This window comes from Bdellovibrionales bacterium (assembly GCA_018266295.1).
GTDB lineage: Bacteria > Bdellovibrionota > Bdellovibrionia > Bdellovibrionales > Bdellovibrionaceae > JACMRP01.
In genome coordinates this window covers 171,164-228,834 of record JAFEAQ010000006.1, presented here as the reverse complement: position 1 = coordinate 228,834, position 57,671 = coordinate 171,164, and the positions used below count along the sequence as shown (strand labels likewise).

The window sequence follows — 57,671 nt, the reverse complement described above, 5'->3', positions numbered from 1 at the left end:
CGGCCCGAACCGACGGCGATCTTAGATTGAATACTGTTGTAACCGGTACCGCGGCGGTCATTCGTCGGATCGATAAACGTCAAGATACGGTTCTTCTGATAGTCACGCAGACCAAACTGCCAAGCGACGGGAACGGTGACGACCACCAAGGTAATCACAAGAGCCAAGATCCATTTTTTAACTTTAGTGAAAAGGATCATCGAGCCACCGATTGCCGCCAGCATCATCCCGGTTCCCAAGTCCGGCTGCTCAACAACGAGACCAAACGGCACCAACAGGACGATCATTGGAACGGCGAGTTCCTTAAGACCCATCCCGGCGCCGGCGCTATTGCGGGTCGCAAGGATTTTTGCCATCAACATGATCAGTGCCAGCTTCATCGTTTCAGACGGCTGATAGCGGAAAAAGCCCAAGTCGATCCAACGTTGCGCGCCCAAAGCGACGGTTCCGAAGAATGTGGTATAGAGGAGCGCGCCGAAATTCAGGATAAAGACCCAAATCGCTAAACGGGCCACGATGGCATAGTCGAGAAGCGTACAAACGAAAAACACGCTCCAGCCGATTCCGAGCCATACGAACTGAGAAATAAAGAGCGGCTCGACATCACGAGAGTGAGGTCCGTGGGTTGCGCTGTACAGATTGATTAAGCCAATCACATTCAGCGCAAAAATCACGAGGATAAAATTCAAATCGAGGCGCTTAAATATCGTTCTCTCTTCGACGTGTATTGAGAAATCCATATTATTCGTCCTCCACGGTCGTTGCCGGTAAATTGATCTTCGTGGCCTTCTTCATGTGAAGCTCTTTCATGCCGGCTTCGATCACATCTGGATGATATTTTTGGAAGTAAGCTTGTACGATGTCGCGAACAATCGGAGCCGCCCCCGTATTACCGTGGCACGAGTGTTCAGCAAGAACAGCGACTGTGATTTCTGGATTTTCAGCAGGAGCCCACGCCACGAACCAACCGTGATGGCGCATGTGAATAGGGCGCGCCATACAGCTGGCGTAGATTTGATCCGCCGAGAAGTTCATAACCTGCGCCGTCCCGGTTTTACCGGCCATCGGCACGCCTGGGATTTTCCAGAAGCGGGCAGTACCATGATCACCGTTGGCCACGCGTCTCATGGCCTCTTTCACGACTTTAAAGTTCGCAGGATTTACTTTAATGCCGGTTTTTTGATCTTCGGTCAAATCACGCACGACCTGTGGGAAGTTTTCTTTCAAAACTTTTCCTTCTTGGTCGATGATTTTACGAACGATGAATGGCTTTACAACTTTACCTTCAGTGCCGATGGCGTTATAAGCAACGGCCATCTGAATCGGCGTCACCTCGACGTAACCTTGACCGATCGCTGTGCTTAAGTTTTCACCCGGTTGCCATTCTTCGCCATACTTTGTTTTCTTCCACTCGGAGTTCGGCATGGTGCCGGCCACTTCGCGCGAAAGCTCGATGCCGGTTTTTTGACCGATACCGAGAGGATTCAGGTACGCAAACATCTTATCAACGCCCAACGCGATACCCATTTTAAAGAAGAATACGTTCGAGCTTCTTTCGATCGCTTCAAAGATCGTGATCATGCCGTAACCGTTACGATTGCTGTCATGATAAGGACGGCGGCCGAACATGAAAACGCCTGGGGCTGCCACGAGTGTGGTCGGCGTCACGACTTTTTCATTCAAAGCCGCCACCGCAACAAGTGGTTTAAAAGTAGAACCCGGCGCTTGGAAGTCTTGAATCACTTTATTGCGCAGAGGTTTGAACGGATCGTTAATAAGTTTTCCCCAAGTATTCGGAGCAAAACCCGTCGAGAAGTCATTCGGATTAAAAGACGGAGTGCTGACCCAAGCCAGAACTTCGCCGTTGGATTTCATCGCAAAGGCCGCACCAATACGTTGATTGTCCGTCATCGACTTGTAAGCGGCTTCTTGAACATCGCGGTCGATGGTCAAAACGGCGTTATTACCGTGGATTGGTTCTTGGTCACGGATTTGCTCGCCGTAAATATTCGGCGTTGCTGTGACTGTTTCGCGACCGTGGGCATCCACTTGAATGAAGCTCAAACCGTCTTTACCGCGGATGTCACGCTCGAGAGTCTCTTCGAGACCGCTCTTACCGATGATATCCCCTTGTTCAAAGGCGAAGACGTCTTTGTAAAGGTCATTCATCAAAGGAATTTGACGTTTTGAAATCTCGGCCACGTAACCGAAGACCTGAGCGCCGTCTTCTTTCAAAGGATAATAACGAACGATGGATTCGCGGATCTCAAGCCCTGGAGTATCGAGTCTGATACGTTTGAGTCGGAATACTTCTTCGCGGCTGAGATTTTCTTTCAAACGAACTTGCGCAAAAGGACCGTTTTGTTTGCGGCTCTTTTGAACTTTCTGAGTGATCTTTTCCGCATCCATGCCAAGGATTGGACCGATGGTGTTGGCCATCGTGTCGATGTTCTCGATATACTGCGGGGAAAGAACCGCTTCAAAGCCCGGAAGATTTTCAACTAGAACTTTGCCGTTACGATCCAGCAACAAACCGCGAGGGGCGGTGATTTTATTTTGCTTAACACGATTTTTTTCAGAGAACTCACGAAGCTCGTTACCGGTAATGATTTGCAGATACCAGAGGCGGGCAGAGAAGAGGACAAAGGTACAAGCGACCGCAATATAGAACAATCTATAGCGGGGCTGATACTCCTTGGCTTCTTCGGGGTTATTTACATAATCACTCATAAATCATAACCTCGGGTCTCGGTCGTCAGTTCATCGAGAGTCAGCTTGTCTATCTTATTGAGAATTGTGAACAGCGGCACGCAGAAGGCCGGAGTCAGGATCAGCTGAATAATGCGGTCCCAGAACTCAAGTGGTGCAGAGTTTCTTTCCATCACCCAAGAGCCAAAGAAGTAAATTACGTGGTAGCTCACAGCCGCCACACAGCACATCAGAGTGTAGTACGCAGGGCCTTCCCAGAAAACGCGGCTGCGGATCGAGTACAGAATCAGGAACACCAATAGCAAAGTAATGAGCAGCATTTTCACCGGCATCACTGTAAAGCCCATCAGGGCAAGACTCATGATGTAGATCGTGAAAAGTGCGCCGTAGAGTTTGCGGTACAAAGTCACATACACGATCAGGCAAAGCCATAGCATCGGTGCAGGAACAGTTCCGAAAAGCTGATACCAGAAGGTGCTCTGGAATCCCGCCAAGATCACAAGCAGGATCAAGAGCAGGAGGAAGTTGAAAACCTTATTCCAACGAATCTTCACTGTGCTTTCTCCGGTGCTGGAGTTGGAGAAACGCCTGGAATTGGGTTGGTCTCAGAAGCCTGGGGTGGAAGACGGTCTGAAAGATCCGTGTTCATCGCATTGGCAACAACGAAGACTTCTTCGACTTTGTAAGGATCAACAACCGGTTTCAAATCAACTTTCAGAGAAACAGAGAAGTTCTTGCGCTCAACGGATTCAACGACTGCCACTGGGAAGCCCTTCGGGAAGATGTTATCAAGACCGCCCGTAACAACAAGGTCGCCTTTTTTCACGTCCTCTGTTTTCTCAACATACTTAAGCAAACAAGTGCCAGGATTTTTACCTTCAACGATTCCGTGCGCGCGGGTTCTTTGCACGACACCGTCAACAACCGAATAACGGTCGGTGATCAACATCACGTTGGCGGTGAAAGCTTCCGGGCGATAGATGTAACCTAAAACACCTTGCACAGTGATCACAGCTTGGCCGGCCTTTAAGCCATGGCGTGTGCCTTTATTGATCGTCACTGTTTGGTGGTCTGCAAACAAATCCAAAGCGATGACTTGCGCGCTGATCAATTCCATTTTTGTTGATTGGCGGAAATCAAGCAGGGCGCGAAGGCGATCGTTTTCGCCCTTCATCTCGGCCATTTCGTTCATGCGAGTCAAAAGCTCATTGTTCTTGGTCGCAAGATCGGCGTTGGTTTTTTTGATGTTGATAAGATCCAAATACATCGCTGTGGTGCCGCGAACGCCGGCAGAAAAACCGTAGAAAGTTTCTTCAGCGAGGCTGGCCACGAAACTGAAAGGACGGGACAACCAATTGGATTCCTGGGGTCTTTGCTGCATATTGATAGACACAAGTGGTAAAGCCAGGACAATGGCTATCATGATGATCTTTTTCAGATCGATATTAAAGAAATTCAACGAACACCTCGCTACATACAGAAACGGTAACAAAAACCTTCTCTGATTCCAACAGTTTCTCCTTGAAAAAACTAAATTTTCGTTAGGTAATGGGCACTCGCTTAAAAACAGGAGTTTGAATACATATGTCTCAATCGATGGCAGATCGTCTCAGAAAACAAGTTTCAGCTAAGAACTTCACAGCAATGCTTCTCTTCGGAGCGATCATTCTTGTGTTCGTCTTCTTCGGAGTTTCGGGCCGTCTCGGCGGTGGCGGTATCGGAGCGGCTGCACAGGTGAACGACACGCTGATTTCCATCGGAAATATGCAAGCGGCTGAAAACAATCTGAAGCAAATCTACGGCGAAATGTTTGGAAACGATGCGTTCAGACTCCGCGCGGAAGCCCTTCGTGGCCTTGTCGACCGTGAATTGATGTCACAAGCTGCACGTAAAAGCGGCATTATCGTTGCCGATCAAGAGATTGCTCAGACAATAACTAAAGATATCCCTGTTTTTCAGTCTAACGGACAGTTCCAAAAGGATTACTACCTCCGTTATCTGGAAATGACTCACCAAGTTCCAAAGGATTTCGAGAACAGCATCCGTCAACAACAAGAAGCCTTGCGTGTTCGCCATCTTTTTGACATTGCGTCCAGCATGAGTGCTGTGGAAGCGGCAAAAATGGCTGACTTGAAAGCTTACAAAATGAATGTTCAGTTCGTTCGCCTCGACAACACTCAGTTGGCGAAGAACTTCACAATCAGCGCGGCTGAAGCTGAGAAGGCTTTGGGTAACGCAGAGTTTCTTAAAAAGGCTCAGGATTATTTTGAAAAGAACAAAGGTGATTACGCTTCCGATGAAGAAGTGCGCGCTCAGCATATCTTGGTTCAAGTGAAGCAAGGTGCAAGCCCAGAGGACGACAAGAAAGCTTTGGCGAAAGCCCAAGACTTGCTAAAAAAATCAGCATCGATGGACTTCGGTAAATTGGCTGCTGCGAACAGCGATGACCCAGGTTCAAAAACGAAGAACGGGGATCTTGGATTCTTTAGCCGTGGCAAAATGGTGAAAGAGTTTGACGACGCTGCTTTTGGCGCCCCTGTTGGTAAAGTGACAGGCCCAGTGAAAACGGCTTTCGGTTACCATCTTATTAAGGTCACTGATAAGAAGCCGGCAGTTGAGCCAAACTTCGATAAGCAAAAAATCCAAGTAGCGCAAAAGCTTTTGGCGAACGAGAAGATCGCAGCAGATATGAAAGTATTGGATGAAGCTGTGGCAAAGGGCGACGAGGCTGCTTTGGATAACGGTTTGAAAGCCTTGAATGCAAAATGGGAAGAGACTGGCTTGTTCGATCTTTCTCAAGATGCGGCTCCTAAAATCAACAGCCAGATGGCGAACAACGCGATCACTGAGTTGACATTGGAGAACAAACTTTTGAAGCGCATCGTTCGCGATGGCGAAGAGAAGTACGTTTTGAAATTGAAAGAAGCAAAAATGGATACTCCAGTTGCTTTGGACCCAATGACAAAAACAATGACGGAGTCTTTCCGTTCTAACATGCTCTTCGGAAACTGGTTGAACGAGTTCAAAAAAGTTTCCAAAGTTGAAGTGAACAGCCAGCTTTTGAAACCTTAATGAAGCTGACCTTCAATCGATCTCATACAGTTGAAGTGAAAATCACAAAGCCTGGTGTAAACCGGGCTTTTGTTTTTGATCTCGAAGTAGCCATCGCAAAACCGAGTGAGCCCCCAGTCGATCCCATGTCGGGCATGTTGCTGAACTTGGTGGATGCGGATGCGATGTTGGCTGAGTTACATAATACTTTTCCATCTGCGGATTCCTTTCAATCGCTCTTGGAAAAATCCCGCGATTTTATTTCGGCAAAGTTGAAGGCAAAGGGTTGTGTGCTGAACGAGATCTGCTTCCGCGAAAAACGCGGTTTCAGCTTCGGTTGGAAGGCAGGGGCTTTGTTCATGGCTTGCGCTGAGACCCGCGAGTGGGCAGGTGGAGTGTATCGCTTTGAAAGCGAGCGGGCGTTTGAAGAGTCTTTGGTGGAAAACCAGCAGCTGAATCTTGCGGCGACGGTGGTGGAGATTTTTGCGTTGAATCCTTTGGTGCAAAGTTTGGTGATCGAAAATCTTGGCAGTGGGGAGAAGAGTCTTTACTTTGCTTAGGTTGTTTTCTGGTTTTGGTTAACGATCTGTTGATGAGTGTTTTGCGTCTTCGTTCGCCCAGTCGCCGGTTGCGCGACGGCTGTCCATCCGTGGGAACGGGGCCAGACGACCATCGTGGTCGTCTGGGAATGAACTTTGGGTTCAAGTACTTGAGTTGGTGTTTTTTATCGCCCCATTTTTTGTAAGGGATCGCTCCATCTCAAAAGTTTCTTTCTTATCAAATGGTATATTATACGAGTGGGTCGTACCTTATACCATTTCAAGGGATCGCTTCATTTCATAGTCTCAAATCATAGTCTTAAAGAGGAATCGTCTATAAGACGACCTGGTCGTATAATAGACGATTTGGCTGGGAGGATCTTGTTTGTCGGTGACGGGCGGTCTTGGGGATTTGTGAAGACTGTTGGGCTACACAAAATTTAGTGCGGGGTTTAATTCACCAAGTAAATCTGTATTGTTATCCGGATGTTGTGATCTAATTTTCACCAGATCGTCACAACCCAAGGATGGACAATGCTACGACATCTTTTTGCTGCCGCTTTCGTTGCGGGCTCTTTTTTTAATTTCGCAAGCGCTGCCCCAATGGCAGAGCCGACAGAGTCAGTACTCTCTGGATACAATGCTCAGGGCGAGAAAGTCTTTTTGATTCGTTATCAAGAAGACCGCCTCTGGCGCGTCGAAGAAATCGTTCAGCACGCCGATGGCTGGCAAGATCTGATTTCACGCAAGTATTATAGCTATCGCTCTGAGGCCGAGAAAGCTCAGTACCAGTTGCAAACTCATTTCTCGCAGGTGCAGACGGTGAATCCGCTCCTGCAAACTGAGTCGAATGAAATGGTTTTGCAAGGTGGAAGCATCTGGCCGACGACTCAAGCTTGGAACTGGGATTGGGAAAAGAAGTATGCTCAGTGGCTGACTGAGAATATGAACACGGATTTCTATCAGAAATACAAAATCGCAACGGACTGTGCGGATGTGGCGTATTCGGCGCGCTGGATTTTTGCCCGCATCAATGGACTTCCGGCAGCAAATCGTATTTCGGGGAGCGGTGTGCTGATGACCAATCAGTCGATGCGCCCTGAGTGGCAAAATCTGCCGACGGCAAAAAACTGGTACGAAGATAAACGCTTCCGTGCGGCTTTGAATTATCTTTTGGATATGACCTACACCCACGTGCTGATGCGTGACAGTTATCCGATCGCCATCACACCGGATAATTTCATGCCGGGCGTTCATCACTTGGATCTACGCGAAGTTTCAGGTCACACACAGCTCGTACACAGAGTCGACTTGAGCGACACCGCATTCGTGCCATATCTGATTATTCAATCAACAACTCCTCGCAAAGTCAGAACTCTCAGTGAATCTCTGTCGTGGGGGAGCGAACAGGCGAAAAAAGGTCAGAACGGTTTCTTAAGAATCCTTTGGCCAAAAGTGAAAAACGGCACTTACGCGCTGGAAAAACCGGAAAACATGCCGGGTTATTCGCTAGAGCAATATGCGCCGGATTTTATCACAGAAAAAGACCGTCCGAACTTCCTTGAAGTTTTGCTGCGCCTAAAACCAAACTTGAATTTCGTAACCCTGGTAAAATCGGGATACGACGATCTGAAAGACATGTTTAAAAATCGTGTAGGCATCGTTGAAGAGGGCTACTCGCACTGCCCAAACCGTTCCTGCGCGTCGGATGGTCAACTCTATGACGACTGGAGCACGCCTTCACGTGATAAGCACATCACTGAGACGATTCAGCAGCTCGAGATTTTTGATTACTCGCCACTGCCGGAAAAAATTCGTAAAGATGTTCAGGCCGCAGCGGCTCTGGCACGTGATAGCGTGGCATTGAGCCTGGATGGCGATGACTATAAGTTAAAAACTTTGATCTTTGCCTGGAAAAACAAAATGTTTTCGTCGGATCCAAACGATGAGCCGGGAATGCGCTGGGGAATGGCGCCTCAGTATCTAAGTCAAAAGATCCAGCGAGATTTTGCAAAAGTCTTCGCGGAAAGAAAAACTAAAATCAGTGCTGAAGCGGATAACTCGCTTCGTGCGAACTTAGTTCTGGCGAATTCTTATTGCTGGAACTTTAGTGATGCTCAGTGTTTGCAATTTAAAACTCAAGAGCTGACGAAGTCTGTTTCGCTCAATGGCCAGACTCGCACTTTGCAAGAATGGCTCGAATACAGCTTGTGGCTGAATTCGGATCCGCAACAATCACCAGCCAATCAATGGGGTGGGCTGCGTGCGACTTCGAAGTATCAAAAAATTCCAGGTAATACAGAGACCTTCGTCGTCACAAAAGACGGGATTGGTTTCATGAAAACTGATAAAGAAACATTCATTGGAAAAATGGGTGTGAATGGCGTTGAAAATAGGGCGCTTCCAGCGGGATTCACGTGGTTGACGCTGGCTCGTCAAAGTTCCGTGGGCTGGGCCTATGGTGCAGGCTCATTCTTGCGCCAAGATTTTGTCGCAGGCACGCAAACCATCTATTCAGTTTCGGGCATGGCGGATGTCACTGTCGTGCGTGCGGGAAGTACTCACTTGATGGTTGAAAGTGCCGGAGAGCTCTGGAGTCTGCAAGTTCAAGGGGCTCAGCTCGTGCCGGTATGGCATGGTGCTGTTTCTAAAGGACACATGGAAGGCGGCGACTATTATATTGCCGAGAACGCCGGCGGCCAATGGCAGATCATGGATTTCACTCAGCCAGTTCCGAAGATCGTTGCAGTGGCGGAAGATCTTTCAAAAGCAAAGATTGTCAAAACAACCGCGAAGTACATCGGTGTAGCTGCTGATAAGAAATCTATTTTTTATGATCGCACAACCGGCGCTGCGACGGACGTGACAAAGTTGGGCCTGGTTTCACTGTGGAGTGACGGCCTGACGAAAGCTGTTGTTTGGGATCTGGCTGCGAATACCTCGGTTATTGCGACTCTAGATGCGCAGTTCAATATCGTATCGACGCAAAAACTCAGTCAGTGGACGGTGACAAACGGAAATTATGTCATCGCCATGAGCATGGCGGCTCCGCCGAAAATTTACCAAATGAAAGGCGAAGACTTCATCGAGATGCCTCTTCGTTCAGATGAAGAAGGCTATCGCGATTGGAGTGTGCCTTGGGTGGTGACTCGCTTAAAAACCGAGGGTCAATATCGCCTGCGTATGGCTGATGGATCGAAAACGCTTTATGAGGGCGGCCCGCTGATGCTTATCGGTAACCAGCAAACGCCGGAGTGGGTTTTCTCTTCAAAACAAGGGGACTCCAATCTGAAACTTATTTCGTTAAAAAATCCAAAGGCCGGTGCGTACATGACGGGTGAGTTCTTCCGCATGGATGGAGGTATGTTTGTCGACAACATGAACATGGGCCAAGTGGGCGCAGATCGTGGGTTGATCCTTACATACCAAGGTTTCAATTTCTGGGTGGAGCTGTAGAAAGACAGCGCCCCATAGTCTAAACACGGAGCTATAATATTCTCCTGAGAAGAAGGAGGATATTATGGCCAACAATGAACCTATGCAGGACAGCGACGTCACTCGTTGTATAAAGAATTGTTTTAGTTGTCACCGTGTCTGCTTGGAAACTCTCCATCATTGTCTCTCGCAACGAGACACGCACTTTCAAGGAAAGCACATCGCTCTTCTTCAGATGTGTGCAGAGGCCTGTGAGCTCTCAGCAAAAATGATGGTCTCTGGGCTTCCATTTCATCGCCAAGCCTGTGTTGTTTCTTTTGAGCTCTGCGAAGCCTGTGCAGAAGCCTGCGAAAGATATGAAGAGGATGCCGCGATGGTGAAATGTGCAGAGATCTGCCGTCAGTGCGCGGAATCTTGCCGTGGCATGACAGGAACCGCCGTCCACATTCCTCGATCGCGCGAGGAAGGGACGATGGAAAATAGAAACATGTGGAATGTTTAAGGCTTTAAGTGAGCCGGGCCGAAAGCCTCAGGGAAAAGATCGACAAATTTGAGCGAACGAGATTGGCCTTGCGGGTTTGCGAGGTGAATCATCGTATCTGGGCTGGCGAACTCGGCAATCACTTGACGGCAGAATCCACACGGAGGCCAGGGGTTTTGTTCTGAACTCACCACCATGACTTCTTTGATTTTCTTTGCGCCATCACTGACGGCTTTGACGATGGCTGTGCGTTCAGCACAAATAGTGCCGCCGTAAGACGCGTTCTCGACGTTGCAGCCGCTGTAGATTTTGCCGTTATCCATCAACACCGCAGCACCGATGTGCTTACCGGAGTAGGGGGCGTAAGAATTTTTTTGGCCATCCAAGGCCCACTTCAAAAGTTCCGTGTTCATGTATCTTCCTTATGGAATGCGAAAACCTGAGTCCTTCAGTATCTTCCCAAGCATCAAAAGCGGCAAGCCCTGAATGGCGCTGAAGTCTTCACTTTCGATTTTATCAAAGAGCATCATGCCATGTTTTTCAATCTTGTAAGCGCCGGCACAATCCAAAGGCTCATCCAGATCGACATAGCGCTCAATCTGCTCCCGTGAAAGATGTTTCATGTGGAGCTTCGTTATGTCTGTGTAGTGAATGCCTTTGTTGTTCCCATCGCAGATGTAAATTGCCGTGATGAGTTCGTGTTTAGAGTTCTGCATTTCCAGCAGCTGCTCGATGGCGCGCTCACGAGTATGGGGTTTTCCGAGGACTTTTCCGCGGTGGGCCACGAGCTGATCGCCGCCGATCACCACGGTTCCCTCCGCTTTCAGGCTCTGGGCTTTAAGCTGCGCCAATCTTTCGGCCAATTTACGTGGGGCCAGGGTGGGATCTTTTTCTTTCTCTTCGTCAATCAGGGGCTTTTTAGCCTCAAAAGGCAGGCCTAATTGCTTTAAAAGCTCTTGTCGGTATTTCGATGTACTAGCGAGGACTAAATTTTTCATTTGGCTTATTTTATAGGACAGAATTTTGAAAAATTCGAGCCAAAACGTAGTTTTAGGCGTATAAGCCAAGCCATGGACAAGCATAAACTCGCGGACGTCGCTCTTGAAACCAGAAAAGATCTTTACCCACCGATCAACCAAGTGGGGATGGGGAATATTGAAGTCCCTGTTCTGCTTGCAAGTGACGAGGGGGCGCTATTCAGAGTCCCGGCCCGTGTTGATGCGAAGGTCAGCCTCGATCGCACTTCTTCTCGCGGCATCCACATGTCGCGCTTGTACCTGTCCGTTCAAGAGCTTCTTTCAGCAAAAGCTCTCGGTTACGCGCTTCTTGAAGAAGTCTCTCAAGAGTTTTTGAAGACTCACAAAGATCTCAGCCGTCATGCTTATTTGGCCGTGAAGTTCGAAGCTCCTTTGCAACGTAAGGCTCTTAAATCTGAAAACAAAGCGTGGCGCACATATCCTGTGAACCTGTCGGTTGAAAACACTGAAGGCCGCGCCAAGATCTTTGCTGAAGTGATTGTGACTTACTCAAGCACGTGCCCGGCATCGGCAGCCTTGTCGCGCCAATTGATCCAAGAAAACTTTAAGCGTGAATTCTTGAGTCAGGATGAGCTGAACTTCGAAGACATTCACCAATGGCTTGGCAGCACTCAAGGTGTCCTTGCGACTCCGCATGCGCAAAGAAGTGAGGCCCGCGTGAAAGTGCAGCTGGCGAATGCTCAGTCGGCATTTGGCTTTGAAGACCTGATCGATGTTGTTGAAGAGGCTTTGCAAACTCCGGTGCAAGGAGCGGTGAAGCGTGAAGACGAACAGGAGTTCGCGCTTCGCAATGGTCAGAATCTGATGTTCTGTGAAGATGCTTCTCGCCGTATTAAGGCGACTTTAGATCGTGTCACAGATATCGCGGACTATCTTATTGAGGTGAAGCACTTAGAAAGCCTTCACCCCCATAATGCTGAAGCCCTCATTACTAAGGGCATTCAGGACGGACTTTAATCTACCAATTGATATTGAATCGTTTGAGTTTGCGGACGTGAATGGCAAATGTCGTTCACAGTCGTGTACTCAACAGAAACTTCGACATCTTTCGGGCTCATGCCGAAGCTAACGTGATTGCGCGCGCGGATGGTTGCAACGGCTTTTTCTGAAGAGCCGCAGCCTGTTTCAGTGCGATTGAAAAGCTCTTTCTGAGCTGTGTAGGTCACGATGTCTTCATTGTGGCGTGAAGCAGAGATCACTTTGAAGTCACCGGTGAAGTTTCCATAACGAGCGTATAAAATCACGGTTGATTCATCGTTTGAAAGAGCTATGGAGTCGAACTGAAACTGCATCAAGTAGTAGGGCACTTTTTCAGTGGTCGCATAGACCGCGCCTGGAATGTGATCTTCAGGGCCTGCCGAGGCGATCATTGGCAAAACAAGAACGATAAGAGCTAAAAGTTTTTTCATAAAATCTCCTGTGTGGTGGAGACCTTATAAGTTAAAACCCAAGAGAAGTGTGTTCGATTTAAGTTAGGATTCGGTTAGAACCTCTTACTTACGGAACTCTTTAAATTTATCGTAGAATTTACGACGAGTGAAGTCGATGTTGTTGATATGCCAGTCATCGACCGCTTTATAGCCCTTCATGGTAATGCCGCCAAAGAGAATCCCATTCAGGCGCAGATGGCACTGAAAGCAGGCTTCCATACGGCGAAGAGCGTCTTTGCCCTCCACTGGCTTCAGTTGCCCGGTGATGTCCGCTTCGAAAAGATAAGGAACATAAAAACCATCTTCGCCTTTGCGGAGGACTTCGACAGAGTGAAGAGTTTCCTTGCCGTTTTGGTCCACGTCCATATTGCGGGCGATGCGAACCGTGCCAATCGGGTTGATGCTATTCAGGCGATTCCACCACATTTCGCGAGTGTAGTTTTTCAGAATCGGATTTTGCACTTTGCTTGGATCCAAAGTCACAACGTTCATCCACGTGTTGGTGGATTTAATTTCAGGCTGGCGATAGGCGCCGCTCTTTACGAAATCTAAAAGATTCAGCTGTTGGCCGTCGACTTTAAACCAAGGCTCTTCCAGGGTTTTGTAAATGCGTTGTGAGTAGAGGGCGAAAAGACTGTCCATCATACTGGCGTAAGCCGCTTTGGTAGACTCAGGGGATACTTTCACTCGCAGGTTGTATTCTTGAAGGACCAGGCGGGCTTCATCACCTAGAATGCCCTCGGCTTTGCCGGCTTGGATCACGGGGATGAGCTCTTTAGATTCATAACCTAATTTCTTTTTAGCACGTTCATACATGCGCTCCAGTTTCGAGCGGCGGATTCCCAGCATCGTGAACATATTCGTAAGATCACGTAAATTCAGTGGCGTGAGTTCACCGGCAACTTCCATATCTTTTGAGCGTAAAAGATCGCGCTGTTGGCGAGTTGAAGCGACTTCATTTTTAAGCTGTGCAGGGATTTTCAGACCTTGCTCTTCGCCCACCATCAAAAGGCGTATTGCTCGGCGATAGTCGCCCTCAGGGATATGTTCGTAGAGAGAGCTTAATGTCGAGACGTCAGAGGCTTGCAAAGCCTGCGTTGCTTGCGACCACCAAGCTTTATCGCCCGTGGCTCTTTGAGTGAGAATAAAAAGATCGAAGTTCTTTTGCGCTAAGAGCGACATTTCGGCATCTGGGGCCTTGTGCGGATATGTTCCGACAGTGTTCGCTGTGTCTTTAAAAGACTCAGAGCAGAGGAGCTGAGCCTGGGCTGTATTCGCTATTAGAATCATTCCCATGAGGAGGGCAGTAAGGCCTAAAAAGGCGTTCTGTTGGATAGTCTTTAGACAGCGTGGGGACTGTATTTTTGCTCTCATGGTCAGGGCCTCCGACTGACTTGGGAGAGTGCAAGCCCGGGGCCTTCGGGTGTTCGAGGATTTTCATTGTTTTGTCAAACCAACTCATGGCATCTTGATTCCACAATTGAGGACTTTTGCTGAATGATAAATGCGGTTTTGAAATTCTTTTTCCGACGAGCTCCGGTTGTGGATATCTACACCGATGGCAGCGCCAAAGAAGGGCGTGGCGCCTGGGCTTTTGTGATTGTCCGTGATGGTTTTGTTGTCTCTGAGAAATCCGCGGGCATCAAAAAAGCTTCGAGCAATCCGATGGAGTTCCGCGCGGCGATCGAAGCGTTGAAATCCCTTACTGAAAAAACTACCGCGACTCTTTTCAGCGATTCGCGCATCCTCATTGATTCCATGACGGTGTGGCAGGGAAGCGATCTTCGCCCCCGCGGGCTCGAGGCGGAACTTGCCGAGCTCGATGGGCTCGCGGCCAAACATGCCATCACCTGGAAATGGATCAAGGCCCATGCCGGTCACGAATTCAACGAGCGTTGCGATCAGCTATGCATCCAAGCACGGGATCAGATTTAATACGGTGTTAGTTTTAACTATACCTCGGTAATTAATGCGGTGGTTTTGTAAGGCCCCACCGGAGGGCCTCGGCCCGGTTATGAACTCCGCAGAGAATTCGTAAGTTAGAGATATCCTCACTCCCGCCTTTGGCTAGCGGTCGTATATGATCCACTTGCAGCTGATATTTTGAGCCACATCGCTGACCGTTTTGCGGATGAATGTACTCACAACAGTTCTTTGCTTTAGCATAAACAGCTCGTCGAACACTTGCGGCAATGTACTTACGTTTTTCTTTTGAGACAGGAACTTTTAGCGGCATTAGCCCGAAGCTCTGCGTTGAAGAATCGGATTTCTTTTCTTCGCGAGAGTTATGTTTTGCTAACTCTGCTGGGGCGCTCTCTTTGTCGGCGGCCGCTTTCGGGCGGCCTTCTTTTTTCTGAATAAAGTTCTGAGCCAAATAAGCAATCGCCTCTGCCAAATTATTGTCGGTTATAATGTGAGAAAGAAGACTCTGGGCTTTTTTCAAGTCTTCGTATTGTTGCGCGGTGAGATTGAGTTCCAGCCTCACACTGTCATCTTGCTGAGGTTTGATTTTTTGATAGGTCTTCGGCGCCTGATTAAGTTCGCAGGCCAGAATTTTTTCGGTTTCAAAGGTGGTTTTGCTTTCCACCTTTTCGATGAGTTCCCGAGCTTCTTCTTTGGTCACGGTGTTTCCGACTTTTTTCTCGTGATAAAGCGACTGTTGAACCTTCACCATTTGTGTCAGGGTGATGGTGCCGGATTCAGTCTTGGTCGCGACAGTAGGAACTTGTCTTAAGAGGCGAGCCGCCTGCATCCGGTCATAGGCAGCACTTTCACTATATCCCAAATGACGAGTGAGGTATTTGTAAACGGAATTATAGCCCGCTTGCAAAAATAGTTTTCGCCCCTCGACTTCAAGAATATGCCAAAGAATCAAATGAGTGATTTTTCTCTCAGACTTTGTGAGCTTCTCGAGGCCACTGAGAATTTCCGAGTCGGTTGCATTTTTGAGATTCATAGTCTTCCTTTGCATGGGAGTTTTCACATTCTGTATACCACGGGTTTTTGAGGCGGAAATTTCGGACTTTTCATTTTGTAAGAGGAGTTTGAAAAGAGTGTCAGAAAGACTGTTTAAAGACGTGAGAATTAGATATAAGAAGAGAAAAAAGCATCAGCGAGAAGCTTCTTGAAAAACTAAATGTCCGGGCTTTTAACGGGAATGAGAGGGCACAAAAATACCCGCAAACGAAAAAATAAAAATAAATAAAATTACGCAGAGCTTCGGGATAATGCCGTTTTCTAATTTTAAACTTTGCACCTGCTGAATCCGCGGCGAATATCGCTCCGGCTCTTCGCCCGCCAAAATTCCACAGTCCCACGGTGACATGCTCACTCTAAGACGCCTCAAAAAGAGGCGGGTGTTTTGGGAATCTCCGGAGCGCTTTCTTCCTCTAGAAACAACCTATTTGCAGGCGGCGCCATCTGACTCATCTTGAGTCTCAAAAGCCCCCGCCAAAAGCCGATAAAGAAGCATATGTTTGCGAATAAAAGATCGGCACTTTTTATCACAATTATAGGTGGGGTCTTCCTCGGCGCTTTTTATCAGAACATGACGCCGGTGGAGTTTGCGGCCCTGAATATGCCTCCAGTGAACGAAGGCGCGCGCCGGGATCAAGCCCGCGAGCTGCTCGGTTCGGTCTACGGGGGGAGCTATGCCGCTCGGCTGGAGGGGCATAGAGATCTTAATTACCTGATCTATAAGAAACTCGAAACATCGCTTTCCGGCGAGTGGAAGTCTTGGGTGCCACAGATGACCCAAGAGCTCATCAGCGAATGCCGTAAGCACGATATGGATCCAATATTTGTGCTCGCGATCATTCAAACTGAGAGTCAGTTTAATACCTATGCAAAGGGCACCTCAGGCGAAATCGGCTTGATGCAAGTCCTCCCTCAGACGGGTGAATGGCTTGCAAAGAAGTACAATCTGCCATGGCGGGGACCGAACACCCTCTATGATCCAATCAATAACATCAAGTACGGCATTACGTACTTTGCGCATCTCCGCTCGCAATTCGAGAGCCGCGCACATCACTACGTGCCGGCTTATAATATGGGACCGAAGAATCTCCGCCGTGTTGCGCGCAGTATTGCGAGTATCGGCGAAGATGAGAGAACTCTGCTGAACGGGAACTACGGTTCGCGGGTCATGAGAAATTACCAGCTCATTTACGAGCAGCTCATCGAGCGTAAAGAAGGTCAACTCAGAGTGGCGACTCAGCAGTCTGAGCCGCAGCAGGAGCCGTTAGCGCGTTAAAGATCTTTATAGAAGGCATCAAGAACGCGCTTTAAAAACTCGGGTCCCTCAGGATCGTTCGTCAAGGTGTCGGTGAGTTTGTATAGCTCGGCCTTTTTCTCTATGAACACCTGCTTCAATCGGACTTGGGTCGCAGGATCCACAGAGTTGATTGTCTTAAGGTCCGCCGAAGAATTGTACGCACCAATCATGATCGCTGAAAAGTTAAAATCCTGCGGAAAGAGCACCCACTTGCCGTTCGGCAGTTCGATGATTTTTGTATTCCAAAGATTAATTTTTGCATCTCCTGAGCGCGTGTCTTCAGGAGTCATCTTGATATACCAGTCGCTGTTACCGATCATTTTTTGGAAGTAGCCAATGCGTGCGGCATCTTCAGGATCGATTTGCGGAGACTGTTTCACGTTGGTAAACGCAAACATCGGAGCTTTTTGCGGCTGCAGAGCCAGAGTCAGCGGTTTCATCGGATCGTCGGTGCCTTTGATCTCGCGGCCGCCAAGACGTTTGGTAAAGCTGCTGGTATCTTCCAGAAGAAATGCCTGAAAAGGTTTTTTACTTTGATCGACTTCGGCGATTTTTGTACCGTTATATTTCACAAACACGGGGCGTGCTTTGAATGTCGGAATTCTTAGGACTTCGGCCATTCGGTACAATAAAGCTTCGCGGTGATTAAAGGCCGCGGCCTTTAGGAAGACTTCAGCAGCGCCTCCTGCCTTAGATCCGCAGTGAGTATTCATATCAACGGTTTTCGTCGTCTCAAACAAAGTGCCGCCGCGTTCTTTTGAAGTGAATTTTATTTCTAGCTTCGGAAAGTCGCAAAGCTCGGTCGAAGTAAAACCTTTCACACTGACAGAAACGGGGAGAGAGATTTTTTGTTTTTGTTCATTCCAGTAAGAGAACGTGCCTTCGACAGAGCCCTTCTTAAACTCGACAAGCCCCATGGATTTTCGCGCGAACAAATCCGCGAGCGGAGCTTCGAGTTCGACTTGCAAAGGTTCGTAACTTGCGAACACATTGCCGGCTTCAACCGGCGCAAAAGGCTCCGAGGCCGCAGGTAAACGTTTCATGGTGAGGTGACTGCATGCGAGAGCTGTGAGGACGACAAGAGCGATCGAGGATTTTGAGAATAGTTTTGTCATTCTGGTAGTTTATATGTGTTCTGAGGAGCCCGCGAGAGCTTCGTGTATTTATAGATTTAGGTCTGAAAACAAGCTCAGGTTGCGTCAGGTAGCGCTTTGATACCTAGACTATTGCAATGCGTCTTTGGGGCCCTTATAACTCCTCTCCATGGAAGCAAAGCAGATTTACCAGAAATACCTCAAAGATGAGTTTGAGCGCCGCAAACAGCGCAATTCATCTTATAGTCTGCGGGCTTACGCTCGCGACTTGGAGCTGCCGTCTTCCAAGCTTTCGCAATACCTCACCGGCGACTGTGGGATCTCGGGCAAGAAAGCCGGCGAGATCGCGCGCAAGCTGCGCTTAAGTCCGATCGAGGTGGAGCTCTTTGTTTGCTCCGCGGAAGCAAGCCATGCGCGGGATGCTTTGTCGCGCGAGATGGCTCAAGCAAAACTAAAGAAATTACTGGATAACGTGTTCTCGCAAGTGAACATGGAAAAATTCAATCTGATTCGCGATTGGTATCATCTCGCGATTCTGGAGCTCACAGAAGTGCAGGGCTTTGAATCCAACCTCGAGTGGATTGCAAAAGCTCTCGGAGTGGAAGTCACGCAAGTGACCGAAGCCGTGCAACGTCTGGAGCGCCTAGAATTATTGGATTCTTCGAATGAGCGCTGGGTGCAAACTCAGAAGGACTTTGAAACTCCGCAAGATATCAGCTCGCGCGCGATCCGCGATTATCATCGTCAGATGATGGGTGTCGTGGAAAGCCGGATTGAAGAAGTTCCCGTGGAAAAGCGTGAGCTCGGCTCTATGGTCTTCGCCGTCGACAAAGACCTGGTACCTGAGTTCAAGCAGCTGATCCGCCGTTTCCAGAAGGAAGCCGCCGCTCTGTCTGGACGCAGTCAGAGCAAGGATTCCGTTTACGCCCTTAATTTACAATTTATGCCAATTTTCGAAGGAGAAAAGCCATGAGAGCTTTCCTAATTTTAGCTACTTTTTTGATGACAACAAGTTCTGCATTCGCAGTCAAAATCGTCGGTAACGGTGGCGACACTTACGCCATTGAGTTCGTGTCTGTCGCAAGCGATATTTTGGACTACTTACAGTACACGGCCGATGGAAAAGTCGACTTAGCCAAGCTGAAAGAAGTGGTGAAAGCCACTAAAGTCGAGTCGACGAACCAGCTGTTATCATTGAAGGGGATGCCAAAGGATGCGATTAATTATCCGGCAGAAAAGCGCATCCTCTTTAGTCGCACGGCCTGGGGGAATGCAAAAGAGGCTGAAAAGCCAAGATTGGTTCTACATGAGTATCTCGGTGTGTTTGGTGCTGACGACTCTAGCTATGCTCTTTCGACGGATCTCTTAAGAGGCTTTGGATATGGTAAGAATGTGATGGAGGTCGAAGGCCCTTACACGGTGAATTTTGCGACGGATAAAGAATATCTTTTGGATGCCCATGTAACCATTGAGAACTATGGTCCGATGTCGTGGCATTATAATGCCGACGAGGAGCGCATTCGTTTGGTGGTTGAATACAAGGGCCAAAGAAAAATATTTTTGCTGCCAGCAAAAGGACACGTCATGTCTGCGGCGTCTGATAACGGTGGCGAGGACAACGGGATTTACGTGAGTATTCTGCAGCCGTTGAAGGATAAAAACGGTCGTAAAAAGAAAATCACAGAGGACGGTAGTGAATACTACGAACACGTGATTCGTGACTACCGAATCGAGTTTCAAAGTAAGAAAAAAGATAGCATGCCGGACGATGCGGACTTTTCAGGCCCGATCTCGAACACGGCTGGATAGTTTTAGATTTTAAAAATATTTAAGGAGAATTTATGAAAATCGCTATGACACTTATTTTAAGTCTCTTTTCAACAGTAGCAATGGCGACGGCCGCTATGCACTTTGATTATTGCCAATAGCGATGATGATGGCCAAACAGAGAGCCGCATGAGTTATACCTATGAATTAGATCAAGCCCCGAGCCGGCTTTTTTATTTTGGGGAGCACCGTTCGGAACCTCGGTAAAAGCCGAGGTCGTTTTCTGAGTGCGGACGGGTGCGACTCGACTTTCTCAAGACCTAGGTTCAAACTTCGCGAAGGCGCCCATCTGCCGCTGTTTTCATTCGGGGAACTCTCTTAGAATTAAATAAAAGAGAGGGCTATGAAAACACACCACCGTTCTTTCGTGAACCTTGTGATTTGTGCTTCTGCGATCAATATCATGTCCTGCCATAATGCGCGCTTAGACCGCATCGGCACTGTGGGAGGAGACTCCACCTTCTCGGCCCCCTCCAACAAAGTAGTGAACTCGAGCGAAACTGTTGCTGCGGGCAACAAAGAAGTCGATTTCTTGCTGGTGCTGGATGATTCCAACTCGATGATGCCGGAGTTGAAAAAGCTTTCTGCAAGATTAACAACTTTTGTGAGCTTCCTTGAGGCCAGCCAAATTGACTGGCAAATGTGCGTGACCACGACGCGGGCTTCAAATTTTGGCAAGTACTTAAACTGGAAAAACTATTCCCCAGCCGCGGGAACTCCTAAGTACCTTTTGAAAAAGGGCAGTGCGGGTCTTCCTGGCATTTTCACTTCAACGATCAATTCGATCACGATTGGTGGCGGGGAATCTGGCGATGAACGTGCGATTAAAGCTGCTTATGTCAGTTTTGAAAACGCGGGTCCTTGTTATCGTCCCGGCGCTGCAATCTCGGTGATTGCGATTTCTGACGAAGATGAAAGATCCGTGGGCGGCGATAAGTCTTTGCTGAAGCATAACGATGCGCCCGGCAGCTATCAGGCCCTCGAGAAAGAAGACATTCCGTCAAACTTGCTTTTGCAAGCCCAAGATTCTTTCGGTAAGAGCGTGCGTTTTACCTTTAACTCGATCATCGTAAAGCCAGGCGATATCGCCTGTGAAAAGAAACAGGATGCGGACACCTCACCAAGTCACCCAGGGAAAGTCTATGCCGCGATGTCAGCACTTACCGATGGGGGCATTGGCAGCATTTGTGATACCGATTACAGTGCGAACCTCAATACCTTTAAGGATAAGATCGTGAACTCTCTTCGCCAGCTGACCCTTCAGTGCGAGCCGGTAGAGCACACGCTCAAAGTGGTGGTTGATCATCAGGTCACCACGGATTATCAGTTAGACAGAAATATTCTCAGATTTAATACAGACCTTATTGAAGGCACGCAGATCGATCTGACTTATGATTGTGTAGAGTAGTCGTTAAAAAACCAAAGAACAAAAAAGCCTTGGTCTCCCAAGGCTTTTTTTATTTCTGCTTAGCCGGCTAGATAAGTCGGTTCGCAGGTCACGCGCATTTGATCAAAAGTCACCGGGTCTTCTACTTCGTTGTCCTTGATGTTGACGGGAATCGTGATTTGCATGCCACTCCATTCAGAAATCGCATTCACGACATCGTGATTCTTTTGAGTGATTTTCAGTCTGAAGAAATCCTTTTTCTTGGCTTCGAGAGCTTCAATCGTGACAACGGATCCCTTCGTCGAGTCGGTGAGTGTGGCTTTGGATTTATCGCCTAAAATCCAATTGCCGGAGTCACCGCTGGCCTTAGCAAAAAGCATGGAGTTACTTGCCTTATACTCAAGGCTGCAATTGAGCCCTTTGATAGGATCTGTTTTGCTGGCCGTGCCGCGTTTCTTCTCAGCGCTCAGTGCGCCCGAACAGAAAGCGATTGTTAATGCGATTGCGAAAATTTTTTTAGTCATTTGTTGTCCTCCTGTTTTTGAGCGTAGGAGGAGCACACTAAACAGTCGAGACTAGGAAGTAATTCGGCAGAAAAGACTGCTACCTGGTGCGCCTTGAGCGGGGTGTTTAAAGTTTAGACGAGTCTGCAGTTTCTTCCATTGCGAGGTTTTCTCCGGAAATTGATCGTAAATTTTGTTAAAACCGTTCCATCTTAATTACACAACTAACCTTAAGGATGGAACATGAAACAAATGATTCTTATCGCCTTGATGACAATGACTGGTTTGATGGCTCAAGCGGCTGGCCGCCAGGAAGCTTCTGAAATCTGCACGAGTATGAGCTTTGATAGCACTCGCAATCAGTGTATTTCTGAGCTTGCAAAGTATGACTACTTTGAACAAGGCGCGATCGATCTTTGTAAAGGTATGTCTTTCGACTCTGGTAAAATCGAGTGTGTGAAAGTGATCGGCAATAAGTCTTACGAAGCTTACGAGATCGATAACTGCAGAAAGGCCTCTTTTGATTCGACGAAAACTCAGTGCTTGAGCACTGCGGGTCGTGCAGCTTCTCCAGTTCCACCTCCGCCACCACCTCCAGGTTACGGTGCATGTTCAGCAGGTCAAACTATCATGCAACTTCAGAACATCGATCGTTCTGTGTACATGGGCAGAAATAACGATGCTCGCATCCAGATCAACGAGTTGATCAACCGCTTGCAACGTTGCCCGTAGTCGTTATCTGAATCTGAAAATAAAAAAAATCCCCGGCGCAAAAACGACCGGGGATTTTTATTTTTGGCGTTACTTATTTAGAAAGCCCCATTATCTCCTTCGAAGAACTGGAACTGTTGCTGCTGCTCAGGCCCGTCGTCTTCACCAACTTCACCCTTAGCATTCACCCGCGACGCTGCGGCATCCAATTGGAATGTGCCATTCGTGCGGAAGACCGATGACGAACTCGCGACCACCGTCACGGAGGTCACCGTGTTGCTATACATGTAGCTGATGCGGGACTCGCCGGTGCGATACAGACCTTCTAAGATGGATTGGGTCTGCGTCTGACCAGACTTGAACTTCACAGTGACGCTCTTGATTTTGATTTTCTCATTTGTGCAAGTCACTCTCAGTGCGCGGATATTGCGTAGACCTGTTGGCGGAGTAAACGTGAACGTACGCTCTTTAAAGCGGCCAACGCTGCCAGTGCCTAATTGATAAGTCGTATCCGTTCCAGGGTTGCCTGGGTATGGAGTTGGATATGGCGTTGGGTACGGCGTCGGATTCGGGTCGTACGGAGTTGGAGTTGGATATGGCGTTGGGTTTGGATCATAAGGCGGAGGGGTTGGAGTCGGGACCACGGGAGGTGTCGGTTGGGGAGGGGCCGGATCCGTCGGCGGAGCGCCAGGGCCTGGCAATGGAACCTCTGCATCGGCAACAACCGCAGTGGCAAAAGCCAAAACAACCAAAAAAGACATCAGCTTTAACATAGAACTCTCCTTGGACTTGTGGGCTGAGATTAGGGTTTGCCGGGCTTTTTGATAAGAAAATAGACTTAAATTTGTTTAAAATCAGGGGCTTGTTAAATGTCAGTTGGTTCTCAACAACCTTGTACAATTGATAATGATTCTTAATTATTTGGACTTTGGCTTTAGCTATGCCTATATCCTTACAGTAAGAGGTGAGTATGAACCGAGATTCAGTCCCATTGCTGCCGCGCCAACAAGATGAAGACATCATTATCCATCGCGAAGAGTTTACCGATGTGGAGTTGAAGAAGATCATTCGCGCGCTGAATCTGAAAGTGACCACCCAACGCTTGGCGATTTTAGGTGCCCTCCATGAAGGCCGTCGCCATGTCACCGCGCAAGAGTTGTTTGAAAAAGTAAACACGGATCACCCCGAAATCGGTTTCGCGACGGTTTATCGCTTTTTGCGCACGTTGACTGAGGGTAATTTCGTTTCGGAAGTTCGCATGGGCGGCCTTCCAGCTCGTTATGAGCTCAATTCTAAGAGTCACCATGACCACTTAACCTGTGTCCGCTGCGGCAAGATCTGTGAATTCGAAAACAAAACAATTGAAACGTTGCAAGAAAAAGTAGCAAAGCAATTCGGCTTCCAATTGACCCACCACGTTCTTGAACTCTACGGAGTTTGCCCTACTTGCCAGACAGCGAAAACAGCGAAGTAAATTGCGCCTCAAGCCAGACCCGCGTAGAATCGCAAGATGGCTTCAAATCAAGAATTCGACGGCATTGTAGTAAAAGGCGCGAAGGAACATAACCTCAAAGATGTGAGCGTTGTGATTCCTCGTAATAAGATCACGGTTTTCACCGGTCTTTCAGGAAGTGGAAAATCCAGCCTCGCATTTGATACAGTCTATGCTGAAGGGCAACGTCGCTATGTTGAGAGTCTCTCGGCCTATGCGCGCAATTTCCTTGAGCAGCTGAAAAAACCAGAAGTCGATTCGGTGACAGGTTTGTCGCCGGCGATCGCGATTGACCAAAAATCTGTCAGTACGAATCCACGCTCAACCGTAGGCACGGTCACTGAGATTTACGATTACATGCGCTTGTTGTTTGCAAAGGTGGGAACTCCGGAGTGTCCGATTCACCACTTGCCGGTGACGAGCCAGACACCGCAACAGATTCTCGAAGAGATCATTAAGAAGGGCTCGAAGAACCCGCAGGCGGCGAAGTTCTATGTGCTTGCGCCGATGGCTCAAGGTAAAAAAGGGGAGTTCCTTGCGGAATTCCAACGCTGGGCCCGCAAAGGTTTCGTCAAGGCTCAAGTCGATGGCAAAATGATCGACCTTGAAAATGCAACGAAGCTTGCGAAAACCAAAACCCACGATATCGATCTCGTGGTTGATCAGATTATTTTAAAAGATTCTATCAAGCATCGCTTGGCTGAGAGTATTAATACGGCGTTGAGCATGGCGAACGGCCGCGTGATCATTCAGACGATGAATGGCGAGCGCGTGTCTTATAGCTTGAAGTCTGCTTGTCCTGAGTGCGGTTACAGCTTTCCTGAGATCGAGCCGCGCATTTTCAGTTTCAATAATCCGCGTGGTGCTTGTGAAACCTGTAACGGCTTGGGCACCGCCGATCTGGTTGAAGAAGAAGAGTACTCCGAAGGCGACGTCGGTGGGCGCCGTCTTGAAAAAGTAAAATACGTCTATAAGGGTAAAAAAGTTTCTGCTTCCAACGATGAGGAGGAAGAAGAACAAGAGGAAATGGTTCTTTCTGAATGTCCGACCTGTCACGGGGCGCGACTGAAGCAGGAATCTCTCAATGTGAAAATCGGCGAGAAGAATATTTCCGAGCTTTCAAGCCTCAGTGCTGTGGAGCTTCGCGAGTGGGTCAAGGATCTGAAGTGGAAACCGAAAGATCAAATGATCGCCGAAAAGATTAACAAACAAATCGTGGCGCGCTTGGATTACTTGATCCGCGTGGGCACGGGTTATTTGTCTCTGAATCGTCCTTCGCGCACGCTTTCGGGTGGTGAAGCTCAGCGGATTCGCCTGGCGACTCAAGTGGGTTCTTCCCTCATTGGCGTTTTGTATGTGATGGATGAACCGTCGATCGGTTTGCATCCGCGCGATCATCACAGATTGCTGGAAATCATCGGTGAACTGAAAGAGCGTGGCAATACCATCGTTCTCGTAGAGCACGATGAAGATACGATTCGCTTTGCTGATCACGTTGTCGATTTAGGCCCGCGTGCGGGAAGTCTCGGTGGCGCGAAGATGGCGGAGGGAACTCCGGCTGAGATCGAAGCGAATCCGAATAGTCTTACGGGTAAGTATCTTTCGGGCGAAATGAAAATCACCATGCCGAAAGAGCGCCGCAAGGGGAATGGCAATAAGTTGCGCCTGATCGGCGCGACGGGGAACAATCTTCGTAATGTGACGCTGGAAATTCCTTTGGGAACTTTCACAGCGGTTACGGGCGTTTCCGGCAGCGGTAAGAGCACGCTCATCATCGATACCCTGTACAAACTTCTGGCGCAGAGATTCTATAAAGCCAATGCTTCACCTTCGCACTTTGATAAGTGTGAGGGGCTTGAGCACATCGATAAAGTTATTGATATCAATCAAAGACCGATTGGACGTACGCCGCGTTCGACTCCGGCAACTTATGTGGGACTATTCCCGATGATTCGCGATCTGTATGCGAATCTGCCGGATTCAAAACTGCGTGGCTATGCTCCAGGTCGTTTTAGTTTTAACGTGAAGGGTGGTCGCTGTGAGACCTGCATGGGTCACGGTCAAATCCGCGTTGAAATGCACTTTATGAGTGACGTGTTCGTTCGTTGCGAGACCTGCATGGGTGCGCGCTACAACCGCGAAACTTTGAATGTGAAATACAAAAACAAATCCATCGCCGATGTTTTGAACATGACGGTGCTCGAAGCTTTGGAATTCTTTAAGGCTTTGCCGCAAATCTATCGTAAGCTTGAAACACTCAACCGCGTGGGTTTGGATTACATGACTCTCGGTCAGAGCTCGACGACATTGTCGGGTGGTGAAGCGCAACGTGTGAAGCTTTCTAAAGAGCTTTCCCGTCGTGGCACCGGGAAGACGTTATACATTTTGGACGAGCCAACAACGGGCTTACACTTTGACGACGTTAAAAAATTGGTGGAGTTGATTCAGGATCTTGCCGACCAAGGCAATACGCTTCTTGTGATCGAGCATAACTTGGAAGTGATCAAGTGTGCCGATCACATCGTGGACTTGGGCCCCGATGGCGGTAAGGGCGGCGGCTACATCGTTGCCACCGGCACGCCTGAGCAAGTCGCGAAGGTCAAAGACAGCGAAACGGGGAAATTCCTGAAGCCGTTACTCAAGTAGGTGCCAGGTCCTGTTCCTGGTCGCAGTGCTTCTTGGCTACGCCGAAGCGATGCGGCAGCAATACCTGCAGTAAAATAAAATAGCCCTGATCGTGAAGTCAGGGCTATTTTATTTGAGCCTTGTATTTGAAAACAAGAGATTTAAATCAAAATTGAGGGCAACTATCTCCTGATCCCCAACACCTAACTTCATCACTTCCCAAAGCACATTTAAAGAAACGACCGATGACCACTTGCTTTGCCGCAAATAAATTCTTTGGCGGCATAAGATAACTACCCATACCCCAACAACTGATCTCTCCATTAGACTTCAATGCACATGTTTCAAATGGATAAGCTACAAGTTGAGTAACTGAGTTCAGACCTTTTGGTACAATTGTCTGTCCATTAGTACCCCAATCCCCCCAGCACTTAACTTTAGAGTCATCTAATACACAGGAGTGTTTCTCGCCAACAGCTATAGCCATTGGATTTGAAGTTTGCGGGGCATCCGTTTGTCCATAGTAATTATCTCCCCAGCATTCTAATTGGCCACTTACTATTCCGCAGCCAAATCGCGGGCTCCCAAAGTAAGAGCCATAATCGCCACCTAGCGACAACTGAGAAACGTGTTTAATGCCAAAAGGTAGTACAATTTTTCCACCTTTCTGAGCGCGGCATTCAACCTCTTCATTGTTTGCTACGCACAAAGCATCAGGGGTTTTGAAAGAAACTTCTGACGGATTTTTCAATTGAGGAACTTCAGAGGTGTATTTCATGCTTCCCCAGCATTTCAACCCTTCTTCATCAATTGCACATGCGCCGTTCCCATCTGAAGATAAATCTTTGGGCTGTTTCAAATATGGGATTTCACTAATTCCATATTTATTCTTTTTTCCGCGGCATTCAATGCTGTCTCCCATAGCGCAAACAAAATTATCGCCTGTTGATATTTTCTTTATATTTGAAATTTTCCAAGATGTTTCACAACTGGCAATTGCTTGATGACCATGAAGGCAAATTAATAGCAGAGAAAAAATTAATTTAAACATAGAACATTCCCTCACTTATGCGCCTAAATTAGATTATTGATGAGATAGGTAAGTCAACAGCCTCCAAAATCCTTTTGATCCCTTGTTGTTGAGTGTAATGGTGGAACATGATTCAGAGTGATCGCTGATTCATAACTGTGGTCGAAAGCTTACAGGCGCCGCTCGCAAAGAGGAGTTGAGTACTATTTTGCTTTTAATTTTCTATATTGAAAGATGAACTCTTCTAATTTGTCGGTTGCATTTTCTTTGGCGGCCCAGCGCTTGATTTTATCTAAGTTGATGGGATGCTTTTCGCAGATCCAGAGAGCATGAATGAGGCTTCTTCTGTCGTCCCAGTGAAACCAAGCCGAGAGGCGATCCATCACGCATTGGGTGGATTTTAGGAAATACTCAAGAGACAGTTGAAAATTACCTAAAATAGGATGTTTATAACCTATTTTAGGTAAAAACAAGATGTAGGTCAGAGCGGGCTTCGAATCTATTTCAATACTTTTGGCAGCGCGGACCCAATCAACTGCGCTCTTTGAACTGTTTTGAAAGGGTTTTCGTAGTCGCCTAAGCTAGAATAGTCCACCCAATTGCCAAAAGTGTCTGTGCGCGAACCGTACTTGCCGAAATAAGCTGAGGTTGGAATACCAAAGGCTTGCATCATCGTGACCCAAAGGCGATTGATGGGTTGGCCGGGGCCGATTTCCATTTTAAGACCGTACGAACTCGTGCCGTCCAATAATCCTTTACTGTAGTCAGCATAGTTAAGGGCTCTTCCACCATTCAGGCGCTTGTCACCAATCAAAAGGCTCCCCATATTAACGCCACAATGACCAAAGGACATTTCAGGGGAATAGTAGATCAAAGTATTATCAAGATAGGTTTCCGAAGATTCTGTTGCATTCAAGTTTTTCATCAATTCATAGACGACGTTATCTAAAACCCATTTCTGCGCGCCTAATAATTTAGGATAGTTGTTTCCGTGGCCATAATCTAAATGCCATGGTCTTGGCTCTGTATAAAAATTGATGGATTCCGTCGCAGAAGCCAACGCCGAAGCAAAGCCGACGTTAAAGACCCGGCACAAATCACATTTGATGAATAACGTGATCAAACGAACAACATCTTTAAAATAGGTCGTTGTATTAGGAATGGCACTGGTGCCAGTGGCAATATCGTTCACGCCGTTTCTGGTGATCTTTGTAAAATCATTTGCGACGGCAGGGCAGACATTGCCTCCAGGGGTTGTTGTTGTCGTAGGAGTCAACGACTTGGAAATATCTGAAAGATTTGTTAAATACTCATCTAAGCGGGATTTATCTTCGGCGCTGGTTTTCGTACTGCCTCGGACTGAATTTGCACTATTATATATTTGATCAATGATGCCTTTTCTGGTCGCATCCCCCGTTGTCGTCGTCGTGCCGGGAGTGCCGGTGCTTGCCTTAAAGTAAGTGGCGAATATCTGATTCAAGTTGCCATTGAGACTTAAATCCATGGTCCCAACTTCTTGACCACGTCCTCCAGCTAAAGTTTTTTCGCCTGAGCAGCTTTTATCACCCAGTCTCAGGGCCATGCCTGGAGCTGCGTCCGTTGCGCCTGAATAAATTTGCGACTGCCGAGCCAAAACTCGGTCCACGGTGTAATTACTGTTCATTGATAAGTTTGAACCTAAATTGGAGTTGGCGGTATTGCCCATGCACGCTTGCGAACCGTGATCCAAACGGCCTGGAAAGTCTAAGCCCCCAAGCATCACCATTCTTGAAACATAGGCATTAAATTTACTATCGAGTGCACCCGAAATAGACCCGTTTGCACTAATAATTGAAGACAGCAGGGTTTCGCTATAATTAAATCCGCTCTCCGTAAACGCCGTTGTATAAGTGCTATAGGGGGCCGTATTGGCTTTGCCCACAAAGCCTGTCGGGAAGAGCAGTTGTTGTGGGAATTGATCCGAGGTCGCGATACCGATAAAACGTCTTGGCGAAGCGGCCACTTGCGCTAGGACCGCACGGGGAATGAGCGAAGTTAAAAACGGAATTGCCATATATCCGACGGCGGTCTTAAGGAACATGCGACGGTTTATTGTATCGAAGGCAACCGCATCAACATTTGATGAACTCATTTTATTTCGTTTATTCATTGATCTTCCCCCGTTGCCTTTTAATTCATACGTCGTTGTCTAAAGCTTGCATCGATGGCCATGGCCTTCAAAATATCTAAAATAGTGCTATTCGAAGATGCTTTCTCTGCGATTCGGCTCAGCATGCAGGAATCATCAGCATTACTCATTTTGCCAAAATGATTGCGATAGATTTGCGTCGCAAAGCAAACATGGGCCTCTTTGCTGTCATTAATTCTGCTGACCAAAGTAACTGCATTATCAACACTGATCGTCTGTGGGCCAAAGATCGGAGACTGAGTGGTATCCGTTGCCTTATCAGCTAAGTAGGTCCCATCATCAGCGTAGATTCTTTCAATATTGTTTCGGTTGCGCGAAAAAATGTCATATTGTTCGAAAGGCATACCGAAGGGCTCAAGTTGACCATGGCAACTGATGCACGAGCTTCCACGCGGAACGAGGGCTTCATAATACTGACGAGTTGTGCGCACAATACTAGGGTCCACCACCGCAGGCGTAAAGATTCCGCCTGGAGCGGCAAACTGTCGGCAAAGGACATGTTTAAAGATAGTTCCACCAGTCACGAAAGGGTTATTTCTATCGCCACCATGAATTGTCATTGCCGCTTTGGTTAAAAACCCCACTCTTTTTTCGGTCGTCGGTAGAGTTGGGGGAGTCTGACCGGCTGTCCACACAGTCGTATTATAGACCTGGGCCAGTTTTGCATTTGAAGCAAAAGATTTATCCGAAGTCAGTAAATCCGTAAATGAACCCGGCTTGTCGACCGTGTAATAGCCAAACATATCCTTCATCTCTTGAAGAGCGGCTTTTCTGAAAGTGCTGCCTTCTCCGGCGGCCAGGTTTACAAAGCTATTTGAAATCGCATTCGCTCTCGGCGAACTTGGGAAGTTTGAGCTCGTGAGTCGTAACCATTCAGAAGCGAATTGCCAGATGTTCTCTTTCACCTTGCTTGGATAAGTCGCCACTAAATAGTCGACTGCTGAATTAATATCGACGGTCGTGTTTAATTTGCCATCCGTTGCAAGTTGCAACATTTTTTTGTCAGGGCCCGAGCCCGTTATCAAATATGAGATTCGAGAACCAATGGCATATTGGTCCAACACCAGCATGTTACCCGAGTTAGTTCCGTTGACTTCGTAGTGATATAAAAAGTCCGGTGCCATCAGCATTCCATACATGATGTAATAAAGTTTACCAAGAGGTGTGCTTTCATTACTCACGGACGCTTTAAATTGGGTTACTTCCGTCGTTAAAATTTTTCTGCGATAGACACTTAAACCAAATGCATTAATAAATTGTGTAAGACAGTCATCCGTCAATGCGGTATCACTATAGCAAGCGGCGTAACTGCCTAAGATCTGGGTACGCTGTGCCGAGCTTAAAGTTTTTATTTTTTGAACGGCATTCCAAATAGTTGTATCGTAAGTTTTTAAAAACTCTGCCGTAACAGTCGTTGCGCCTTTGCTAAATAAAAACGGTGCTGTTAACGAGTCCTGGATCCGTCTTTTAGGAACCGCATCTAAAGTGGAGGTTTCAAGCTGGGTCGCAGGATCAGTACCCACTTCAAATAACACATTAAAGTAAGTTGGCGTAAAAATATCTTTCAAGGTATTTTTCAATTCAAAATCGCTGAGTAATTTCAAAGTGTGATAAGCCTGATTTTCACCAACCACATTGCAAGACACCTTAAGGGCATCCAGCGCGTAGTTTGACGCCGTCGTTGTCGGATCTACGTACAAAGCTTGCGCAATGGCTGCGATCTGATCCGCCGACAATTTGATGGCCGACATCGAAGGCACAGTGGCAATCGCATTGGTAATTTGCGTCGCCGTGCGATTGATTTTCGTGCTACTGACAAGCGCTCCATGGCACGAAGAACAGTTGTTTGCGTATAAAACTTTTCCATCTAAGATGGGCGCAATCCGTTCAAAGTTTCGAGAGCTGGTTCCGACATTGCCAACAGCATCTGTTTGCGAGGCCGTGATCGTTTTTACCCCAGCACCTGTGGAAAAATTCACGCTCGCTTGAAAGGTCGCAGCAGTGCAGGGCACACTCGAAGAGGCCGCGGCTCCAGTTCCTGAAATCACAACATTAAGTCCAGTTTCGCAACTACCACCAATGGTCAGTGCAGTGTCGCCTTGGGTGCCCGCATCTGGCGTTAAAATGCTCACCGCAGGAGCTGTTGTGTCCAGGACAAAGGATCTTGAGTCCTGACCAGTTTGGTTTTGGGCATTGGTTTGAGCCACGATGATGTTTTTAGTGCCATCACCCGCAGAGAAGCTCACCGCTGCAGAGAAAGCGCCCGCAGTACAAGTGGTTTGCGAAGCTTGGCTCACGCCGGCTCCTGAAATCTGAATAGGAAGACCGGTGACACAAGTCCCTGTGATCGTAATGCCAGTTTTAGTGAGAGTATTTGCAGCCGGAGCTGAAAATTTAATGACGGGTATTCCTGCTGGTAAAGCCAGGGTGATGGTGCGGCTCGCACTTCCTTGATTTCCGGCGGCGTCAGTTTGTTGTAAGCTTAGAGTATAAGTTCCATTGGTGCTCACTCCACCCACAGCGGCTTGGAAACTTGAATTCGCGCAAGCCACTTGAGCAGGCGCAGTCAAAGCATTGCCCGAGATCATCACATTGAGGCCGCTTTCACAACTTCCTGAAACGGTGATGGCTTGTGAGGTGAGTTGTGCATTTGCGGCAGGAGCCGAAAATTGCAAGACCGGAGCCACGGTGTCTTTCGTCACGCTGATTTGTTTTGATCCTTTGTTTCCGGCGGCGTCTATTTGTTCAACTTTTAATTCGAGAGGACCATCTGCTTGGCTTAATTTCAAACTTGAAGTGAACGCGCCCATATTACAATTAAGACTTTGTGGGGAACCACCATTAATAGTGAGCTGAACGGATAAGCCAGATTCGCAAGCGCCTGAAATCGTCAAATCCGATTTTACAAAAGCTCCTTCAAGGGGAGAAAGGATGGCCACGGTTGGAGCAATGAGATCCGAGGGATCAGAGCTTGTTGAATTTAGATCCATGGAGTTCGAATTGGCCTGAAATCCTTTGCCGCAATTTTGAAATGGAAATGTTGCGAGCGTTAAAAGCAGAATCACTTTGGTGATATTTAGGACGCTGATGGATGGTCGTGGCATTTGTGCCCCCCATCCTAATTATCGAAACCTTTCTCGATTTAGTAAAGTCGGGCGCCCGGAAATTCTCCTCTGTAGACACAGAATTTTTCAGGTGATGAATTACTTTACAAAATATGAGTTGGGAGCAAATGGAAATCCTCTAAAAGTTCGACAGTGTTTTTCTCTCTGGAGAGTGCTGCAAATGTGCAGCACTTTGAGGTCCGTTTGCGAACTTTTTTGGAGAGAGATCATTCTAAGTTGGTCACGTGGGAATTACATGAGGGCTCATCCACGGATTTTAAAAGTCAGTGCGTTTCGATAGTGAGGCTATGTTGAAAACTAGTGGTTTTGAAGCAGGACCATGTCCTGCTTCTGCTCCAGGCTTCGATGGCTATTTTAAAATGATATACTCGTACGTCTCAGAATTGCCGGATTTCTCTTTAGAGCTTACCTGGTATACTCCTCTTTTATAAGCGGAACTTCTCATGCCATCCGTATTAAGATCGCCTTTTCCAAATTTAGTATATTGGCGAGTGCACGTTACGTCTTTCATATCGCAAAATTGTTTCAAGAGTTTTTGAGTATTCGTAACATCTGCTTTTTCTACCGTGTTGCCTTGCAGACGAGAGAAGTAGTCAAAGCAGCTCATTCTTCTTTTAGCAGCGTCCTCGTGAGCGGCCTTGCATGTGGCAAGCAATTGCTCTGTCGTTTGGTTAGGTGCATTTGATGTGGCTGAGATTCCAAAAGCCTCGTACGGAGTTTTCCAGCATTGTGCTTCGCTCAGGTTTTTTGCGGAACTGATGCACTCTACTTTCCAGCAAGGGCCTGTAAAAGTGGATTCACAATAGTCAGATTGCCGAACCATGGATTTTCCGGAAAGTAGCGATTGGGCAACATCAGGCGTTTTATTTAAATAGACCTGAGTCTCTTCAGGGCTCATTTTCACTGTTCTACTAGCGCATCCTACAAAGGTTAAAATCGTCATCAATAAAAATGCTGTGATAGTTTGCTTCATTTTCTCACCTTGCTTTAAAATTGGCGCCAGAACTACCTCTTAGGCTGACGCTTGTCTAGAAAAGAAATGTTTTCGATTCACTCATCAGTTCAAAAAGTGATGAACAACTGAATGAGATGCTGCTGCAAATTTGCAGCAGAAAAACGGTCAACACTTAGATCTGCGCGGATTGAAAACTTTTATTTTCTGGGAGCGACTCAACTCTTAAAGTGCATATTGTTTTTTAAGTCTCATCTGCGCCAGAGGCTTCGATCGTTTGATGTGCGAATTAGAAAAACATCGAGCAGAGTTTTGTGAATTCAATATTTTATAAACATTTTGGATGCAGGTGGACCCACTAAATGCCGAAAAGTAAGTATGAGAATTTTAAGGCCTCTCATCGTCACATTTTTGGGTGTGCTCATTGCGAATTCAGCGATGTCGCAATTGATTCCTTTTGCCTTTATGAAACAGCCCGCGAGTCCGTATTCGAATTTGGATTGGGATTTTACGACTCTCACCAGTCTTCCTTCGCAGCTGACTTTTGCGCGCTCTTCAACAGCCACATATTTTAATAGCTCTGGTGTGATGCAAACGGCCGCCTCGAATGCACCTCGCTTTGACTACGATATGACGACCCATGCAGCCAAAGGGCTTTTGATGGAGGCAGCGGCAACCAATTTGATTGCGGGCAGTACAAATCTTTCTGGAACATACTGGGATGATGGTGGCACGGGTCCTACTGTGAGTTTGGATACAGTGATTGCGCCCGACGGGACCTCTTCCGCAGATCGAGTCACGGCAAGCGGAGACGACTACTTTTACCCCATTCCAATTCCGTCAACGACGATTAGCGTGAATTACACTTTTAGTTTTTATGCGAAGTCGCCCTCGCCGGGAACACTGACTGTGGTCATGCAAGAAGTCGGTGGTTCCTATGGGTACTATGCGCAGTCGACTTTCAATATCACATCAAGTTGGCAGCGTTTTTCAATTACCGCAGCAAAAAATACGACAAACCCCATGCGACCAGTCATTGCGATGTACACCTCCAGTTTTGGCAATACGACGATTGTCGACTATTGGGGAATGCAGATGGAACTAGGAAGTTATCCGACAAGTTTTATTCCGACAACGACGGGTGCAGTCACTCGAGCGGCGGACTCCGCGACATTTAATACAATGAGCTGGTTTAATCCGACCCAAGGAACTTTGTTTGCCGAATACACGAATGATGGTTCCGAGAGTGCCACGACCTACCGGGTCTTTGGCCTTTACAATACGAACGTCTCTGGGACTTTTGCGCAAAACGCGATTGAGATTGCCGATAGCGGAACGACAGGCGCAATGAAAGTGACGACTGCGAACTCGGCCGTTTTTAGCCCCGCTGGAACACTGAATGCGGCGAACACCATCAACCGCCAGGCCATGACTTATCAAGCGAATAATTTTACAAGCTCGGTCAATCGGGGAGCTGTGACGACAGATTCTTCGGGCACATTGCCATCGCCGGCCTATGGATATATTGGCTCAGCTCCGGATGGTAATATTCGTAATCGCCACATTCGCAAAATTCAGTACTACTATTATATTCTCTCGAATGCCGCGCTGATGGCTCTTTAGGTGCCAGGTCCTGTTTCTGATCGCAGCGCTTCTTGGCTACGCCGAAGCGATGCGGCAGCAAAGTCGCAAAAAGTAAAAAGCCCCGGCTTGGAAGTCAGGGCTTTTTTGATCGAGCAGTGTATGACCTATTTTAGATAGAAATTGGATGAGGGTGTAAGAGGCCTATCCAATCTGAAAACACTCTTCTTGCTCCCATTTATTCTCGATGCTGGTTATGGTTGTCGCATTTTTTAGGACGCACTCTTCTGGAGTCGTAAACAATAACGACTCGTTTTGAATAATTCTTAGTCGGTTCCGTGACGACCCAAGAGCGTAAGTGCTTGGGTTTGCATAGCTATACCGGAAATCTGAGTAACACCCGACACCGTCTAGACTGTAGTCCCTGGCGACAAATATAAGACGTTTTCAGCGGGCCCGCTTGTTGCTTATGCTAGTAAGTGGGGGTCCGTTGTATGAAAAAGCAGTCCGTTATTGTTATCCTCATTTTTTCCGCAATCTCGATTACAGCGTATCAAAATTGTTCAAATACTGCCTTCCAGGCAGAGATGAATTTCAAGGCCTCTAGTACGGATGTCACAGGTGCTTCTGTTCCTGTGTGTCGCATGACGAGTGCCGATGAATTAAAACCAAAACTTCGCTATTCATGGGATTACGCCTTGGATGTGATGCCGACTTATAAGCAAGTCATGGCTTCTCCTGTGGTGGGTGACCTTGATGGCGATAAGATTCCTGAAATCGGTTTTGTCTCTTATGAAAATACGGCCTATAGCTCAAAAGGTGTTTTGCGTATTCTGAATGGTAAAGACGGCTCTTCGAAGTTTTCAATTAGTGCCGACAACTTGATGCCGTATGCTTCGACAACTCCGCTTTTTGTCGACATCGATGGCGATGGCAAAGCAGAGATTATCTATATTCACTATCTTGGCCAGAAAGTGATTGCACTGAATTCCGATGGTTCTCTCCGTTGGGAGTTGCCACTTGATTTCACTGGCATGTCAATCACATCCATGAATGACTGCCGTGGCGGTTTTGCAGCGGCTGACTTAGATGGCGACGGCAAAGCTGAAATCATTGCGGGCAGCTGGGTTCTTTCTGAGGATGCGACGAAAAAAGGTTATATTAAAACTCGCTTAGCAGAACAAACGAACGGTTGCTACACCTATGCAGCGAGTTTGAAAACTCAAAGCAACAGTGATTTGCAAATCATCGGTACAACCGGCGTGATGGATAAAAACGGCAATTATCTTTGGAAATACCAAAAAGCCGGTATGCCTGCCACGGCAGATCTTTTGCCAGATGTTCCAGGCGTTGAAGTGGTGGTTACTGGCAGCGGATTTTTCTCGATCTATAACGGCCTGACGGGCGAAGTGATCGCGATGAAGGAATTGTCTGAGCACTCAGACCTCATTTGTCGTTACGATGCTGCCGGCAAAGGTGTTGTCGGCGGTGGTCAAGCAACGATCGGTGATTTCGATGGCGATCCAAAGACGCTTGAAATTGCAGTAGCCACAGGCAAGTCGTTGACCATTTTCAACGCTAAAGGTGAAAAGATCGCAGGCAGTGTGACTCAAGACTGCTCTTCACTTGTAACAGGTCTGACATCGTTTGACTTTAACGGTGACGGCAAACCTGAGATTATCTACGCCGACGAACAATACGTGCGCATCTATGAAATGGATGGCAGTAACAACTTGAAAGTAATCTGGTCTGAAATCAACCCAAGCGGCACTCTGCGCGAATACCCAGTCGTTGCTGACGTTGACGGTGATGGCAGCTCGGAACTCTTGGTAGTTTCTAACAATATGTGGGCAAGCACGCTCTATACAACTCAAGCTGAGAAAGACCAAGCGGCGTTGATCACGGGGATCCGCGTATTTGGTCCGACGGTGAAAGACTCTTGGATGCCAACGCGCTCTGTGTGGAATCAGCACGCGTACTTCGTGAATAACGTGAACGATAATTTGACGGCGACGTCGAGCAATTTCATCAACGGCTTTACTGCAAATGCGTTCAAACGCAACACGCAAAAGGGGATGTTCCAGGCCAGTTGCGTGAAGTAGGAGAGCTGGTCCTTAGCAGCAATTTTCTTACTTCAGTTTAATCAGGCAATCGCTTCATTCGGACATTGATTAAGTCGACAATTCATTCCGCCAACACGAGGAATGAGAAGTTTTCAGCATATCGCTTTGTAAGTTTGCAAAGCGCCTTTCGTACCGAGGATTTCTTCATTAGCCTAAGATCGATGATCAAACCTAAGGAGAATCTTATGCCAGAAAAAAGAACCCTCGAAAGAGCTCAAAAAGACCGCCGCTCCGGGAAAGCCCCCTCGACTCAAGCCGGAGAGTTCGTCCGTGAAGAGGTAGAGCATGTTCGTAAAGGCAAGCACGGTGTGCGTTCGCCAAAGCAGGCGATTGCCATCGGGCTTTCTAAAGCCAGAAAAGCGGGAGTCGCCATTCCCGAAAATCCCAACGCAAAAAAGAAAAGTGCCAAGGGTGTGACTCGTAAGAAGAGCAGCGAATCTCCGCGCCGTCGGGCTCGCGCAAGCTTAAAAGCGCTTCGTCGCGAACCGACCTCGACGGTGTCGCCGGCGGCTATGGGTAAACAAGCACACGAAAGCGCCGTACGCCGCGGGCCCAAGAAAAGACGTGCGGCCTCGTTGAAAGCAGCGCGCACGCGCCATGCGCATGCCTAGATATAAGAAGGCCTGCGTTTCGGCGCAGGCTTAGTAAACGCTAAAGCCGCACTTCTGAGATTTTAAGAAGTTATCGAACTCTTGATCGGTCGGAAATTTAAAATGCAACAGAGAGCTGTCGGATTGATCCGGCCAAAGGCTTTTGAGCGGAACTTTGCAGCTCTTGCCATTTTTACTAATTGTCGCTAGGCCCCTGCCGAGACGAGGCTCTTTGCCGGTCGCATCGACTTTAATCATGACATTGCTGCCGGTATAAGTTTTTGCGTCGGTCAGAACACCGCCGAGAACTTTCTTTGTTTTCGTATCGTAAGTCACCGTTTCACCCGTCGGCAGCGTCACGATCTGTTTGTCGCCCTCTGTCCGAATCGCCGGGATGTAACGGCGAGGAAAGACCATCATATATGTGAACTTTGATTGGCTGTAGTGATTGTCGTTGTAGTCAGAAATGGAAATACCCAAGTCCTGCCGGGCCTGAGCTGCAAAATCAAACTGCCACTCCCGCGGTAGAGGAGAGTGCGTTTTGTTATTTAGACGGAACTGGCCAGGAACGACATCGCCATGGTAGATACAAGCCATATAGTTGCCGGGCCGTTCACCACAGACCGCCGTCCGTGTGCCGGTATTATTGACATCCGTCTTTGGTTCAACCAAAGTACCCAAGGCTTTCGGATCCAAGGCATCGAATTGTTTTTTCATTTTTACGAGCTCATCCGCACGCGTTTCGCTGCCGCCACTGGTTTGAGTTTGATCATTGAGCTCACAAACAGCGCAGCGGTCGTTTTGCTCTTTCATTTTTTTTACAGCCTGGTTGCCGGCATTGATTTTTTCTACGACATCTTCCGGTGAAATACTCGAACCTGACGTGTCTGGAATAACCATCGTCGGTCCATTGGCTGCCGGCAAATCCGAAGTGCTTTTAGATTTTGTGGATCTTTTGTATTTTGGGATATACAGATGCGGAACCGGTTTTGATTCTTCAGCAGGCTTAGCTTCTTGTTCGGCTTTTGCCGGATCAGAAACTGTAAAAATCGCCGAGGGGTCTACGACCGAATCCGCAGCGTGAGCTATCAAGCCAAGCATTGAAAGAAATAAAACCATCTTCGCCATAGCTCCTTATCGGTTTCCGACCGTGACAGTTGAATGTGGAGTGGTTTGGTCCAGTCCAGGTCGAGTCCTGATCCTGGTCTCTTTTCTATCGTAGAAACAAACTCGCAATTCTGTCTTTATTTTTTGAGTAAACATCAACGACCTTTGGAAGTTTTCGCACTAACAAAAAATCACGGAGTTGTTCGGCCTATAGTTTCCAAACGACACCTTCGACCGGTTGGCTGACATCAAGGAATTCAGGCTCAAAGTTGCCGGCGTCCTCATAAACCGTGCGATAACGGGGATTTTTCATCCGGTCTTTAAATACTTGAAGCGCGCCCACGGAAAAGGGGTGGGAGTCCACGAAGTTTTTGGTCTGTGGTTCGCAATTTCTGTCAGCGAGGCAAAGTCGGCTTTGGCCGATGAAGTTCCAGATCTTGCTTGGGTCATAAAGGCTCATCTCGCGATTGCGATAACCTTCGTAGATCCAATTTTCTCCGAGGGATGTGCCGAGAATTGCGGATAATGAAACCCGGCGGATTTTGCCGTGCTCATCGGGGATGCCGCCAATGAGACGTTCTGAAACCGTGAGCGGATGGCGCCAAAGTTTTTCTAAACGCTCATCATAACGGCCGCTTTGTTTGACGAGGCCGACAGCATAGGGAGTGCAGCCTCCGCCGACCGTGGAGTTCGGATCCTTTTGGCGAGCCAGAAAGCTCAGGTAAGGATCAGTAATGGAATCAAAGTAAAGAATTTTGTTTTCAGGGCGCTGAAGAATTTCTTTCAGCGGAAGATCGCTACGGAGACCGAAGCTTTCATAGAACGTCACCATCGCTTGCAGTTTTTCACAAGATCGGGGAGTCACTTCGATTTGCAGATAGCGCGGGCGAATGAGTTCTTTGATGCCGGCTTCGTTGATTTGCTTTGTACCATTATAAAAAGTGATCCGTTTTAAATTCTCTTCGCCTTCGATAATGCGGCCATCGGGATAGCGGTAGGATAAAACGCCGAGACCGATTTTTTCGCGAAGAATATTGTTCACATCGACTTCGGGATGATTTTGTCCCGAGAAGCTACTCCAGCGATCATAGATTTTTCCGTCGGGGAGCGTGCAATGAATGTGATTGATCGCGTGACCCATCGTGGAACGGTAGCGCGAAGACATTTTTCCGGATTCGCCGAGACTGTTTTCAAAGGCAATGGCATCATCAGACGCAAGGGTGCGATGAATTTCAATTCCGAAAAAGCTCATAATTGCTTTCGCCGGAGATTGCCAGTTGATGGGCATATAAGGCGGATAGACGTAAATCGTCAGGGAGGACTCAAGGCCATTCAGGTTTTGTTGATATGTAGGAGTCGCAGAGGCGAAAAACGGGGAAAGACCCAGAACGGTCACGAAGAGAAGCGCAAGACTGCGTTTCATGTCCCCTCCGAAATGAAAAAGGCGCCGAAGTTTCCTGCGACGCCTTTGTCAGTCAATTACTTACCGAATTTGAAAGATTGCAATTCAGCGTAAGTTTTTTGGCCTTGTGTATCTGTTGTATCAACTTTAACAACGCCGAAAGCGACTTGGCCAACCCAAGTGAAGCCAGTGCCGTCTTGTGGATCAGCAGGCAATGCACATGTGTTGAAAGTACCAGCTGGTACAGTTACAGTTTCCAATTTGCCACCGTACTGAGCGCAGTTGCCAAGGATTTGACCAACCAAAGCATCAGAAACCATTTCTTGCTCTGATCTTTGTTGATTTTGAACTTGAGATTGGCCACCCAAGTTGATTTTGCTTTCAACAGTGTATGAACCGTTGTTAGCAGCAGTGATTGTCGATTCCAAAGTGCCTTGCATAGATTGGCCACCTTGAGAAATAGTCACGTTGTAAACCGCGTTGTCACCCATTGTTGGCATAGCGAAAGCTGTTGCCGCGAACAACACAGAAACCAAAGACATAAAGATTGTTTTCATTAAAATCCCCCTTATTAGTTGTTGAGGGCAAAGTACATGCGAGCTTTTTCGGAGTTGCAATCAAGAACGCACCTGATCGCGGAAATTACGCGGTGCTATCGCATTTTTTGGCTGCAATTAGATGATTTACTCAAAGGTTTTGGTCCTTGGCTCCGTTGAAAACAGATGATTTCTTGCCGATATGCAGGCCATGCGAATTCTGCTTTTGCTTTTCTTCATCTTTGTCGGACCGAGGTCTTGGGGCTTTCAATATCAAATTGAAGCCAAAAGTCTATTGCATCCGTCGCTCTTAAAGGCCCAGCAGCTCAGTCGCACCTTTGAGAGCGAAGGACTTTGGTCTGTGCGCAGTGCCAGTTTCGTTCAAGTGGGGATGCCTTTTGACTTTGTCTACGTGAACCAAGACTGGGACAAGGCGATCCTCGTCAAAGAGGGCCTTGTCGCGCCCGCCGAAAAAATGGGAGTCATCCTGCGCGATGAAAAGCTGGGAGCATCCATTTTTCATTTTCAAATCGAGGGTTCAAGTTACGTTTTGATGGCGCTGGGTTTTAGCTCGGCGGAACTGAATCACATTTTAGCGCCCTTTAAACCGCGTTTATCGGCTTCGAAATGGTCGCTGCTTATGAACTCTGCCTATGCTGCGGATGCGGATTGTAATCCAAAGACGACGGCTCAGCAAACCTTGGCGGAAAGCTCTGCCGGTCTTGAAGACGGTGCGATCTTACGCATGATCGGCAAGTGTGGAATGGATGCCTTACAAGGCGTGAAGCAATCCGCTGAAGGCACGATGAACTTCTTTAAAAAGCTAGTGTCGGATCCTGGAGCACTTTGGACTGACATGAAGAACTCCTTCAGTGAGTTGAAAGAGTTTGCACTCAATATGAAGTCTGAAGTGATCAGCATGATTGACACTCTTGGAAATATGCCTGCAGAACAAAAACTGCAAATTGCCTGTACGATGACGGGTGAAGTGCTTGGTGGTGCTATTCAAGCGGCGATTCTTGCCGGAACCCTCACGAAAATTATTCCGATGGCCATTGCAAAGCTGCGTAAAGCGGGTTCGCTCTTGGCGAAACTCGGCGATCTTAAGAAGCAGGGTTTTAAAACTCCGGATTTAAATTTAGCGACGAAGGAGATCTTAAGCTGTGCTTACTAGAATCTTCTTCTTTTTAGTTTTGATTTTCTCGCAGTCCGTATTGGCTACGGATTGTATGATGAGTATGGCTCTCAAAGACCCGGAGCTTGCTAACAACGGTGCGTTCTGGGAAGACTATGCAAAGCTGTCTGCGAAGGGGGGCGGCGACGAAAAGCAAATGCAGGCGCTGATTGAAAAGTACAAGCCGGGTGCCACGGCAAAAGCTGAAACTCCTGCGGCCTCGAAACCCTTTTCGGCCTCTGCGACGGATAAGCCAGCAGTTGCCGTGTCGAATACTTATAATGTTCAGCACAAGGCCGAGAAAGAAATCAAAAAGCTTCCGAAGGATCTGCAAGAAAACGTCGATGAGTTCCTCGAGATTGCTTCGCGTCCTGGCGGTTTTAAAGAGATTCAAAACAATCCCGGCAAGTGGCGCTACGAGCAAGTGGAACAGTTTGGGAAAGATGCTCACACAGTACGCATTAATGGCGGCTATCGCATCCTGTTTGATTTGGACAAGAAGACTCACCATATGGAAATTCGTATGGTGAACAAAGACAAAATCCACGGTGGCTAAGGTTCTTCCAGCTTTCTTCATGGCTTCGTAAACACTTGTAATTTTTCTCTGCGCAAATAGTCAGAAGTTGATTAAATCCTCTGGACGAATAATCTCACCGAGCTTGATAGCCAGGGGGATACTCGTGAAATTTTCAGTGATTATGCTAGTTATGGTTTTTGCGTTCGGCACAGAGTCCGCGATGGCTTTTACTTGGCCATGGAAACGCCCGAAAAAAGAAAAACCGGCACCACAACAACCTTTGGATCCTTGGTCTCAGTATATTCAGAATTTTTCGACCGTGGCGCAAGCCCAGCAAGTTCGCCCAGAAGCTGTCGCCCGCACTGTGAGCTTCTTGCAGACCGGTAAAGCGCAGCTTGAAAGCCGTATCGTAAACCGCCGTTACGTGACGGTGGCGGATATGACTCAACAGTCGACAGAAAAACGTCTGATCGTTTTGGATTTGCAAACTGGATCCGCCGCACGCTTTTTGGTATCGCACGGCTGGGGAAGTGGATTCGGTCCAAAAGTTTATCACTGTTCAAACCGTCCAAATAGCAAAGAGACACCTCCGGGATTTATGCTGATCGGGAATGAGAAAACTCAAACTCAATTCGGTAATGCATTGTACTTATATAGTCTTGAGCCTCGGAACGATAATAGTTACGCACGCACCATTATTTTCCATCCAAACAAGACAGCTGCGGAAGCTCAGTTCATGATGAAACGCGATGGGTACCTCAATATGAGCGAAGGTTGCACCCAGTTGACTCGTGAAGATTATAGTACGCTGAAGCCACTGGTTCGGGACGGAAGTTTGCTTTATAATTTTTGTCCCGAAGACCTCGACGGGCGTACAACTCTTTAAAATTCGATTTCTGTCTCTTTGTAAAGTTCCCCGTGCAGTAAGGGGAGCACTTATTGTGTTGCCAATGTGCAATAGGCGGTCAATTTATTAGGCAAAATTATTTTCTCCCGTAAGGATGTGCGCTTACAGGAGAAAATAATATGTTCATATTAAAATACTTTTCCATACTCACTTTATTGATGAGCTCTGCAGCTTTTGCTACGGACATCCGCCCGGATGAGAAGCTGGGGCAGCTGCAAGTAACCCTGCCGAAGAACACCGATCAATTAGATTCAAAGTTTAATCCCAAGTATCTGAATCTTGTTTTCCGTGTTGGTGGTACAGAGACTAAATTGCAAATCGGAAAAGAAAACCTCGTTGCTGCCGGCGAAGGTTGTTTGGATGTCGCTTACGGAGCGGTTTATCAAGCCACTCAGTGTGGTGTGAAAATAGAAGATAAAAAACTGACGAAGGTGGCGTTAGCTGCCATTAGGTTTGCATGGAACAAAGAGGCTTTGGCTGCTGATTTTGGTCCTCAGCCTATTTTCTATTTTAGTACCACGGATCAGCAGCGCCAGTTGCTTGCGCAGTTTAATCCTAGCCACCTTTCTGAGGAGCTTTCCGTCTTTGTAATTCCTGATATGACGGTGGCCATCGAACTACAGCACGATGAAACAGGCTCTCTGTATAAGACCTCTGTTAAAGCGATCGCAGACACTGCTGCCGTTGAAACAATTCAACCCCCGGAACTGCGCGGAGCTTTGCTTTTAGATTTTATTGGCGGAAAGCCGGTTTTTGATACGGAGAAAAGCTTTAACTCCCTGGCAGTGGTCTACCGCGATAACCAGGTCGCTAAAGACGAAAGCCATCTTCCTCCATCTTTCATGGCAAGAGATGAGGGTTCTCAGTTTGCTGATGCTCAGAGCAAACGCTACTTCATCAATTACTATAAATATGCTGCTGATGGCGTCAATCAGACGACTTATGCATATCCTATAAAGCAGAAGAATCCGTGGGGGACGTACTATGAGTTAACAATCAACGAGCACGTTTTGCCTTTGTCTTTGACAGCCGGGCAAACGACTCGCATCCCGGTTGCGACTTTGAATGTGCACCACTACAAGTCCAATCTGCCCGGGTTCTACAGGGTTTTTTCCGATTACAAGCAGAAAGGGATTTTGTCTCAAGTGCTGACGCCAGTGAACGTGAGCGGCTATTCTGATTTATATAAACTGTTGGACGTGGTTTACCCAACGGAGACAAGCTTGTTTTATCCTATTGGTTACAATTTCCGTTTGGATTTTTACATTACAGATGCGACGGGAAGAACGACCTTGCAGGATCAGGTGAATGTCGACTTAACACATGAGTAGGGTATTTCAAGGCGGCAGAATCGTAGAATACGATAGTCAAAACGCGATTTCCAGAACTCCGTGAAAATAACTTTTCGGGTTAAAACAAATACTCTAAGTTGTTGCAATCACAGGCATGATGCCTCTTGTCTTAACACAACCCTGACATTTGTTTGCTTTATATCAACACACCCGGGTGCTAGCTTTCTTGTATTCCAAAAAAGTTAATACACGGGAGTGAACATGTGCGGAGTTATCGGACTCATTGGCACGAGCCAAGCTTCCTCAAGAGCCTTGAGGGGACTGAGCCTTCTTCAACACCGGGGACAGGACGCTGCCGGCATCCTTTCCTATGATGATTCCGGTTTCCACTATGTGCGGAACTTGGGACTCGTCGAGAATGTGTTCACGCCGGAAAATATGGCCTCTCTGACCGGTGAGGTGGCCATCGGGCATGTCCGCTATGGGACAGCGGGGAAGAGTGAACTGCGGAATGTGCAGCCTTTCCTGTTGAATTTTCCATACGGCATTGGCCTTGTCCATAATGGCAACCTTGTGAACTTCCGCTCTCTGACTCAAGAACTTCGTACCAAATACCAACGCCAACCTCTGGCGGACTCAGACACTGAAAACATTATTAATCTCTTTGCTGAAGGACTTGCGAAAAATGTCCAGAAGCGAACGCCGACCTTTGAAGATCTTTGCTCTTCGGTCGATTTCGTTTTTGAAAAAGCCATTGGCAGCTATAGCATCGTGACCCTGGTTGCGGGCTTCGGGCTTGTGGCGTTCAGGGACCCCTATGGACTGCGACCGCTCGTCATGGGCAAACGCCGCGAAGACACCGGCAAAACGTCCTATGCTTTAGCCTCTGAAAGCACGGCATTGTCTTTCTTGGGTTACGATGAGTTCGAAGATATCAAGCCGGGGGAAATCGTCGCTATTAATATGGAAGGCATGGTGGAGCGTAAAATTCTCCGCACCCGTGAGCATCGCCCTTGCATGTTTGAGTGGGTTTACTTCGCTTCGCCGACTTCTGAAATTGAAGGCAGCCCGGTTTACAAAGCCCGCATCGAGCTCGGTAAGAAAATGGCTCAGTCCGTGAAAGAGCGCATGGCAATAGACGGGATTGAGTTTGATGTCGTGGTTCCGGTTCCGGAGACCGCGCGTATCGCCGCGATTGCCTTGGCGGAAGAGCTCAAGGTTCCCTATCGCGAAGTTTTAATTAAGAACCGCTACATCACTCGCACCTTTATCTTGGATAGTCAGGATAAGCGCGAGCAAGCCGTGCACTTGAAACTTGCGCCGGTTTTGTCTGAAATTAAAGACAAGCGCGTTTTGTTGGTCGATGACTCGATTGTGCGCGGAACGACTTCGCGCAAATTGATTGAGCTTGTGCGCATGGCAGGGGCCAAAGAGGTTTACTTCGCGGCGACGTGTCCGCCGATCAAGCATCCTTGTTATTATGGGATCGACTTCCCGATGGAAAAAGAGCTCATCGCCAATAATAAATCTCTGCAAGGCGTGGAAGAAGAGCTTGGTGCCGATGGGGTCATCTATCAAGAAGTTGAAGCTTTGAAAGAAGCTCTTTTCCCTGAAAAGAAAATCACTCCGTGTATGGCGTGCCTGACCGGGCAATACCCGACGGCGACCGATGGCGTGAAAGATCTGGTTAAAACGAGAAATGAGGATCGAAGTGCCTACAAATAGTTTTCAGAAAAAGAATTTGATGTATGAGGGGTCTGTAAAAAGAATATTTGCGACCGAGCAGGCATCTCATTTGGTTTTTGAATTCACCGATGATTATTCGGTTTTTGATTGGGGCAAAATGCCGGACACGATCCCGCAAAAGGGCGAGGGGCTGGCGAAATTAATGGCGGTTTTGTTTGAGCGCCTCGAAGAGCGCGGTGTGAAGACTCACTTCCGTGGATTTGACGGCGGCCGCAACGTGCTGGTTGAAAAAATCGGGGTCTATCGCCCTGAGCGCATCACCGAAGGTGGCCGTAACTTCTATACTTATCCAAAGACAATGCAGCGGCCTTACTTGATTCCACTGGAAGTGGTTTTCCGCTTTGAAGTGTGTGCAGGAAGTTCATTTATCAAACGTCATCCTGAAAAGAACTACCAAGTCGGTCAGCGCTTTGAAAAACCTTACATCGAAATGTTTACGAAGCTCGAAGATAAAGATCGTCCACTTTCTAATGAGGAAGCTCTCAAAATCAGCGGCCTGACGCCGGCTCAGTTTGAAGAAGTGACTATGAAAACTTCGGAAGTCGCGTTGATTCTGAAAAAGTGGTTTGCTGAAAAAGGCATTCGCTTGATGGATGGTAAACTCGAATGGGGCTTGTCCGCAGGCGGAGAGATCATCTTGGTCGATGCCATTGGTCCTGATGAAATGCGCCTTGAGAAACAGAATATTCAATTGTCGAAAGAAGTTCTGCGCGAGTTCTATCGTCAAACTCAGTGGTATCAAGATCTCGAGAATGCCAAAGAAGAAGGCGAAACTAAAGGTTATGCCGATTGGAAAGCCTTGGTGAAGAATCCTCCGCCGCCGCTGCCAGCGCGTTTGAAGGAGCTTGTCAGTGGTATGTACTTGGCACTGGTGAACGATATTGCCAATGAGAAGATTTTTAAATCAGCGAGCCTCGATGAGGTCGTCAAAGAAATGTCATCCTACCTGGAAGGGGGCCCTCGATGAGAGTCCTCGTCTTAGGCTCGGGTGGACGCGAACACGCCATGGCGTGGAAGCTTCTGCAATCGCCAAAGATCAAGACGCTGGTGATGTGCCCTGAAAACACAGCGGCGCTTGAGCAAATGCGCCAGCAGTATAAGAAGGACATCACGGGCTGGAATGATTCGGTGAAGGGTGCCGACAGTTTGTTGGCGCTGGCGAAAAAGGCCAAGAGCCAAAAGATCGACCTTGTCGTCGTAGGTCCTGACAATGTTCTTGCAGATGGTGCTGTGGATATTTTCCAGAAAGAGGGCCTGGCGATTTTCGGCCCCACTCAAGCAGCGGCCAGACTTGAAAGCAGTAAGATTTTTTCTAAGCAGGTGATGAAGGCCGCCAAAGTTCCGACGGCGGACTCCTACGAAGTTCATTCTGTCGCCGATGCCGAGAAATTAGTGAAGGACCTCAATTGGGTTCGTAAACAGTGGGTTTTGAAAGCCGATGGTCTTGCGCTCGGGAAGGGTGTTGAGATTTGCGAAACCCGCGAGCAGGCTCTGACCGCTTTAGCGCGATTGCAGCAATACTCTCATTCTTTTGTGATCGAAGAGCGTCTTCGCGGTAAAGAGATCTCATGGCTTGCGTTCTGTGATGGCGACAGTTGTTCGTTGCTGGCGCCGGCACGCGACTACAAAACTTTGACGGAAGATCCCTTAAGTCCCAACACGGGTGGCATGGGGGCCGTGTGCCCGGTGCCTCTCGACGATCCAAAGCTGGGTGATAAAATCCGAGATTTGGTGTTTATCCCGACTTTGCGTGAAATGAAAAAACGGGGGACTCCTTATAAAGGAATTCTTTACGCAGGCTTGATGGTCGATGGCGAAGATATTTGGGTTTTGGAATTCAATTCTCGTTTCGGTGATCCCGAGGCGCAGGTTCTGTTGCCGCTGATTCAAGACGATCTGCTGGAGTGGTGTTTAGCCAGCGTCGAAGGACGCTTGTCACAGAAGCCGCGTGTGGTTCCGATGTTTGATGAGTATGCGGTCTATGTGGTTGCCGCTTCGGCCGGGTATCCGGGTGTTGTTCGTAATGGGGATGCGATTCAAGGTCTTGATAAATGGATGAAAACTCATAGCGGGTTCTTCGCCGGAGTTCGTAAAGACGAAGCTCAGTGGCGCACTTCGGGCGGCCGTGTTTTGGGCGCGCTCGGGTTTGGCAATACGATTGCTGAAGCTCGCGCCAAAGCCTTTGAGCGTTTAGAGCAAGTTCAGTTTGACGGTATGCAAGTGCGTAAAGATGTGGGGGCGGAGTGGCTTTAGAGCGTCTTCCTCGTATTGCGGTTTTAGCCTCAGGAAGAGGTTCTAATTTTAGCGCCATTGCCAAAGCTGTCGGTGAAAAAAAACTGGCAGCGGACATTGTGCTTGTCGGGTCTGACCGTGCTGATGCGGCCGTTTTAGAAAAAGCTCAAGATTTGGGTTTAAAAACCCTCGTTGAAAAAGATCAAGCGCGTTTAGCAGCAGCTCTGCGGGAGCTGCAAGTTGATTACGTCGTGCTCGCGGGCTTCATGCGGATCCTCAAGGCAGAGTTCATTGCTGCTTTTCAGGATGCCCGCGGTTTTGCACGTATTATCAATATTCATCCGTCACTTTTGCCGGAGCTTCCGGGGTTAGATAGTTACAAACGCGCATTTGAACAGAAATTACCAAAGACCGGCGTGACGGTGCATTTTGTCGATGCCGGCGTAGACACGGGGCCGATCTGTGCCCAAGAAAGTTTCTCGATTGCTGATTGCACCAGCGTTGAGGAGGTTGAAAAGCGAGGCCTTGCTATTGAGCACGCGCTTTATCCAAGGACATTGTCTTGGATCCTCGCAAATCAGTTTGAAATTTTAAAACAAGGAGAGAGGTTTTATGTACGCCCGCACTGAAGTCATCCTTAAGCAAGAGCTTCAAGATCCAAAAGGCCTGGCACTCTTAGGTAAAATCCAGAAATGGAATCCAACCATTGCCGCTAAAATTCAATCTCTCCGCGTCGTGGATCTTTTCTGGAGCGAGTTCGAAGGCGACCAAAACGAATTTGACCGTCTCGCACAAGATGTTTGGTGGGATCAGGTTCTTCAACAAAAAAACTGGCCAACAAGCCACTGGGTTGTTGAGCGCGAGTACCACCCTGGAATGACTGATAACTTGGGGCATACAGCTCTTGAGGCCTTGGAAATTTGTGCCCGCCGTAAACTTCCTAAGACACAAGTGAGCTCCGGTCAGGCTTACTTGTTTGCCGGCGAAACTCTTCATCGCGAAGAGATCGAAGCCGTCACGAAGGCTTTGATTTCAAATTCATTAATTCATCGTCACCGTGTTTATTCTGACAGTGAGTTTTCTAAATACGCCCGTTTTGAGTCCTCAGAGATCGGGCCTAAGTTCTTGTTACCTGGCGAAACACAGCCGAAGGCGCAAAAAGTGCCGTTGATCGGTATGAACGATGAAGCTTTGATGGAACTCAGCCGTCAGAATCTGTTGTCGCTGACTTTACCTGAGATGAAGACGATTCAAGCTTACTTTGCTTCTGAAAAACGCGATCCAACGGACGTTGAAGTGGAAGTGCTCGCGCAAACTTGGTCTGAGCACTGCAAGCACAAAATCTTTGCTGCCGATGTTGAATATACAGAGGAAGGCGGAAAGACGCCGCAGATCCCTGCGAAGATTTCAAGCCTATTTAAAACAACCATCGCAGGAACAACGAAAGAGCTGCCAAAGCCTTGGTTGTTGTCCGTATTTAAAGATAACGCCGGCATCGTCGCTTTTGATGATGAAAACGCAGTTTGCATTAAAGTAGAGACTCATAACTCTCCGTCGGCGCTGGACCCATTTGGTGGCGCGATCACAGGGATTGTCGGTGTCAACCGCGATATCTTGGGTTGTGGTTTTGGCGCGAAGCCAATCTTTAATACCGACGTCTTCTGTGTGGGTCCTCTCGAAATGAAAGAGAATCTGCCGACGGGAATCATTCCTCCGGCGCAATTGCTTGAAGGCATCCGCAGCGGGGTTGAGGCCGGTGGAAACCAAAGTGGTATTCCCACGGTGAATGGCGCCATTTACTTTGATGAGTCGTTCATCGGGAAGCCTTTGGTCTTCTGCGGCTCGGGCGGGATTATGCCACGTAAGATTGCTGACAAAGAATGTGCCGCGAAAGAAATCAATACGGGCGACCTGATCTGCATGGTCGGTGGCCGTATCGGTCGTGACGGCATTCATGGGGCGACGTTCTCGTCTTTAGAAATGACCGAATCGATTCCTTCCAGCGTGGTTCAGCTGGGCGATCCTATCACTCAGCGCCGGATGACGGACTTCTTGATGGAAGCCCGCGATCGCAACCTCTATAGAACTTTGACCGATAACGGAGCAGGCGGGTTGTCTTCTTCGGTTGGTGAAATGGCAGGGATTGCCGGCGGCGCCCGTATGGACGTATCTTTGGCAAAAACTAAAATGCCGGGACTCAAACCCTTTGAATTAGTGATCAGCGAATCGCAAGAGCGTATGACAGTGGCGGTGCCGCCAGCTCAGCGCGAAGCCTTCTTGACACTGGCGGATCTTCGCGGAGTGGAAGTCAGCGTACTTGGTGAGTTCACGAATTCGGGCCGCTTTGAAATCTTCTACGCAAAAGATAAAGTCGCGGATCTTTCTTTGGACTTTTTGCATGATGGAAATCCAAAATTGCAACTCAAAGCGCATTGGACTCATAAGCCCGTGGTGACGACGGAAGCTCCGAAAGAAGCAAAGCCATTTGAGACATTGAAACAAATCTTAAAGCGCCCGAATATTCGCAGCAAAGAAAACATGATTCGTCAGTACGATCATGAGGTTCAAGGCCGCTCGGTGGTGAAGTCCCTGCAGACGTCTCCGGCTCAGCGCTCAACTCCGAATGATGCGGCGGTTTTGTCTCTGTCACATGGTAATTCCACCGGCGTTGTTGTCGGTTGTGGTTTGAACCCGCGCATGTCGGTTGTGGATCCGTATTTGATGGCGCAATTAGCAGTCGACGAAGCCGTCAGAAACCTGCTTGCCGTCGGAGCGGAGTTTTCTCTCGGGGATGAAACGGTTCTTTCTTTGATTGATAATTTCTGCTGGCCAGATCCGGTCGAGGACACGGCGAAGATGGCGGCTCTGGTTCGTACTTGCTATGGACTGCGCGAGGCGTGCTTGGCGCTGAAGGCGCCGCTGATTTCCGGTAAAGACAGCATGAAGAACGACTACAAAGGCACTCAAGGCGGAAAGCCTGTCAAAATTTCGGTTCTACCGACATTGTTGGTCACGGCCATGGGCCGCATGATGGATTACAAAAAAGCCCGTACAGCAGAATTTAAGAAGGCTGGCGATAAGATCTATAAACTCGGTCCTTCGCAATTGGGTTTAGCGGCTTCTGAATGGCAAGCTCTACAAAAGACACCGACTGCGATGAAAGCAGCCACTCCGGCGTGGGATCAAGCGGTGAAACTCTATAGCTGGTTGGGCTCGGCTGAGTCTGCGGCAGTTTTGAAATCAGCGCACGATCTCAGTGAAGGCGGAATGCTCACGGCGGTTGCAGAATCTAGCTTTACCAATAATTTAGGAATTGAATTTGATCCGTCGCTTGAGCTCGCAAACGCGGAAACTTCTTTCGGTGAAGGCTTCCATCAGTTCGTTGTGAGTGTCGCTGGTGACAAAGCGGCTGAAGCGGAAAAGCTTTGGTCGGCAAAGGGGATCGCATTTATGGCCATCGGAACTTTGACGGCAAAACCAGAATGGACTTGGCAGGGTGAGAAAATCACTGTCGATGAACTCTATCAAGCTTGGAATGGGGAGAGCCTCTGATGAAAGCACTTGTTTTAGCCGGTGACGGAATCAATTGTGAAGTCGAAATGGCCCACGCCGCCCGCAAGGCTGGTTTTGCTACCGACATCATCCATGTGAATGATCTTATCCAAAAGAAATTCACCCAGGAAGATCTTAAGAAAAACTATCGTGCCCTTTTTATGCCTGGGGGATTTTCTTTCGGTGATCACTTGGGCTCAGGCCGCGTGCTGGCGCTGAAGCTCACAAAGGGCTTGAACTGGAACCTCGAAGACTTTGCGGCCCATGGTGGGATCGTTCTTGGAGTCTGCAATGGCTTTCAAGCTTTGATTGCGATGGGCGCTTTTGGTAAGAAGGTGTCCATTACTCATAATATTCAGAATAAGTTTTTAAACCGCTGGGCCGCGATGAAAAAGTCTGCGGCGCCGAATGTCTTTCTCACGGGGGTCGATGAAATGTATCTGCCGATTCGCCACGGGGAAGGCCGGTTGTTGTTTGACTCTTCCGTTGATGTGCATAACAGCCCGGATTTTAAAATCACACTGCAATACACAGAAGATGTGAATGGCAGTACTGAGCGCATCGCTGGTCTTGTGAATCCGACAGGCCGTATTTTTGGTTTGATGCCTCACCCAGAGGCAGCGGTTCGTAAGACGCAGAATCCACTTTGGACACAAACACCTGAAAAGGCGGATGATGAAGAAGTGGGAATGATGTTTTTTAGAAATGCTTATAAGGAGATCTCATCGTGTTAAAATTGAACCGCGCGCTTTTAAGTGTCTCTGATAAAACGGGTTTGGTGGAATTGGCACAAGCCATGCACAAATCCGGTACTGAGCTCTACGCTTCAGGCGGAACTCTAAAAACCCTCGAAGAGGCGGGCATTCCTTGCAAAAAAGCCGAAGAGCTCTCTGAAACTCCCGAGGCTTTTCAAGGCCGTATGAAAACATTGTCTTTTAAAATTTTCTCGGGTCTTTTAGCTCGCAGAAATGACGTGAAAGACAAAGCGGACTGGGAAAAGCTCAATATCAAGCTTTTGGATGCCGTGGTTGTGAACTTTTATCCGTTCCATAAAAATCTCGATAAGAATCTTTCCCGCGCCGAACTGACGGAGTTGATTGATATCGGTGGGCCGGCCCTTGTCAGAGCAGCGGCGAAGAATTCTCCGGATGTTTTGGTTCTGACGGATCCAGCTCAGTACTCAGAAGTAGTGACTCAGCTAAAAACCGCAGGAACTGTGAATCAAGAAACGGCGTTAAAAGCGTCGGCTCAAGCCTGGGACCTTGTGACTGAGTATGATCAAAGCATTCAGTCGGTTTTCGGTGAAGGCATGAAGCCGCTTCGCTACGGAGAAAATCCGCATCAAAAGGCAAGTTTGAAAGTAAATGCCAATTCGCCCCTCGACTGGAATCATCCACTGACGGCGACGGAGTTATCTTATAATAATATCGTCGATCTTTCTTCGGCTTACTTTGTCGCACGTGATTTGAAATCGGCCTTCCCGGATCGCACAAGTGTTGTGATCGTAAAACACAATAATCCGTGTGGAGTGGCGTCTGTACCGAAGTCAGCGCCCAAGGCTCAGCTTCGGGCTTTGGAAAAAGCTTGGGCTTGTGACCCGGTATCAGCTTTCGGCGGCGTCCTTATCTTTACCGATGAAATTGACAGCGAAATCCTTAGCTACTTTGAGACTCGTTTTGTGGAGCTTTTATCTGCGCCGAAGTTGCAGGCGGGGAACTTGGGGGATTTGCTCAAGCACCGCAAAAACCTGAAAGCTGTGACAGTGAGACACTGGGATCTGGAATCTCCTTCAATGCAAATGAGTGTGGCGGGTGGAGTTCTCACACAAACTCTCGATTTGCAATTGCAAGAGCCGATCAAAGGTGTGACAGAGGTCGCATGGCCGACGGAGTTTAACGAACTCGCGCACTTTGGAATCTTCTGTAATAAAACTTTGAAAAGTAACTCTGTTTGCTTGGTACAAAAAGACAGCGACGGGGACTTCCGCATGGTAGGGGCTGGTCAAGGTCAGCCAAACCGGGTTGAAGCCATGGGAAAACTCGCCATTCCGCGTGCTCAGAATATTTTAGGCCGTGATCATCTCGGTGATTGTATCCTTATCAGTGATGCGTTCTTTCCATTCCGCGATTCGGTGGATGTCGCAGCAAACGTAGGAATTAAGTACATCATCCAGCCGGGCGGCAGTATCAAGGACGCCTCGGTGATTGCGGCTTGTAATGAACATAAAATAGCAATGGCATTTACCGGCTTCCGCCACTTTAGACACTAGGAGCACTGAATGGAAAAAGGCGCTTACGAAAAAGCAGGGGTCAATCGCGATTTGGCCGATCAGTTTGTGGGAAGTATCTCCACGATGGTGAAGTCGACGTTGAATGCCAACGTGAAATCCTCCGTGGGTGGGTATGCTTCGCTTTATAACTTGAATTCTAAGCAATATATCGCGGCCAGCACCGATGGTGTTGGAACAAAACTCAAACTCGCGTTTGACTGGAATTCGCATGACACAGTCGGGATCGATCTTGTTGCGATGTCTGTGAATGATCTTCTCTGTGTTGGCGCAAAACCGTTATTTTTCCTCGACTACTTTGCCACGGGCAAACTTCAGCCAAAAACGGCGAAGGATGTTCTTGCCGGAATCGTGAAGGGCTGTCAGCAGGGCAGTTGCGCACTCATCGGCGGTGAAACAGCCGAGATGCCAGGCTTTTATCAGCCGGGTGAATATGACTTGGCTGGATTTGCCGTCGGTCTTGTGGATAAAAAGAAAGCTTTACCAGTTAAGAGCATCAAAGCAGGCGATGTCCTCATTGGCGTATCATCTTCAGGTTTTCATAGCAACGGTTACAGCTTAATCCGTAAGCTCTTTGCGGCGTGGAAGCCGACAAAAACTCTGAGCCGCAAAACTTTGGCAAAAGAGCTTTTGAAGCCAACGATGATTTACACGCGCGGGGTTAAGAAGTTGATTGCTCAGGGGTCTGTCAAAGGATTGGCACACATCACGGGCTCTGGTTTCTTGAACGTGCCACGCATGTCTGAAAAGGTGAGCTACGATATTACCTTGCCGCCTTTGAAAGAGCGCCCAAAAGCGTTCCAATGGCTTGAGACTCTCAAAGACAAATCTCTGACGTTCGATGAAAAGACTCAGACTTTCAATATGGGGATCGGGATGGTGATCGTCGTTGATGCGAAGAAGGCAAAAGCCGTTCTGACTCACCTAAAGAAAAATAACTACAAGGCCTGGAAAATTGGCCAGACGGTTCGTAAAAAATCCCGTTGCGAAGTTCGCGTGACGGATGGAACTGAAAGCACAACGTTGGTTTATTAAATGAGATTTGGGATTCTTGGCGGCGGCCAATTAGGAAGAATGCTCTGGGAAGCCAGCTGTCAGCTGGTGATGGATCTGCGTCCGTCACCGGTTTACAACGACAAGGCCATTTGCCCGGCAAGCCATGCCGGTGCAACGGTGGTCGTTGGAAACGTCAGCGAAACTGAGAAACTGAAGAATTTCCTGAATACAGTGGATGGTTTTTCAATTGAAAGTGAATTTCTCGATGTCGATGCGATTGAAAATGCTTGGGGCACAGGACGTAAATTCCCGGCACCGTCTTTTGCTGGACTTCGAGTGGCACAAGATAAACTTGAGCAAAAAAAGTTTTTCACACAAAATAGTCTTCCGACTTCTCAATTTACTGAGGTCACCGCAGTCGAACTTGATTCTCCAGAGCACTTAACGACTCTGCATAAAGACTGGCAAGGGTTGGTTCTCAAGAAAGCCCGTATGGGTTACGACGGAAAGGGCAATATGGCTCTTCCGCCAGGTACCACTTTGAACTTTCAAGCGATTCGTACTTTCTGTGAAAGCGCGTATAAAACCGGTTCGCGCGTTTATGCCGAGCAGTTTGTTCCATTCGCAAAAGAAGTGGCGCTGGTGTCTTGTCAGAGTTTTTCCGGGGATTTCGGTCATTATCCTTTGATTGAAACTCAGCAGAAAAAAGGTGTTTGTTTTTTGGCTTTCACAGCTTTGAATGAAGAAGCGAATGAAAAGAAAGCGGCTGAGATCGCGTATGTGATTGCGAGCAAGCTTAAGATGCTTGGGACTTTTGCGGTTGAGTTCTTTGTCACTGAAAAAGGCGAGTTGCTCGTCAACGAAATGGCGCCTCGAGTGCATAACTCCGGTCATTTCACGCAAAGAGCGGCCCGTTCAAGCCAGTTCCAAATGCATTTGAAATCGTACTGGCAGGAAAAGTTCGATAAAGAGGACTTTGATTGCGCCAAAGCCTTCGCAATGGTGAACCTTTTGGGTCCTGAGGGCCTCCATGGGACCATCAGTAAGCCGCTGAGTAGCCGAATTTACTGGTACGACAAAGAAATGACTTCCCCGGGAAGAAAGCTCGGACATATGATTGGCTCTGGGATGAGTGCCGGGGAACTGCCTCAGATTATTGACAGCCTGAAGGCCGCTGAAAAGCAGTGGCAAGAAAGTTTAAAACCATGAGCAAAAAGAATAAATCTGAAGTTTTGATCGTGATGGGTAGTCTTTCGGATCTCGCCACAATGAAACGTGCCGAAGAAATTCTGAAAGAATTCGGTGTTGGTTTTGAAACCAAGATCGTTTCTGCTCATCGCACGCCGGAGATTCTTTTTGCTGAAGGTGAAAGCGCCCACAAAAACTATAAAGTCGTCATCGCCGGAGCGGGCGGTGCGGCCCATTTGCCGGGCATGATGGCCTCTTTGACAACTTTGCCGGTGATTGGTGTTCCTGTTCCGGTGGGTTCTCTCGGTGGTCAGGATAGTTTGTATTCCATCGTGCAAATGCCAGAAGGAATTCCAGTGGCAACTGTTGCGATTGGCAACGCCGGAAATGCCGCCTTGTTAGCGGTTCAAATGCTCGCAATTGCGGACAGCGATTTGGCAAAAAAACTAACAAAATACAAAGAAAGCCTCCGCAAAAAAGTCGCCGACCAGAACAAAAAGATCTAGCAGTATCACCCGCGTGTAAGTACTGACTCCGCCGGCTTTCCGACGA

General features: G+C 48.0%; 50 protein-coding genes (1 of these 50 cut by a window edge). 30 read left to right on the top strand and 20 right to left on the bottom strand.

The genetic code is table 11. The features are described 5' to 3' along the window. The 4 genes in view from rodA to mreC are tightly spaced (at most 1 nt apart) and all read right to left on the bottom strand, a layout consistent with a single transcriptional unit that may run on beyond the window. Positions 1 to 740, bottom strand: partial view of a rod shape-determining protein RodA gene (rodA, locus tag JSU04_05260; GenBank protein ID MBS1969690.1) — the 5' portion only. The gene continues 385 nt to the left of window position 1, outside the view; the window shows 740 of its 1,125 coding nt (coding positions 1-740); its start codon is at positions 738 to 740; the stop codon falls past the left edge of the window. Position 741: 1 nt separating this feature from the next. Next, positions 742 to 2,730: a penicillin-binding protein 2 gene (mrdA, locus tag JSU04_05255; GenBank protein MBS1969689.1), complete on the bottom strand. Its 1,989-nt coding sequence runs from the start codon at positions 2,728 to 2,730 to the stop codon at positions 742 to 744. Next, the gene (locus JSU04_05250) at positions 2,727 to 3,263 is read right to left on the bottom strand and encodes a hypothetical protein (GenBank protein ID MBS1969688.1); all 537 of its coding nucleotides are present in this window, start codon (positions 3,261 to 3,263) and stop codon (positions 2,727 to 2,729) included. Before JSU04_05250 ends, mrdA begins: the two co-directional genes overlap by 4 nt. After that, positions 3,260 to 4,132 (bottom strand): rod shape-determining protein MreC, encoded by an 873-nt coding sequence (gene mreC, locus JSU04_05245; GenBank protein MBS1969687.1) that lies wholly within the window; start codon positions 4,130 to 4,132, stop codon positions 3,260 to 3,262. Before mreC ends, JSU04_05250 begins: the two co-directional genes overlap by 4 nt. 161 nt (positions 4,133 to 4,293) lie before the next feature. On the opposite strand from mreC, the gene JSU04_05240 reads away from it, so the two are divergent. The 4 genes from JSU04_05240 (at position 4,294) to JSU04_05225 (ending at position 10,236) form a co-directional block, all read left to right on the top strand. Then, complete coding sequence (locus tag JSU04_05240; GenBank protein ID MBS1969686.1) at positions 4,294 to 5,781, top strand: SurA N-terminal domain-containing protein; 1,488 nt, start codon at positions 4,294 to 4,296, stop codon at positions 5,779 to 5,781. Continuing rightward, positions 5,781 to 6,320 carry a hypothetical protein gene (locus JSU04_05235; protein MBS1969685.1) on the top strand — a complete coding sequence of 180 codons (540 nt, stop codon included), beginning with the start codon at positions 5,781 to 5,783 and terminating at the stop codon, positions 6,318 to 6,320. Before JSU04_05240 ends, JSU04_05235 begins: the two co-directional genes overlap by 1 nt. 513 nt (positions 6,321 to 6,833) lie before the next feature. Further along, positions 6,834 to 9,755, top strand: coding sequence for a hypothetical protein (locus tag JSU04_05230; GenBank protein ID MBS1969684.1), 2,922 nt, complete (start codon positions 6,834 to 6,836; stop codon positions 9,753 to 9,755). 64 nt (positions 9,756 to 9,819) lie between these two features. Continuing rightward, the gene (locus tag JSU04_05225) at positions 9,820 to 10,236 is read left to right on the top strand and encodes a four-helix bundle copper-binding protein (protein ID MBS1969683.1); all 417 of its coding nucleotides are present in this window, start codon (positions 9,820 to 9,822) and stop codon (positions 10,234 to 10,236) included. On the opposite strand, the gene JSU04_05220 is transcribed toward JSU04_05225, so the two are convergent. Both JSU04_05220 and maf read right to left on the bottom strand, forming a co-directional pair. Further along, positions 10,233 to 10,628 (bottom strand): cytidine deaminase, encoded by a 396-nt coding sequence (locus JSU04_05220; GenBank protein MBS1969682.1) that lies wholly within the window; start codon positions 10,626 to 10,628, stop codon positions 10,233 to 10,235. The two genes, JSU04_05225 and JSU04_05220, sit on opposite strands and share 4 nt — an antisense overlap. Before the next feature lie 9 nt (positions 10,629 to 10,637). After that, positions 10,638 to 11,213: a septum formation protein Maf gene (gene maf, locus JSU04_05215; protein ID MBS1969681.1), complete on the bottom strand. Its 576-nt coding sequence runs from the start codon at positions 11,211 to 11,213 to the stop codon at positions 10,638 to 10,640. A gap of 72 nt (positions 11,214 to 11,285) precedes the next feature. On the opposite strand from maf, the gene JSU04_05210 reads away from it, so the two are divergent. Beyond that, the gene (locus tag JSU04_05210; GenBank protein ID MBS1969680.1) at positions 11,286 to 12,209 is read left to right on the top strand and encodes a GTP cyclohydrolase I FolE2; all 924 of its coding nucleotides are present in this window, start codon (positions 11,286 to 11,288) and stop codon (positions 12,207 to 12,209) included. Here JSU04_05210 and JSU04_05205 read toward each other — a convergent pair. Both JSU04_05205 and JSU04_05200 read right to left on the bottom strand, forming a co-directional pair. Continuing rightward, positions 12,206 to 12,661, bottom strand: coding sequence for a hypothetical protein (locus JSU04_05205; GenBank protein MBS1969679.1), 456 nt, complete (start codon positions 12,659 to 12,661; stop codon positions 12,206 to 12,208). The genes JSU04_05210 and JSU04_05205 overlap by 4 nt on opposite strands. A gap of 84 nt (positions 12,662 to 12,745) precedes the next feature. Further along, on the bottom strand, positions 12,746 to 14,056 hold the full coding sequence (locus JSU04_05200) for a hypothetical protein (GenBank protein ID MBS1969678.1): 1,311 nt from the start codon (positions 14,054 to 14,056) through the stop codon (positions 12,746 to 12,748). Positions 14,057 to 14,194: 138 nt separating this feature from the next. Here JSU04_05200 and JSU04_05195 point away from each other — a divergent pair, with 138 nt between their 5' ends. After that, positions 14,195 to 14,617 carry a ribonuclease HI gene (locus JSU04_05195; GenBank protein ID MBS1969677.1) on the top strand — a complete coding sequence of 141 codons (423 nt, stop codon included), beginning with the start codon at positions 14,195 to 14,197 and terminating at the stop codon, positions 14,615 to 14,617. Between the two features lie 31 nt (positions 14,618 to 14,648). Here JSU04_05195 and JSU04_05190 read toward each other — a convergent pair whose 3' ends face one another. Next, entirely contained in the window at positions 14,649 to 15,638 is a 990-nt protein-coding gene (locus JSU04_05190; GenBank protein ID MBS1969676.1) for an HNH endonuclease, read from the bottom strand. 516 nt (positions 15,639 to 16,154) lie between these two features. On the opposite strand from JSU04_05190, the gene JSU04_05185 reads away from it, so the two are divergent. Then, positions 16,155 to 16,934, top strand: coding sequence for a lytic transglycosylase domain-containing protein (locus tag JSU04_05185; protein ID MBS1969675.1), 780 nt, complete (start codon positions 16,155 to 16,157; stop codon positions 16,932 to 16,934). Here JSU04_05185 and JSU04_05180 read toward each other — a convergent pair. Next, complete coding sequence (locus JSU04_05180) at positions 16,931 to 18,070, bottom strand: hypothetical protein (GenBank protein MBS1969674.1); 1,140 nt, start codon at positions 18,068 to 18,070, stop codon at positions 16,931 to 16,933. The genes JSU04_05185 and JSU04_05180 overlap by 4 nt on opposite strands. Before the next feature lie 148 nt (positions 18,071 to 18,218). Between JSU04_05180 and JSU04_05175 the strand changes: the two genes are divergently transcribed. The 3 genes from JSU04_05175 (at position 18,219) to JSU04_05165 (ending at position 21,284) form a co-directional block, all read left to right on the top strand. After that, positions 18,219 to 19,022 carry a DUF4423 domain-containing protein gene (locus tag JSU04_05175; GenBank protein ID MBS1969673.1) on the top strand — a complete coding sequence of 268 codons (804 nt, stop codon included), beginning with the start codon at positions 18,219 to 18,221 and terminating at the stop codon, positions 19,020 to 19,022. Continuing rightward, positions 19,019 to 19,858 carry a hypothetical protein gene (locus tag JSU04_05170; GenBank protein ID MBS1969672.1) on the top strand — a complete coding sequence of 280 codons (840 nt, stop codon included), beginning with the start codon at positions 19,019 to 19,021 and terminating at the stop codon, positions 19,856 to 19,858. The genes JSU04_05175 and JSU04_05170 overlap by 4 nt, the downstream gene beginning before the upstream one ends. Positions 19,859 to 20,219: 361 nt before the next feature. Beyond that, on the top strand, positions 20,220 to 21,284 hold the full coding sequence (locus tag JSU04_05165) for a hypothetical protein (GenBank protein ID MBS1969671.1): 1,065 nt from the start codon (positions 20,220 to 20,222) through the stop codon (positions 21,282 to 21,284). Between the two features lie 59 nt (positions 21,285 to 21,343). Here the strand turns inward: JSU04_05165 and JSU04_05160 are convergent, their stop codons facing one another. Continuing rightward, positions 21,344 to 21,787: a hypothetical protein gene (locus tag JSU04_05160; protein ID MBS1969670.1), complete on the bottom strand. Its 444-nt coding sequence runs from the start codon at positions 21,785 to 21,787 to the stop codon at positions 21,344 to 21,346. Positions 21,788 to 22,009: 222 nt separating this feature from the next. On the opposite strand from JSU04_05160, the gene JSU04_05155 reads away from it, so the two are divergent. Then, positions 22,010 to 22,498, top strand: a complete 489-nt coding sequence (locus JSU04_05155) for a hypothetical protein (protein MBS1969669.1) — start codon at positions 22,010 to 22,012, stop codon at positions 22,496 to 22,498. 77 nt (positions 22,499 to 22,575) lie between these two features. Here the strand turns inward: JSU04_05155 and JSU04_05150 are convergent, their stop codons facing one another. Beyond that, on the bottom strand, positions 22,576 to 23,250 hold the full coding sequence (locus tag JSU04_05150) for a hypothetical protein (GenBank protein MBS1969668.1): 675 nt from the start codon (positions 23,248 to 23,250) through the stop codon (positions 22,576 to 22,578). Positions 23,251 to 23,447: 197 nt separating this feature from the next. On the opposite strand from JSU04_05150, the gene JSU04_05145 reads away from it, so the two are divergent. Both JSU04_05145 and uvrA read left to right on the top strand, forming a co-directional pair. Beyond that, positions 23,448 to 23,951, top strand: a complete 504-nt coding sequence (locus tag JSU04_05145) for a transcriptional repressor (protein ID MBS1969667.1) — start codon at positions 23,448 to 23,450, stop codon at positions 23,949 to 23,951. 36 nt (positions 23,952 to 23,987) lie between these two features. Next, positions 23,988 to 26,615 (top strand): excinuclease ABC subunit UvrA, encoded by a 2,628-nt coding sequence (gene uvrA / locus JSU04_05140; protein ID MBS1969666.1) that lies wholly within the window; start codon positions 23,988 to 23,990, stop codon positions 26,613 to 26,615. A 145-nt stretch (positions 26,616 to 26,760) separates the two neighbouring features. On the opposite strand, the gene JSU04_05135 is transcribed toward uvrA, so the two are convergent. The 5 genes from JSU04_05135 to JSU04_05115 form a co-directional block, all read right to left on the bottom strand. Further along, the gene (locus tag JSU04_05135) at positions 26,761 to 27,645 is read right to left on the bottom strand and encodes a hypothetical protein (GenBank protein ID MBS1969665.1); all 885 of its coding nucleotides are present in this window, start codon (positions 27,643 to 27,645) and stop codon (positions 26,761 to 26,763) included. Between the two features lie 182 nt (positions 27,646 to 27,827). After that, positions 27,828 to 28,097, bottom strand: coding sequence for a hypothetical protein (locus JSU04_05130; GenBank protein MBS1969664.1), 270 nt, complete (start codon positions 28,095 to 28,097; stop codon positions 27,828 to 27,830). Between the two features lie 26 nt (positions 28,098 to 28,123). Beyond that, positions 28,124 to 29,773 (bottom strand): DUF1552 domain-containing protein, encoded by a 1,650-nt coding sequence (locus tag JSU04_05125; protein MBS1969663.1) that lies wholly within the window; start codon positions 29,771 to 29,773, stop codon positions 28,124 to 28,126. 20 nt (positions 29,774 to 29,793) lie between these two features. Then, on the bottom strand, positions 29,794 to 32,916 hold the full coding sequence (locus JSU04_05120) for a DUF1592 domain-containing protein (protein MBS1969662.1): 3,123 nt from the start codon (positions 32,914 to 32,916) through the stop codon (positions 29,794 to 29,796). 370 nt (positions 32,917 to 33,286) lie between these two features. Continuing rightward, positions 33,287 to 33,910 (bottom strand): hypothetical protein, encoded by a 624-nt coding sequence (locus tag JSU04_05115; GenBank protein MBS1969661.1) that lies wholly within the window; start codon positions 33,908 to 33,910, stop codon positions 33,287 to 33,289. A gap of 357 nt (positions 33,911 to 34,267) precedes the next feature. Between JSU04_05115 and JSU04_05110 the strand changes: the two genes are divergently transcribed. The 3 genes from JSU04_05110 (at position 34,268) to JSU04_05100 (ending at position 38,204) form a co-directional block, all read left to right on the top strand. Then, positions 34,268 to 35,512 (top strand): hypothetical protein, encoded by a 1,245-nt coding sequence (locus JSU04_05110; GenBank protein MBS1969660.1) that lies wholly within the window; start codon positions 34,268 to 34,270, stop codon positions 35,510 to 35,512. Between the two features lie 452 nt (positions 35,513 to 35,964). After that, positions 35,965 to 37,572 (top strand): VCBS repeat-containing protein, encoded by a 1,608-nt coding sequence (locus JSU04_05105; GenBank protein MBS1969659.1) that lies wholly within the window; start codon positions 35,965 to 35,967, stop codon positions 37,570 to 37,572. Between the two features lie 206 nt (positions 37,573 to 37,778). After that, on the top strand, positions 37,779 to 38,204 hold the full coding sequence (locus JSU04_05100) for a hypothetical protein (GenBank protein MBS1969658.1): 426 nt from the start codon (positions 37,779 to 37,781) through the stop codon (positions 38,202 to 38,204). Positions 38,205 to 38,234: 30 nt separating this feature from the next. Here JSU04_05100 and JSU04_05095 read toward each other — a convergent pair whose 3' ends face one another. From JSU04_05095 to JSU04_05085, 3 genes are all read right to left on the bottom strand, one after another. After that, on the bottom strand, positions 38,235 to 39,311 hold the full coding sequence (locus tag JSU04_05095) for a hypothetical protein (GenBank protein ID MBS1969657.1): 1,077 nt from the start codon (positions 39,309 to 39,311) through the stop codon (positions 38,235 to 38,237). Between the two features lie 187 nt (positions 39,312 to 39,498). Next, a complete protein-coding gene (locus tag JSU04_05090) occupies positions 39,499 to 40,713 on the bottom strand; it encodes a hypothetical protein (GenBank protein MBS1969656.1) in 1,215 nt (404 codons plus the stop codon). Between the two features lie 56 nt (positions 40,714 to 40,769). Beyond that, positions 40,770 to 41,249 carry a hypothetical protein gene (locus JSU04_05085; GenBank protein ID MBS1969655.1) on the bottom strand — a complete coding sequence of 160 codons (480 nt, stop codon included), beginning with the start codon at positions 41,247 to 41,249 and terminating at the stop codon, positions 40,770 to 40,772. 190 nt (positions 41,250 to 41,439) lie between these two features. Here JSU04_05085 and JSU04_05080 point away from each other — a divergent pair, with 190 nt between their 5' ends. From JSU04_05080 to purE, 14 genes are all read left to right on the top strand, one after another. Beyond that, the gene (locus tag JSU04_05080) at positions 41,440 to 42,402 is read left to right on the top strand and encodes a hypothetical protein (GenBank protein ID MBS1969654.1); all 963 of its coding nucleotides are present in this window, start codon (positions 41,440 to 41,442) and stop codon (positions 42,400 to 42,402) included. Continuing rightward, positions 42,392 to 42,958 (top strand): hypothetical protein, encoded by a 567-nt coding sequence (locus tag JSU04_05075; GenBank protein ID MBS1969653.1) that lies wholly within the window; start codon positions 42,392 to 42,394, stop codon positions 42,956 to 42,958. Before JSU04_05080 ends, JSU04_05075 begins: the two co-directional genes overlap by 11 nt. A gap of 124 nt (positions 42,959 to 43,082) precedes the next feature. Continuing rightward, on the top strand, positions 43,083 to 43,805 hold the full coding sequence (locus JSU04_05070; GenBank protein ID MBS1969652.1) for a murein L,D-transpeptidase catalytic domain family protein: 723 nt from the start codon (positions 43,083 to 43,085) through the stop codon (positions 43,803 to 43,805). Positions 43,806 to 43,945: 140 nt separating this feature from the next. Next, positions 43,946 to 45,157 (top strand): hypothetical protein, encoded by a 1,212-nt coding sequence (locus JSU04_05065; protein MBS1969651.1) that lies wholly within the window; start codon positions 43,946 to 43,948, stop codon positions 45,155 to 45,157. Positions 45,158 to 45,379: 222 nt separating this feature from the next. Then, the gene (gene purF / locus JSU04_05060) at positions 45,380 to 46,843 is read left to right on the top strand and encodes an amidophosphoribosyltransferase (GenBank protein MBS1969650.1); all 1,464 of its coding nucleotides are present in this window, start codon (positions 45,380 to 45,382) and stop codon (positions 46,841 to 46,843) included. Further along, positions 46,830 to 47,831, top strand: a complete 1,002-nt coding sequence (locus JSU04_05055) for a hypothetical protein (protein ID MBS1969649.1) — start codon at positions 46,830 to 46,832, stop codon at positions 47,829 to 47,831. Before purF ends, JSU04_05055 begins: the two co-directional genes overlap by 14 nt. Next, positions 47,828 to 49,117: a phosphoribosylamine--glycine ligase gene (gene purD / locus JSU04_05050; protein ID MBS1969648.1), complete on the top strand. Its 1,290-nt coding sequence runs from the start codon at positions 47,828 to 47,830 to the stop codon at positions 49,115 to 49,117. Before JSU04_05055 ends, purD begins: the two co-directional genes overlap by 4 nt. Then, positions 49,108 to 49,725: a phosphoribosylglycinamide formyltransferase gene (gene purN / locus JSU04_05045; GenBank protein MBS1969647.1), complete on the top strand. Its 618-nt coding sequence runs from the start codon at positions 49,108 to 49,110 to the stop codon at positions 49,723 to 49,725. Before purD ends, purN begins: the two co-directional genes overlap by 10 nt. Continuing rightward, positions 49,709 to 52,648: a phosphoribosylformylglycinamidine synthase gene (locus tag JSU04_05040; GenBank protein MBS1969646.1), complete on the top strand. Its 2,940-nt coding sequence runs from the start codon at positions 49,709 to 49,711 to the stop codon at positions 52,646 to 52,648. Before purN ends, JSU04_05040 begins: the two co-directional genes overlap by 17 nt. Beyond that, the gene (locus tag JSU04_05035; protein ID MBS1969645.1) at positions 52,648 to 53,382 is read left to right on the top strand and encodes a phosphoribosylformylglycinamidine synthase subunit PurQ; all 735 of its coding nucleotides are present in this window, start codon (positions 52,648 to 52,650) and stop codon (positions 53,380 to 53,382) included. Before JSU04_05040 ends, JSU04_05035 begins: the two co-directional genes overlap by 1 nt. Further along, positions 53,376 to 54,917 carry a bifunctional phosphoribosylaminoimidazolecarboxamide formyltransferase/IMP cyclohydrolase gene (gene purH, locus JSU04_05030; protein ID MBS1969644.1) on the top strand — a complete coding sequence of 514 codons (1,542 nt, stop codon included), beginning with the start codon at positions 53,376 to 53,378 and terminating at the stop codon, positions 54,915 to 54,917. The genes JSU04_05035 and purH overlap by 7 nt, the downstream gene beginning before the upstream one ends. Before the next feature lie 9 nt (positions 54,918 to 54,926). After that, on the top strand, positions 54,927 to 55,970 hold the full coding sequence (locus JSU04_05025) for a phosphoribosylformylglycinamidine cyclo-ligase (protein MBS1969643.1): 1,044 nt from the start codon (positions 54,927 to 54,929) through the stop codon (positions 55,968 to 55,970). After that, entirely contained in the window at positions 55,971 to 57,140 is a 1,170-nt protein-coding gene (locus JSU04_05020; GenBank protein MBS1969642.1) for an ATP-grasp domain-containing protein, read from the top strand. Then, complete coding sequence (gene purE / locus JSU04_05015) at positions 57,137 to 57,625, top strand: 5-(carboxyamino)imidazole ribonucleotide mutase (GenBank protein MBS1969641.1); 489 nt, start codon at positions 57,137 to 57,139, stop codon at positions 57,623 to 57,625. The genes JSU04_05020 and purE overlap by 4 nt, the downstream gene beginning before the upstream one ends. Positions 57,626 to 57,671: the final 46 nt, after the last annotated feature.

Coding starts and splice junctions, on each gene's coding strand:
- mrdA (MBS1969689.1), bottom strand. CDS start 2,730: ATGAGTGATTATGTAAATAACCCCGAAGAAGCCAAGGAGTATCAGCCC.
- mreC (MBS1969687.1), bottom strand. CDS start 4,132: ATGATAGCCATTGTCCTGGCTTTACCACTTGTGTCTATCAATATGCAG.
- JSU04_05240 (MBS1969686.1), top strand. CDS start 4,294: ATGTCTCAATCGATGGCAGATCGTCTCAGAAAACAAGTTTCAGCTAAG.
- JSU04_05235 (MBS1969685.1), top strand. CDS start 5,781: ATGAAGCTGACCTTCAATCGATCTCATACAGTTGAAGTGAAAATCACA.
- JSU04_05230 (MBS1969684.1), top strand. CDS start 6,834: ATGCTACGACATCTTTTTGCTGCCGCTTTCGTTGCGGGCTCTTTTTTT.
- JSU04_05225 (MBS1969683.1), top strand. CDS start 9,820: ATGGCCAACAATGAACCTATGCAGGACAGCGACGTCACTCGTTGTATA.
- JSU04_05220 (MBS1969682.1), bottom strand. CDS start 10,628: ATGAACACGGAACTTTTGAAGTGGGCCTTGGATGGCCAAAAAAATTCT.
- maf (MBS1969681.1), bottom strand. CDS start 11,213: ATGAAAAATTTAGTCCTCGCTAGTACATCGAAATACCGACAAGAGCTT.
- JSU04_05210 (MBS1969680.1), top strand. CDS start 11,286: ATGGACAAGCATAAACTCGCGGACGTCGCTCTTGAAACCAGAAAAGAT.
- JSU04_05205 (MBS1969679.1), bottom strand. CDS start 12,661: ATGAAAAAACTTTTAGCTCTTATCGTTCTTGTTTTGCCAATGATCGCC.
- JSU04_05200 (MBS1969678.1), bottom strand. CDS start 14,056: ATGAGAGCAAAAATACAGTCCCCACGCTGTCTAAAGACTATCCAACAG.
- JSU04_05190 (MBS1969676.1), bottom strand. CDS start 15,638: ATGAATCTCAAAAATGCAACCGACTCGGAAATTCTCAGTGGCCTCGAG.
- JSU04_05185 (MBS1969675.1), top strand. CDS start 16,155: ATGTTTGCGAATAAAAGATCGGCACTTTTTATCACAATTATAGGTGGG.
- JSU04_05180 (MBS1969674.1), bottom strand. CDS start 18,070: ATGACAAAACTATTCTCAAAATCCTCGATCGCTCTTGTCGTCCTCACA.
- JSU04_05175 (MBS1969673.1), top strand. CDS start 18,219: ATGGAAGCAAAGCAGATTTACCAGAAATACCTCAAAGATGAGTTTGAG.
- JSU04_05170 (MBS1969672.1), top strand. CDS start 19,019: ATGAGAGCTTTCCTAATTTTAGCTACTTTTTTGATGACAACAAGTTCT.
- JSU04_05165 (MBS1969671.1), top strand. CDS start 20,220: ATGAAAACACACCACCGTTCTTTCGTGAACCTTGTGATTTGTGCTTCT.
- JSU04_05160 (MBS1969670.1), bottom strand. CDS start 21,787: ATGACTAAAAAAATTTTCGCAATCGCATTAACAATCGCTTTCTGTTCG.
- JSU04_05155 (MBS1969669.1), top strand. CDS start 22,010: ATGAAACAAATGATTCTTATCGCCTTGATGACAATGACTGGTTTGATG.
- JSU04_05150 (MBS1969668.1), bottom strand. CDS start 23,250: ATGTTAAAGCTGATGTCTTTTTTGGTTGTTTTGGCTTTTGCCACTGCG.
- JSU04_05145 (MBS1969667.1), top strand. CDS start 23,448: ATGAACCGAGATTCAGTCCCATTGCTGCCGCGCCAACAAGATGAAGAC.
- uvrA (MBS1969666.1), top strand. CDS start 23,988: ATGGCTTCAAATCAAGAATTCGACGGCATTGTAGTAAAAGGCGCGAAG.
- JSU04_05135 (MBS1969665.1), bottom strand. CDS start 27,645: ATGTTTAAATTAATTTTTTCTCTGCTATTAATTTGCCTTCATGGTCAT.
- JSU04_05125 (MBS1969663.1), bottom strand. CDS start 29,773: ATGAATAAACGAAATAAAATGAGTTCATCAAATGTTGATGCGGTTGCC.
- JSU04_05120 (MBS1969662.1), bottom strand. CDS start 32,916: ATGCCACGACCATCCATCAGCGTCCTAAATATCACCAAAGTGATTCTG.
- JSU04_05115 (MBS1969661.1), bottom strand. CDS start 33,910: ATGAAGCAAACTATCACAGCATTTTTATTGATGACGATTTTAACCTTT.
- JSU04_05110 (MBS1969660.1), top strand. CDS start 34,268: ATGAGAATTTTAAGGCCTCTCATCGTCACATTTTTGGGTGTGCTCATT.
- JSU04_05105 (MBS1969659.1), top strand. CDS start 35,965: ATGAAAAAGCAGTCCGTTATTGTTATCCTCATTTTTTCCGCAATCTCG.
- JSU04_05100 (MBS1969658.1), top strand. CDS start 37,779: ATGCCAGAAAAAAGAACCCTCGAAAGAGCTCAAAAAGACCGCCGCTCC.
- JSU04_05095 (MBS1969657.1), bottom strand. CDS start 39,311: ATGGCGAAGATGGTTTTATTTCTTTCAATGCTTGGCTTGATAGCTCAC.
- JSU04_05090 (MBS1969656.1), bottom strand. CDS start 40,713: ATGAAACGCAGTCTTGCGCTTCTCTTCGTGACCGTTCTGGGTCTTTCC.
- JSU04_05085 (MBS1969655.1), bottom strand. CDS start 41,249: ATGAAAACAATCTTTATGTCTTTGGTTTCTGTGTTGTTCGCGGCAACA.
- JSU04_05080 (MBS1969654.1), top strand. CDS start 41,440: ATGCGAATTCTGCTTTTGCTTTTCTTCATCTTTGTCGGACCGAGGTCT.
- JSU04_05065 (MBS1969651.1), top strand. CDS start 43,946: ATGTTCATATTAAAATACTTTTCCATACTCACTTTATTGATGAGCTCT.
- purF (MBS1969650.1), top strand. CDS start 45,380: ATGTGCGGAGTTATCGGACTCATTGGCACGAGCCAAGCTTCCTCAAGA.
- purD (MBS1969648.1), top strand. CDS start 47,828: ATGAGAGTCCTCGTCTTAGGCTCGGGTGGACGCGAACACGCCATGGCG.
- JSU04_05040 (MBS1969646.1), top strand. CDS start 49,709: ATGTACGCCCGCACTGAAGTCATCCTTAAGCAAGAGCTTCAAGATCCA.
- JSU04_05035 (MBS1969645.1), top strand. CDS start 52,648: ATGAAAGCACTTGTTTTAGCCGGTGACGGAATCAATTGTGAAGTCGAA.
- JSU04_05025 (MBS1969643.1), top strand. CDS start 54,927: ATGGAAAAAGGCGCTTACGAAAAAGCAGGGGTCAATCGCGATTTGGCC.
- JSU04_05020 (MBS1969642.1), top strand. CDS start 55,971: ATGAGATTTGGGATTCTTGGCGGCGGCCAATTAGGAAGAATGCTCTGG.
- purE (MBS1969641.1), top strand. CDS start 57,137: ATGAGCAAAAAGAATAAATCTGAAGTTTTGATCGTGATGGGTAGTCTT.